This is a genomic window from Lichenihabitans sp. Uapishka_5 (assembly GCF_033947565.1).
Taxonomy (GTDB): Bacteria; Pseudomonadota; Alphaproteobacteria; order Rhizobiales; family Beijerinckiaceae; genus Lichenihabitans.
In genome coordinates this window covers 1-55,220 of record NZ_JARPVX010000020.1, presented here as the reverse complement: position 1 = coordinate 55,220, position 55,220 = coordinate 1, and the positions used below count along the sequence as shown (strand labels likewise).

Genomic DNA, 55,220 nt, shown 5'->3' with positions numbered 1-55,220 from the left:
TGCTCGCTAAGCAAAACCGGCCATAATCAACCGCGGTCCTCACCGGAGGCATACGTTGCGCTGGTCTAGGCTCATTACAGAAACGCTATTAGACTTGCTTAAGCCGATAGGGGAGGGGATCTCTCGAATCCCGATTACATCGGCTCTGACTCAGCGCCCCATTACATCAATGCCATAGCTTCGCTGAACCACCACGCAAGCTTTGGCAATATTAATGATGGGATGAGCGAAAAGTCGGTGTGACGGCAACTGACATACGTGCGCATTGAATACACAATGACGAGCCAAACACGTAGCCAGCTATGCGCCCGGGATAGCGCGCATAGTGTCGTTCGACGATTTGTCGGTGCTGCGCTTGTTTGCATTGTTGCCGACAGGATATCCTGAGCTTCCTGACAACTCACGGCACGCAAATCCTTCCGCATATCTTGTCAAGCTGGCCTGAGGGAACTCTTGCATTCGCCACCTTCTACGATCGGTGAGTCTAGTCCGATCAACGTTCAAAGGCCAGATTGCAACTGCTTCAGCTTCAGTGATTCCAACCCGACACCCAAAGAAAATCAAGCCAGTCAGGACAGTGCGTTAGATTCGAATGAGACTGCTCCGATGAGCGATGGCCGTTCTGAACAGCTTGACAATCTACCTGATTTGTAGACAATAGCCTTGTTCTTGCGAAGGGCTCCCTGATCCGTGCGTATGCCGCGACCCATGCCGTCCCGCTTTTCATGCCGCGAAGCCGCGTCATGTTGCGGCGTACCATGCGGCGCGGGCCGTTAGGGTCATCACGCGCGTTGCCGATAGGCAAGGCCGTCTCGACGTTTAGTTCGGCCGATCGCCTGTCGTGGCCGCTCCCAGCCCTTGCTGGTTGAAAGCCGACGTTCCTTCTGGCGCTGCTCTGCGGCGCTTCCTTGCTTCAAGCTTTTCGGAGTTTCCCATGCCTTCGTCCGTGCTTCGCCTTGTTCTTTTGGCCGGCGTTGTTGGCCTGCCGACCGTTGCCGTCGCGGCGCCTGCGCGCCCCGTTGTGGTGGCCTACCAGACTGGTCCCGATCCGGTTGAGGTCGCGATCGCCAACGGCGCCTTGGCCAGGGCGGTGGGCCGCCCGGTCACGTTCCGGAAGTTCAACTCGGGCGCGGATATCTTCGCCGCCATCGCGTCGGGCGACGTGCAGGTCGGCTATGTCGGCTCGAGCCCCTTCGCGGCGGCGGCCAGCCGCGGCCTCGACATCAAGGCATTCTATGTGTCGTCGATCTCCGGCACCGATGAGGCCCTGGTGGTGCGCAACGGCTCGAACATCGCTGGACCGGCCGACCTCAAGGGCAAGCGCCTGGCGGCCGCCCCGGTGTCCACCGACCATTACCAGCTCCTCGCCACCCTGAAGCAGAACAACATCGCCGAAAAGGACGCCACCGTGTTGGCCCTGGCACAGCCCGAGATCGTGGCGGCGTGGCATCGCGGCGACCTCGACGGCGCCTTCGTCTGGGATCCTGCGCTCAGGGAGCTGAAGAAGACCGGCACGGTATTGTTAACCTCGAAGCAGGTGGCGGAACGCGGCGCCCCGACCTTCAACGCCTGGGTCGCGACCGCGGCTCTCGTCAAAGAGGATCCGGCCTTTCTGACGGCCTTTGCGGGGGAGGTCGCCCGGGAGAACGCGTCCTTCCTGACCGACAAGGCGGCCTGGGATCCCCAATCCGACAACGTGAAAGCCATCGCCAAGCTGCTTGGTGGAACTCCGGAGACCCAGGCGGCCGGGCTCGCGGATCTCAACCTGTTGCCGGCCGCGGCCCAGGCCAGCGAGGCCTGGCTCGGTGGTGGCGACAAGGGCGGTGTTGCCCGCATCCTCAAGGACACGGCCGGTTTCCTGAAGGAGCAAAGAAAGATCACCGCCGTGCGGGACGACTACAACGCCTTCGTGACGGCCGCCTTCGTGGCGCCGCTGTCCAACTGAGCGCCCCGCGCGTCGATCGGACCAAACCATGCTCCAGATCCAGCAGGCGAGCGTCTTCTTCGAGGGTGGGGGCGGGCGCCTCGTCCACGCCCTCGACCGGGTGTCGGTCGACATTGCCGAGAACAGCATCGTGGTGGCGCTCGGCGCCAGCGGTTGCGGGAAGTCGACGTTGTTGAACGCCATCGCGGGCTTCATGCCGCTGAGCGAGGGCGCCATCCTGCTCGATGGCGTGCCGGTCACCCGCCCCGGGGCCGACCGCGGCGTGGTGTTCCAGAAGGATGCCTTGCTGCCCTGGCGTAATGTCGTCGACAACGTGGCGCTGGGGCTCGAGTATGCCGGCATCGGGCGGCGTGAGCGGCGCGAGCGCGCCCGAGCGATCCTGCGCCTGGTGCATCTGGCGGATTTCGCCGAGGCCGAACCGCATCAGCTGTCGGGCGGCATGCGGCAGCGCGTCGGCCTCGCTCGCGCGCTCGCCACCGACCCCAAGGTGCTGCTGATGGACGAGCCCTTCGGGGCGCTCGACAGCCTGACCCGCGAACAGATGCAGGCGCTGTTGATCGAGATCTGGGCCAAGACCGCGAAACAGATCTTCTTCATCACCCACTCGATCGAGGAAGCGATCCTGCTCGGCACCACGGTGCTGGTGATGTCGCCGCGGCCCGGCCGGGTGGTCGAGCGACGCGAGCTCGATTATGTGCGCAGACTGGCCGGCGGCGACACGGTCGACGCCATCCGGGCCGAGCCCGGCTTCGTGCGGCTGCACGAGGACCTGCGCCGCGTGCTGCATGCCGGCGATGCCGCCGGGCGGCTGCAATGAGCGTGACCGTCAGCGATGCCCGCGTGTCGGCCCCGCCCGGGCCACCCCCGAGGCTGGTGCGCCCGCGCCACCATGGTCTCGCCGGTCGCTCCACTTGGCCGATCAGCCTGCTCAGTATCGTGGTGCTGGGGGCCGCCTGGGAGCTCGTATCCCGCTACGGGCTGGTGACGCCCTTGTTCCTGCCCTCGCCAGGGGATGTGGGAACGCAGCTGATCGCGGTGGCGACCGAAGGCTACGCCAATGCCACTCTGGCCGAACATCTCGCGGCCAGCCTCGGCCGCATCGTCTCGGCCTTGCTGATCGCCGCCGCGATGGCCATTCCCCTCGGCCTCGCCATGGGGCTCAGCCGCTGGGCCAAGGGCGTCGCCGATCCGATCATCGAATTCTACTGGCCGCTGCCGCCGCTCGCCTACCTGCCGTTGATGATCATCTGGCTCGGTATCGGCGAAACCTCCAAGGTGACGCTGCTCACCCTGGCGATGTTCGCGCCCATCTGTCTTTCGGCCCAGGCCGGCGTGCGTGGCCTGTCGGCCGAACGCATCAATGCCGCTCTGACGCTCGGCGGCACGCGGTTGCAGGTGTTCCGCACCGTTGTGCTGCCGGGGGCGCTGCCGGACATCCTCACCGGCCTGCGCATCGCCATCGGGGTCGGCTGGTCGACCCTGGTGGCGGCCGAACTCATCGCCGCCACACGCGGCATCGGCTTCATGATCATGTCGGCCGCGCAGTTCCTGGCCACCGACGTGGTGTTCGTCGGTATCGGCGTCATCGCGGCTTTCGCGTTCTTGTTTTCCCTCGGCATGCGCCTGCTCGAGCGCTGGCTGGTGCCTTGGCACGGGCGCGGCTGAGCGAACCCTTGTTCCATCCTGTTTCGGAGTTCATGACCATGACCACGCTGACCCGCCGCGCCGCCCTGCTGGCCGGCCTCGCCCTGACGACGGCGCTGCCCATCGCCTCTGCCCGGGCGGCCGATACCGTTCGCGTCGGCATCATGAGCGCCGAGGACGAGGACATCTGGGCGGTGGTGAAGACCGAGGCCGCCAAGCACGGCCTCGATCTCAAGCTCGTGGTGTTCAACGATTACACCCAGCCCAACGAGGCGCTGGAGAACGGCGAGCTCGAGGCCAATGCCTTCCAGCACAAGCCCTACCTCGACAACCAGATCAAGACGCGCGGCTACCACATCGTGCCGGTGGGCTATACGGCGGTGTGGCCGATCGGGCTTTATTCCCACACGGTGAAGACCGTCGCCGATCTGCCGAAAGGCGCTGTGATCGGCATCCCGAACGATCCCAGCAACGAGGGCCGGGCGCTGCGCCTGCTGGAACGGCAGGGCCTCCTCACGCTGAAGCCCGAAGCCGGCATCCTGGCCACCACGACCGATATCGTCGACAATCCGAAGAACCTGCAGGTGAAGGAGCTCGATGCCGGCATCGTCGGCCGCTCCATCGACGATCTCGGGGCCGCCGTGGTCAACACCGATTGGGCGTTGAAGTCGAACCTCACGCCCGCCGACCGCATCGCGACCGAACCGGTGGCCGACAACCCCTACCGCAACTTCATCGCCGTCAAGGCCGGCCACGAGAATGACCCCTGGGTCAAGACCCTGGTGGCCGCCTATCAGAGCGATGCCGTGCGGGACAGCCTGAAGACGGTCTACAAGGGCTCGGCGATGGCGGCATGGTGAGGCCCTTGGCGCGGCGCTTCGGGACGCGGAGCCGCCGATGACGCTCGCGTTCAGTGATCTCGAAGACGCTACGTCAGGGCTCCTTGTGGCGGCCGCACCCGCTTGCGAAGCCGCCCCTAAGGCAGCGCCGACGCCGCTCGTGCGCCTCACCGACGTGCGCAAGCGGTTCGGCGCCCTCCAGGCGCTCGACGGCATCTCGCTCGAGGTCGCGGCGGGCGAGATCCTGGGCATCATCGGCCGCAGCGGCGCCGGCAAGTCGACGCTGATCCGATGCTTGAACGGCCTGGAGCGCCCCGACGGTGGCACCGTCGAGGTCTTGGGGCAAAACCTCGCGAACCTGCGCGAAGCCGCGCTGCGCCGCTTGCGCGGCCGGGTCGGGATGATCTTCCAGCACTTCAACCTGCTGTCGGCCAAGACGGTGGCCGGCAATGTGGCGCTGCCGCTGCGGATCGCCGGCGTCGACCAAGCGAAGCGCCGGGCCAGGGTGGCGGACCTGCTTGCCCTAGTCGGGCTCGACGGCAAGGCCGACAGCTATCCGGCGCAACTGTCGGGCGGCCAGAAGCAGCGCGTCGGCATCGCCCGCGCGCTTGCGGCCGACCCGGCGCTGCTCCTGTCCGACGAGGCCACCTCGGCACTCGACCCCGAAACCACGGCCGCGATCCTGCAGCTGTTGCGCGACATCAACCGCCAGCTCGGCCTCACCGTAGTAATGATCACCCACGAGATGAGCGTCGTTCGGGCGGTGTGCCGGCGCGTCCTGGTGCTGGAACGCGGCACCGTCATCGAGCAGGGCCGCACCGCGGAAATCTTCGCGCGGCCGCGCACCGAGCTCACCCGACGGCTGATCGCCTCCGCCCAGCATGCGCCCGAAGCGGTGCCGGCCGAGCGGCTCGAGCCGAGCTACCGCCCCGGCCTATATGCGATCCTACGGGTGGTGGCGCAGGGCACAGCCGCGACGCGACCGCTCGTCGGCGCCCTGGCGGGCCATGCGGGCGTCGAGCCGTTGGTGCTCCGCGCCGAGATCGACCGCGTCGGGACCGAGCCGGTGGCGACGCTGGTTCTGGCCGTGCCGGACGGCACCCCCGAGCGCCTCGCCGCCCTGCAGGCCGGCGCGGGCTCGCTTTTCTCCAGCCTGGAGGTGCTCGGCTATGCCGCTGATCCCGTATGACCACCTGCTCCAGGCCTTCTGGGAAACCGTGACCATGACGGCGGTGTCGGGCGCGATCTCGTTCGTGCTCGGGCTCCCGCTCGGCCTCGTGCTGCTCAACACGGCGCCGGGCGGCCTGTGGGCCCATGCCTCGCTCAACCGGGGGCTCGGCGCGATCGTCAACGCGTTCCGGTCGCTACCCTTCATCATCCTGCTGGTGGCGCTGATCCCGTTGACGCGGCTGATCGTCGGCACCTCGATCGGCACCGCGGCCGCCATCGTGCCGCTGTCGATCGCCGCGATCCCGTATTATGCCCGGGTTGCCGAAGTGTCGCTGCGCGAGGTCGACCGGGGTCTTGTCGAAGCCGTGCGGGCCATGGGCGGCAGCCAGCTCACCGTCATGCGCGAGGTGCTGATCCCCGAGGCGTTGCCGAGCCTCGTGTCCGGCTTTACGGTGACGCTGGTGCTGCTCATCGGCGCCTCCGCGATGGCGGGTGCGGTCGGGGCCGGCGGCCTTGGCGACCTCGCGATCCGCTATGGCTATCAGCGCTTCAACACCCCCGTCATGGTGGCCGTCATCGTCGTGCTGATCCTGCTGGTGGCGGCCATCCAGGCCGGCGGCGACCGACTGGCCCGCCGCGTCGACCATCGCTGAAGCCACGACGTCGTCGGACCACCCAGCCATGCAGACGCTCGGTGCGGCCCGGGAGGCTCGATCAGCCCGGTTCGCCGCTGCCCTGGCGAAGCACCTGCAGCGCCACGACCGACCCATCAAGGCCGATCAGCGCCGCGTCGATCGGCGGCACGACGCCCTCCGGGCACGCGATCGCGACCGCGAGGCGACTGCCCGCCTCGGGTTCGAACAAGGCAAAATGCCACAGGGAGGCCGCATCGCAGCCAGGGCGCAGGCCGATGCTCCCGGGGTGTCGCAGGTCGAAGGACGCGGATGCGAGGTCGATCGCGACGCCGAGGCCCTGCGCCTTCCCGTAGGCTTCCTTCAGGGTCCAGAAGTCGAGGAAGCGTGTGCCGCGGTCGCGTTCCGTCAGCCCGGACAACTGCGCCCGCTCGTCGGCGGAGCACACGGTGCCGGCCACCGCGGTGACATCGAAATCGACGCGGCCCTCTACATCGAGGCCGAGCGCCCCGCTGGGCGCGACCGCGCAGCCGACCAGCCCCTTGCCGTGGCTGAGGCTGAACACCGGGGGAGGATGCCCGTCCGACCCCGGACGGACGAAAGGCTTTCCCGCGGCCACGCGGTCGAAACGCCAGCCGTCCGGCGACACCGCCGACGCCTCAGTGCTCAACATGCGTCGTGCGAGCGCATGGGCCGCGATGAAGTCGCGCCGATCCGTCGCGAAGCGCAGGCGCGCGGCTGCATGTCGCTCGTCGTCGTCCAGCAGGGCGAGGTCCCGGTCGGTTTCGGCGGCCCCGAGCCCGGCCGTGATGCGGCAACGCAGAGCGATCGGTCGCTGCTCACCCACGGTTCATCGCTCCCGAGCTCCGACCACCATTATGATCCCGCGCGGAACACGATGGCCCACGGCGCCGAGACTGCCACGCGGGGCCACATGGTCAACAGGCACGAGCCGTGCCGCTTGCCGGTGCGCGGGTGCGCGGGTTCGCGGCATCGGCGCGCTTTCATGCCGGGGCGCGCCCCTATAGGCAGGAAGGTGGCGCCCCGGACAGACCTGCCGACGCTGCCGATCCCCGGGGCCGCACACGCCCCCAAACGCTTGAGGACCGCCATGCATCATCGGGAACGCGCCGGCGCGCTCGCCACCGTTTGGGCCCTGTGCGGGCTGGCCATGCCTGCGCTGGCGCAGGACGCCGGTCCGACCCTCGAGGCGATCGTCGCCGGGTCGCAGCGCAGCACCGCAAACCTGGCGCGTGACCGCGACCGCCACCCGCTGGCCGACCTCCGTTTCCTCGGCATCCGGCCCACCGACACGGTGGTCGAGGTCCTGCCGGGCGGCGCCGGCTACTGGACCGAGATCCTGGGCCCATACTTGCGGCCGCAGGGCCGCTATGTCGCGGCCAACCCGCCGTCGTCCGACACCTCGGCCGAGGCCGTCGGCGGCAATCAGCTGTTCGCAGCCAAGCTCGCGGCCGACCCGGCGGATTACGATCGGGTGGTCGTGGCCGCCTTCGATCCGCCGCGCGACCTCGTGGCGCCCGGCAGCGCCGATGCGGTGCTGACCTTCCGCAACGTCCATAACTGGATGGCGTCCGGCACCGCCGATGCGGTGTTCTCCAGCTTCTTCCGCGCCCTGAAGCCCGGCGGCACGCTTGGCGTCGAGGAACATCGCGGCACGGACGACCGGCCCCAGGACCCGCAGGCGAAGAGCGGCTACGTGCGGGAGGATGTCGTGATCGGTCTGGCCGAGAAAGCCGGGTTCCGGCTCGCGGCGCGCTCGGACCTCAATGCCAATCCGCGGGACACCAAGGACTACCCCGACGGCGTCTGGACCCTGCCACCGACGTATCGGCTGAAGGACCAGGACCGGGCCCGTTATGCGGCGATCGGCGAAAGCGACCGCATGTTGTTGAAATTCGTCAAGCCGCAGCCATAAGGGCTCGGGCCAGCGAAGAAAGGAACACGAACCATGTTGCCGATCGGAAGCATCGCGCCGGACTTTTCCGCCGAGACCACGCAGGGGCCCATCCGGTTCCACGACTGGCTCGGGGCGGATTGGGCCATCCTGTTCTCCCACCCGAAAACCTTTACGCCGGTCTGCACCACCGAACTCGGGGCCGTGGCCCGGCTGCTGCCGGAGTTCCAGGCCCGCCACACCAAGGTGATCGGCCTGTCGGTCGACCCGGTCGAGGCGCATGAGCGCTGGGCCGCCGATATCGCCGCCACGCAGGGCCACGCCGTCACCTATCCGCTGATCGGCGACGCGGACCTCGCCGTGTCGAAACTCTACGGCATGCTGCCGGCCGACACCCCCGGCTCGGCGGAAGGCCGCACGCCCGCCGCCAACGCCACGGTGCGGACGGTCTTCATCATCGGTCCCGACAAGGTCATCAAGCTGGCGCTCGCTTATCCGATGACCACGGGCCGCAACTTCGACGAGATCCTGCGGGCCCTCGATTCCTTGCAGCTCACCAGCGCCCACAAGGTGGCGACGCCGGCCGACTGGCGCCCTGGCGACAAGGTCATCATCGCGGGCTCGGTCAGCGACGCCCAGGCGAAGGAGCTATACCCGGCCGGCTTCGAGGCGGCCGTGCCTTACCTGCGGATCGTGCCGCAGCCGCGCTGACCCCTCGGGCGGCGGTCGCGCAAGACCGCCGTCCCCCGCACCGCGGGGTGTTGGATCAAACCGACCGCCTCCAAAACCTCACGAAATCTTGAACTGCACTAATTCTGATCTGTTACCCATCGCGTAACAGGCCGTCGCAAACGCCGCCGCGCTCCGCCCTGGCGCTTGAGTTCAACGGCCCCGATGCCCTATCGCCGCAGGATCAACTTCGATCCAAGGCGAACCATTTGATGACGAAGCCGGCATCCCCGGGCCGCGTGCGGCGTACCCATGCGCGGACGGGACAGGATCCCGCAGTCCGCAGGCACGCGGCGCTCTACCGCTGCGGCTTGATGCTGCTGCCCGCGCTTGCGGCCGCGCCTGCCTCGGCGCAAACCGCCGCCCCGGCGCAGGTGCAGCTCGACGCCATCGACGTCGAGGGCGCGGCCAAGCCGGAATCCGGCACGGGGCCGATCAACGGCTATGTGGCGTCGCAAAGCACGGCCGGCACCAAATCATCCACGCCGCTGAACCGTACGCCGCAGTCGATCTCGGTGATCGGCACGCGGCAGATCGAAGACCAGAAGCCCGATTCCATCGAGCAGGCGTTGCGCTATTCGCCGGGCGCCGTGCAGCAGTTCGGCTTCGATCCGCGGACCGACTTCATCCTGATCCGGGGCTTCTCGGCCGAGCAGATCGGCTATTACCTCGATAACCTGCAGCTCTTCTCGAACGCCTTCGCAAGCTACAAGCTCGACCCCTGGAACCTCGAGCGCATCGAGGTCGTCGAAGGCCCTTCGTCGGTGCTCTACGGCGGCGGCAGCCCGGGCGGCCTCGTCAACGCGGTCAGCAAGCTGCCGACCTTCACGACCTTCGGGGTCGTGGAAGCGGGCGTCAACAATTTCGGCAACGCTTACGGGGCGGTCGACATCGGCGGCGTGGCGGGTGACCGGAACCAGTGGGCCTATCGCTTCGTCAGCGACGGTCACATCGGCGACACCCAGGTCAAGCACACGGAGGACGACCACGCCCTGGTGGCCCCGAGCCTGACCTACCGCCCGGATGCCGCGACCGCGCTGACGCTGCTCGGGCAATACCAGCGCGACTGGACCAACAACCCCAACTTCCTGCCCTATGAGGGAACCGTGAAGGCGGCGCCTTATGGCCGCATTCCGACGAACCTGTTCACCAGCGAGCCCAGCGTCGACACGTTCGAACGCGAGCAGTCGATGGTCGGCACGCGGTTCGAGTCGGCCCTGACCCCCTTCTTCACGGTGCGGCAGAATTTTCGCTTCAGCCACCTGAACGTGCTGGAATCGTCACTCTACGGCGGGGGATACGCCAATGGGGCGGCCAGCGCGGAACTAGCCCGCTACCAGTTCCTCACCCAGCCCTATGCCAATCAGGTGTCGGTCGACAACCAGGCCGAAACGCGTTTCGCCACGGGAGCGCTGCAGCACGACCTGCTGCTCGGCCTCGACTACAAGCACTACTTCCTGCACGACGATCAGGCCTTCGCGTTCGGGTCGAACCTCAATCTGGTGAACCCGTTCTACACGCCGACGACGCTCAACACCTTCCGGTACAACGACAATAACCAAACGGTCGACCAGACCGGCCTTTATGGGCAGGACCAGATCAGCTTCGACCGGCTGACCGTGGTGGGCGCCGTGCGGGAAGACTTCGTCAGCACCGATCAGAAGAGCCGTTCGACCGGCACCGGCTTCACCAGCAACCCGGATGCCACGACCGGCAAAGTCGGCGTCATCTACAACCTCGATAACGGCATCGCGCCTTACGTCAGCTATGCCACCTCGTTCAATCCGGTGATCGGCACCAACACGGCGACAAACCTGCCGTTGGTTCCCGAAACCGGCGAGCAGGAGGAGGTCGGCGTCAAGTACCAGTCGCCGAGCCTGCCCATCACGGCCCGCATCGCGCTGTTCAACCTGACCCGCGACAACGTGTCGACCACCGATCCCCTCAACGTGCAGAACACGATCCAGACCGGCCAGGTGCGGTCACGCGGCCTCGAACTTTCGGCTCAGGCCAACCTCACGGACGGCCTCAGCCTGATCGGCGCCTACACGGCCTATGACCTCGAGGTCACCAAGGATCTCAACACCGCGATCATCGGCAATGTTCTGACCGCGACGCCGCAGCAGTTCGGCTCCTTGTGGCTCGACTACACCTTGCAGGACGGTTACCTGCGCGGCCTGGGGTTCGGGGCCGGCGTCCGCTACGTCGGCCATTCCTTCGCCGACCAGGCCAACAGCCTCGAAGTGCCGAGCTATGTGCTGGGCGACGCCGCCATCCATTACGACACCGGCCACTGGCGCGCCGCCGTCAACCTGCAGAACATCGCCGACACCACCTATGTGTCGAGCTGCAGCTCGGGTTCGGCCTGCTTCTACGGCGATCGCCGCAAGATCATCGGCACGCTGGCCTATAAATGGTGAGCCGATCCGCCTTCTGAGGGCGTCGATCATCGCGGCCGGCGTCCCTCGACGCTGGCCGATCTGTTCTTTACACATACGGGATGGAGGCAAGCACCAGCACCCCGGTCCAGGCGCAGGATCTCGACGGTCTCACCTCGCGGGAGATCGATGAGCTTCGCGATTGCGTCTTCAAGGTCGATGTCGCCGGCCGCCTCGTCTGGTGCAATGCTGCCGCGCGGCAGCTTTGTGGCCTTCCCGAGGCCGATCTCGGGGCCATCGACTTCTTCGCGCAATTGATCCCGGCGGCCCGTCAGCCGGCTTTCCTGGGGCGCTTCAGGGCAGGGCTGCGACGTGGCGTGCTCGATGCCCGCTTTCCGTTTCTTTTCGGCTTCGAGCCGCCCATCCGGGCGCAGGTCGCCTTGCTGGATTCCGCCACGCCCGGCCATTATTGGATCGTCTTCGAGGCGGTGGTGGCCCTTGCGGCCACGCGGCAGCGGCATGCCGCCCTCGCCAGCGAGGCCGCCCAGGTGACGGTGGAGCGCAGGAGCCGGGCCGAACCGATCGACGCCGGCGTTTGCGAACGCGAGCCGATCCATATCCCCGGCGCCATCCAGCCTTATGCCAACCTGCTGGTGCTCGATCCAGGCGCGCTTCGGATCACGGCCTTCAGCGACGGCTGCCTCGCTTTGTTCGGTCGCGATGGTGCCGAGTTGATCGGAGGCGCGGCCGAAGCCGTGCTTCCAATGGATCTGCTCGTGCCCCTGCGGGCGGCCCTCGCCGATGAAGCGCTGGCGACGCCGGGACGGCCTTGGCGCCGGATCGCCCGGCTCGGGGGCGACACCGAGCCGTTCCTGGTGTCCGCGCACCGGCACGACGATGCCGTGATGATCGAGTTCGAGATGGCGCCCGACCGCGCCGACGATTACGGCCCCGCGACCGCACTCGACGCCCAGGAGGCCGTGACCCGCATCCGCGCCGCTGCGGATCTGACCGAGGCCGCAACCGCCTGCGCCGACGAGGTGCGGGCCATGACGGGCTTCGAGCGCGTGCTGGTCTACCGGTTCGATGTCGACTGGAACGGCGAAGCCATTGCAGAAAGCTTGGTGGCCGACTACCCGTCGCTGCTCGGGTTGCGGTTCCCGGCTTCCGATATCCCGGCCCAGGCCCGCGCGCTCTACACCAAGGCGCCGGCCCGCTTCGTGGTGGATCGCGACGCCACGCCGGCCGCCGTGCTGGCCGCACCGGCGGCCGCCAACCAGGCCGTCGACCTCACCTTCGTGCCGTCGCGCGCCTTGTCGCCGATCCACCTCGAATATCAGCGCAACCTCGGCGTCAACGGCTCCATGTCGGTGTCGATCCTCGATGGGGGCCGGCTTTGGGGCCTGGTGATCGGCCACCATCGCCAGCCCCATTACGTGGCGCCGGAAACCCGGGCCTTTGCGGCCCTGGTGACGGACGGCTTCGCGCTGCGGCTGCACGAGCTCGAAAGCCGCAAGGCCTGGGCCGAGCAGCAGGCGGCGCTCGAGGTGCAGAACACCTTGTTGCGACGGTTGGCCGGCCATGAGGATTTCGTTGCGGCCTTGAGCGTGGCCGGCGCCGGCGCCACGCTGCGCGACCTCGTCGAGGCGACGGGCGCCGCGGTCGTCAGCGCCGACCGGGTCGCGACCGTGGGGATGGCCCCGCCGGCCGACGCCCTGCAGGCGCTCGCGGCCTGGTTGCGGCAGACCCTGCCGGAGCATCAGACCATTTTCGCGACGGCCGACCTGTCGGAACATTGGGCACCCTCGACGCCGCTGCGCGGCCAGATGTCGGGGCTGCTGGCCGTGTTCGTCGGGGCTGAGCGCCAGCACCTCCTGCTCTGGTTCCGGCCGGAGGTGACCGCCACCGTGGTCTGGGGCGGCGACCCCCGCAAGACCGTGTTGTCCGAGGTCGGCAGCAGCGTCGTGCTGCCGCGTCGCTCCTTCGAGCGCTGGGTCGAGGAACGGCGGGGACAGGCGGAGGCGTGGGCGTCCTGGCAGGTGTCGGCCGCCGAGGCGCTGGCGGTCGCCATCGAGGGCGTGGTGCTGCGACAAGGGCGCAAGATCGCCGAATTGTCGTCGAAGCAGCAGGAACTCACCTATGCGCTCGAACAGCGCGAAATCCTGGCCCGCGAGATCGACCACCGGGTGAAGAACTCGCTGCAGATCGTCGCCGGCGTCATGCTGATGCAGGCGCGGAGCATCGAGGATGTGGCCGCCAAGGCGGCGTTCCAGGACACCTACACGCGGGTGATGAGCGTGGCGCGCGTGCATGACGCCCTGCAGCACGCCCATGATGCCGAAACGGTCGACCTCGGTGAAACCCTGCGGCTGCTCTGCGGCGACATCGCGGCCAGCCTTTCGGACACGGCCGACCGCCTGAGCGTGGCGGCCGACCCGGGGGTGATGGTGCCGAGCCGCACCGCCGTGGCGTTGTCGCTGATTGCCACCGAGCTGATCACCAACGCCTTCAAATACGCCTATGCGCCCGGCGTGCCGGGACCGGTCGAGGTTCGGGTGGAGCCGCGCGGCGCAGGCGGCCTGCGCCTCAGCGTCGGGGATCGCGGACGCGGCCTGCCGGCCGATTGGGAAGCCGGCCCGCGCAAGCGCGGCGGCCTCGGGATGCGGGTCATCCGGGCCATGCTGGCCCGCATCGATGCCGAGATGAGCGTCGAAGCCGATGACGGCGCCGGAACCCGCTTCGTCATCGTGGCTTGAGGCGGACACCCATGATGACTGGACCCAGCAGCATGCCGTTCGAACCCAAGCGACTGACCGAGCTCGCCCATGGCGGCGGCTGCGGCTGCAAGCTGGCGCCGTCCGTGTTGCGGACGTTGTTGGCCGATCAACCGCTCGCGGCTGCCTTTCCGCAGTTGCTCGTCGGCACCGAAACGGCCGACGACGCCGCCGTCTGGCAGATCGACGCCGACACCTGCGTGATCGCCACCACGGACTTCTTCATGCCCATGGTGGACGACCCGCGCGACTTCGGCCGCATCGCGGCCACCAACGCGCTGTCGGACATTTATGCGATGGGTGGCAAACCCATCATGGCGCTGGCGATCCTCGGCATGCCGATCGACAAGCTGCCCCCTGAGACGATCCGCGCCATCCTGCAGGGGGGCGCCTCGATCTGCGCCGAGGCCGGCATCCCGGTGGCGGGCGGCCACTCGATCGATGCCCCGGAGCCGATCTATGGCCTCGCGGTGATCGGGATTTGCCGTCCCGACCAGGTGCGTCGCAATGCCGGCGCCCGACCGGGCGACGCACTGATCCTCACCAAAGGGCTCGGCGTCGGCATCTATTCGGCGGCCATCAAGCGCGGGGCGCTGTCGCCTGACGCCTATGCCGAGATGATCGCCTCGACGACGCTGCTGAACCGCATCGGCGCGGAACTCGCGGCCGACCCGGACGTGCATGGGCTGACGGATGTCACCGGGTTCGGCCTGCTGGGCCATGCGCTCGAGATGGCGCGTGGCGCAGCCTTGCATTTGACGATCGAGGCCGACGCGGTGCCGCTGCTGCGCGACGCGGCGGCGCTGGCGGCCGACGGCTTCGTGACCGGTGCCTCCGAGCGCAACTGGCAAAGCTACGGCGAAGCCGTAGTGCTGCCCGACGTTTGGCCTGACTGGCGCCGCAAGCTGCTCACCGATCCGCAAACCTCCGGCGGCCTGCTGGTGTCCTGCGCGCCCGAGGCTGCGGCTGCGCTGGTGGACCGCATGCGCGCCGCCGGCTATCCGATGGCTGCCCGGATCGGCACCGCCGTCGCAGGGCCGGCGCAGGTCACCGTGCTGGCCGGAACCGCGCCGCCGGACGCTCGTTGACGTCCCGAAGGACACGCCGCATGACCCGTATTTGCCCCCTCGCAGCCAGCCTCCTGCTCGGCTTCCTGTCCGGCCCCGCCCTGGCCCAGAGCCCACCCGCTTCGCCCGCCGGCAAGCCCCAAAGCGACTGCGCCAACGCGGCCGCCACCTTGACGCCCGCGACTCAGACGGCTCCAGCGGCTGCCGACGGCACCGCGCCCGGCAATGCCGGATCGACGGGATGGAGCGGCGGCACCGGTGGGTCGTATCTCGGCACCACGCCGGCCGGCGCCAGCAAGGACTCGAAAACGTGGCAGCCCGCTACGGCACGCGGGCTCGATCCGCTGGCACCCCAGGCGCCCGTGCCAAAGGCCTGCTAAGGCCGGGATCGCTTCAGAAAACCGTCAGTGGGGCTTCATGGCTTCGAGCGAAAGCCGTAAGCCGTTGTCGTTGAAGAACTCGCCTTCGCGGATGAGGAGCCGGTCCTCGTTCAGTTTGCCCACGAGCGCCGCGAGCCGGCCGCGGGCGATGGCATCCGCCACCAGCCCCTCCCGTCCGGCGCGAAACAGCGCGGCACCCGTCCACGCGACGCCGGCGCCATCGAACAGCGCCGCCATGGCGGGCCATCGTGTTTCATCGCCCATGACGTGCAGATAGGCCGAGCGCAGCAGGTCGATCCTGGTTTCGCCGATGTGGACCAGCACGAACAACAGCGTGAACGGCCCCGCCTCGGCGAAGGTCGTCACCAGCCATTCGTCGAAGTCGGTCGGCAAGGAGGCCGTCATGGCGTCTCGAAACATCGTGGCGGAAGAGAATGGGAGTCGAACCCACCCGGGACAGTCTCGCTGCCCCACCCGGATTTGAAGTCCGGACGCCCCACCGGAGACGATTCTCTTCCCTAAGGCCTGATTGCGGTCGCCGGTCCGAACAGGTCGAGCCGGTGCGGGTTGATACGGCGCAGATCACCCCGCCGCAAGGTCAGACCATGGCGGTCGAAGAAGTCGAGGATCTGGATCGCTACCTTGCGGCCGTTGTCCATGCGGTCGCGGAACTCCGCCGCCGTGAAGGTGCCGCCTGTCGCCTCTGCGGCGACGTCCCGCGCCAGCAGGGCCATCTCGGCCGTGACGCTGCGCAAAAAGAAGTGGTCATGCGCCACCTGATCGACGCGCCCGAGCCGGCCGCAGGCTTTCAGCAGACGGCGGAGGTCGGGCTCCGGTGCATCGAGCGCGCCCGCGAGGTCGCGCACCCGTGGCGGCCGGAACCGGGCCAGCCCATCGCCGGCCAGCAGCGGCGCCACGCGGTGCCACAGGGTCTCGTCGGCTTCCGACAAGCGCACCGCATGGCCGGGCAGGCGCACGAAGGCGCCTTCGAGCACGATCGCGCCGGCGTCGGCTTGCCGCTCCAGCGCCAGCCGAAAGGCCTCGGCGGGCAGGCGGGGCTCGAGTTTCAGGCGCAGGCGCTCGCGGCCCAGGCCCTGCAGATCGGCATGCTCGGCATGAAACGTCGCGAGCTCAGTGGCCAGCTGATGGGCGAAGCGCTCCCAGGCGGCGGTGCCGAGCGCCAGGCGGGTTGCGCCGGCCGGCAGCATCGTGCCGGCTCGGTCTTCGAGCGCACGCGCCTGGGCGTCACCCATCGCATGGTCGCGCCCGAAGGCTGCGGCATCGACCCAGAAGGGGTGCAGGGTCAACAAGGTCGCAAAGGCCGTCGCCGGGTCGTCGGCCCGCAAGGCGTCGAGCTGCGCCAGGCGCTCGGGGGTGCGGCGTTTGCGGGCCGGCGGCCGCAGGTCGAGCAACCGGCCGCCGCCCATCGTGCGCTGGGCCGACACGTCGCGGATAACGAAGCGGTCGCCCACCGTCGCCGCGACCGGGCGGTCGAGCACCAGTTGCACGGGTCTTTCGCGCCCGGGCGCCACCGGCCCGTCGAGCGGCACGATGCGGACGCCAACCTCTGTGCTGCCGAGGTGCAGCCGCGCCGGAAACCAGGGTCCGATCGGCTTGGTTTCGCCGGGCAGCAGCCGCAGGGTGGCATCGATGCGCTCGGTCGGGGCGTGCAGGCCGGGCGTCAACACCACGTCGCCGCGCGCGATGGCATCCTTGCCGACGGCCTCGCCGGCAAGGTTGAGGGCGCAGCGCTGCCCTGCCATGCCGCGGTCGGCTGGGCGGTTCTGGGCGTGAATCGACCGCACCCGCGCCGGCAGGCCGGATGGGCTCACCACAACGCGATCCCCGACGTTCACCGTGCCAGACAATACCGTGCCGGTCACCACCACCCCGGCGCCGGCCAGCGTGAAGCAGCGATCGACCGCGAGCCGGAAGGCGCCATCGGGAGCCGCTGCGGCGGTGTCGCGCTCGGCCTCGGCCAACCGCTGCCGCAGCGCCTCGACGCCTTCTCCGGTGATGGTCGAAACGGGCACCACCGTGGCGCCGCGCAGGCCCGTCGGGGCCAGCAGCGCCGCGATCTCGGCCTCGACGGCGGCGCGGCGCGCGGCGTCGGCGAGGTCTGCCTTGCTGAGCGCCACGACGCCGCGGCGGATGCCGAGAAGGTCGAGGATCGCCACATGCTCGCGCGTTTGCGGCATGACGCCGTCGTCGGCCGCCACCACCAGCAGCGCCAGGTCGATGCCGCTGGCACCTGCCAGCATGGTGTGGACGAAGCGCTCGTGGCCCGGCACGTCGACGAAGCCGGTGATCCGGTCATCGGCAAGCGGCTGATACGCGAAGCCAAGGTCGATCGTGATGCCGCGCGCTTTCTCTTCTTTCAGGCGGTCGGCATCGACGCCGGTCAGCGCTTTCACCAGGGCCGTCTTGCCGTGATCGATATGGCCGGCAGTCCCGACGATCATGCGGCAGGCCTCGGGGGCACGAGTGGTGACGCGGCGCGGCGTTCAGCGTCGGCGATGGCGTCTGACGTCAGAGCGCCCCGGGCCGCCGGCAGAAAGGGATGCGCCAAGGCGCTGCCGCCCGCGACGGCGCGCAGCAGCCAGGCCAGGGCGGTTGTGGCGTCCCGGCTGACGCCGTTGCCGAGCAGGTAGGCCGCGCCCAGCATGGCCTGCCCGTCGGCATCGCCCGCTTCGGCGCCGCGTCGCCACCAGGAGGCCGCCGCTGTGGCGTCCCGCGGTACCCCGATGGCGTTGTGGTGCAGCATGCCGAGCCGCGTCATGGCGGCCGCGACCCCGCCCGCGGCGGCTTTCTCGGCCCAATGGCGCGCGGCGGCGGGATCGGCCGGCATCACCTCGCCCTCGAGCAGCATCCAGCTCAGCATGTCCTGGGCCGGCGCGTCGCCTTGTTGGGCGGCTTGACGGTAGAGCTCGGCCGCGCGGGCAAAATCGGTGGCGGTGCCTTCGCCCCGGAAATGCAGGGCGGCGCAATTGCGTTGCCCGACGGGATCGCCGTTGTCGGCCGCGAGGGTCAGCCAGCGTAGCGCCAGGGCGGGATCGCGCGCCACCCCGAGCCCCTCGGCGAAACAAGCCCCGATGTTGGATTGCGCCCGCGCCACGCCGGCCCGGGCCAGCGGCTCCCAGAGTGCCAACGCGGCCGCGTGGTCGCCCGCCTCCGAGGCGGCGCGGGCGTCGGCCAGGACGGCGGCCGTGTCGGGCGCGCGACCGCGCAAGCGATCAAGCCAAGCCATGGCAGGGCTCCCGGCGTGGCGCAGAGCCGAAGGCCATCGGTCGAACGGGACCCTTGCCTGGACCGACCGAGCCGCACAGGGCACGGACGCAGGGCTCAAACGATCGAAGTTCCGCCCCGCTCATCGCGGCAACGCCCGCAGGCTGGCCAGCAACCCCGCCTCGTCCTCCAGGCAACGCAAGTCGAGCACCAGCGCGTCGTCGGCGATGTGGCCGAGGACCGGGCGGGGCAGGGCGCGGAGGTCGGCGGCCAGGCGCGCCAATGCGGTGCCGCCGCCCGCGGCGAGCCGCAGCCCGGCGCTCGGCAGCGTATCGATCGGCAGGGCGCCGGAGCCGATCTGGCTGCGGCAGGCACAAACCTCGACCGTGGCGCGGCTGCCGAGCGCTTCCGCGACCGGTGCCGCGAGCCGCTGGCTCAAGGCGAGGATCTCCGGTTGCTTGCGGGCGAGCAGCCGCAGGGTCGGCAGCCGTTCGGCCAGCCGCTCGGGGTCGCGGTAGAGTTTCAGGGTCGCGACGAGCGCGGCGATGCGGATCTTGTCGACCCGCAGGGCGCGCTTCAAAGGGTTGCGGTTGACGGCCGCGACCAGATCCTTGCGGCCGACGATGAAGCCGGCCTGCGGGCCGCCAAGCAGCTTGTCGCCCGAGAAGGTGACGAGGTCGGCGCCCTCCAGCACCGTGTCGCGCACGGTGGGCTCACGCTTGAGGCCCCAACGCGACAGATCGACGAGGGTGCCCGAGCCGAGGTCGTTCAACAACGGCACGCCGCCCTCGTGCGCCAGCGCCGCGAGGTCGCGGTTCTCCACTTCGGCGGTAAATCCCTCGATGCGATAGTTCGACGGGTGCACCTTGAGGATCAATCCGGTCTCGGGCCGCAGCGCCGCGCGGTAATCTTTCGGGTGTGTGCGATTGGTGGTGCCGACCTCGACGAGCCGCACGCCGGCGCGCTGCATGATGTCCGGCATCCGGAAGGCGCCGCCAATCTCGATCAACTCGCCGCGCGAGACGATCGCCTCGCGGCCGGCCCCGAGCGCGTTCAAGGCGATCAGCACCGCGGCCGCGTTATTGTTGACGAGCGTCGCGTCTTCGGCGCCGGTCAACTCGCACAACAGCACCCGCAGGTGATCGTCGCGTTCGCCGCGCCGGCCGGTGTCGAGGTCAAGCTCGAGTGCGGCCGCCTCGCGCATGGCCGCGGTCGCGGCCTCGATGGCGGCTTCGGCCAGGAGCGCGCGGCCGAGATTGGTGTGCAGCACCGTGCCGGTGAGGTTGAACAGCGGGCGCAGATTGGAGCGGTCGGCGGCTTCGAGGGCCAGCAGGGCCTGGGCGATGAGCCCTTCGGGCAGCGGGGCGGGCTGGCCGGCCCGGATGGCGTCCCGGGCATCGTCGAGGGTGCGGCGGACCGCCATGGCGGTCGCGGCATGGCCGAACCGCTCGCAGGCCGCCGCGAGCGCGGTTGTCCGCAGCAGTTGATCGACCGAGGGCAGGGCGCGGAGCGCGGCATGATCGGGCATCAGCCGATCCTCGCGTCCTTGTGGCGCGTGGCGCTTTGTTGAGGCGCTGCGATCACCACCTCAATATCCCAGCAGATAGGGGTTGAAGCCGGCACGGCGGTAGGCGGTGTCGTGCATCAACAGGTCGAGCCCGAGGCTGCCGATGTCGTCGGCAAGCGGCTCCAAGGTCGGATTGCGGTTCTGGTACAGGATCTTCAGCCAGCTATGGCAGATGTCGCAGACCTCCGCCTTGATTGTCGCATCCTCGTCTGCATCCCCGGCTTCCCGGTAGCCGATCCCCTGGGTGGAGCCGCAGGCGAGGCATTTCACCCGCACTTCGTTCCATTGCATGGCGCAGCAGGCGCAAACGGCATAGCGCGCCCCATCGGCGCCCATGAACCCCACCACCACGGAAGCGAGCGGCGGGCCGCCGCAGGCCGGGCACACCCCGGTCGCCACCGGGCTGAGGGCCTTGGGGTCGAGCGTCGCGGCGACGCTCGCGGCCAGCACCTGTGTGCCGGCGGCAATGAAAAGGTGCGCCGCGAGGCTGTCGAACGGGATCGCATCGGCCAGGACGTTGCGGGCCATGCCGGCCAGGGTCGCGGCATCGGCATTTTTCGCGGCCAGCAAGGCCGCCTGGGCCGGGGCCGGCATGTCGAGCGTGCTGGCGGCGTCGAACAAAGCATCGAGCACGAGCGACAGGTCGGGGTCGTCGGCAAGTGTGCGGCGATCGATCGGCGGCATGGCGGCCGCGCGAGCGCGCTCGATCTGCGCGGACGCGACCGGCGTCACCTCGAGCCGGTCCGCGATGTTGGCCTGGATGCCGGCGACGGCGCCGAGGAAGTCGAGGTAAGGCGCCAGCGCGTGCCCGGGCGCCAAGGCCCCGAAGCGGTCGGCCCGCCGCGCGAACAGGCGACGTGGGTCGGGCGCCTGGACGTAGGGTGGTTTGGCGATGCCACCGATGGCGGTAGGGTCGGCCTGAAAGGGGTTTGGATCAGCCATGTCGCCTCGCGGGCCGCACGGGCCACGGATGGTAATGGGCGCCCGCCTCGCGGGTGCGAGGGAGGCGCCGCTATTCCGCCGGATCGATGCGACGCGCGCCGACCATCTGCTTCAGCCATTTGCGGTGATGCCGGTAAGCCCAGCCGCCCGTCACCGAGCCGCGCGTCATGGCCCGCAGCGTGCCGCGCGTCCAGATGCCGGCATAAAGATGCAGGATGAAGACGCAGATGATCAGCACGGCGAAGATCGCATGCACCAGGATAGCGACCCGCTTGACCGGGATCGCGGTGGCATCGGCGAAATACTGGTCCCAGATGATGACACCCGAAACGATCAGCGCGAGGATCAAGCCCGACATCGCCCAGAAGATGAACTTCTGCCCGGCATTATACTTGCCGAGTTCCGGCAGCTTGTCCTCGTTCTGGGCCACCACGTCCTTCAGATGCGAAACCCAGACCACGTCGGTGCGGGTCGGCAGATTGGCACGCCACAGCTGGAAGAAGAACACGAAGAACGAGAAGAACAACACCACTCCGATCCAGGGGTGGATGAAGCGCGTCCATTGCCCGCCGCCGAACAAAGCGGTGAGCGGGAAGAACACGGGGTAGAACAGCGCGAGGCCCGAGATCGACAGCAGGATCAGGCTGGCCGCGATGATCCAATGGTTGGCGCGGGCGGCCGGGCCGTAGCGGTTCACCCTGATCGGGTCGCCGCGATGGATACGGTCGCCGGGTTGCAGGCGTTCGGCCTCCATCAGGGGTGGTGCTCCTCAGCGGCTGGCTTGCCGTCGACGATGCGCTCGGCGTTCTCTTCGTCGGCGCGTGTCACGCGGTTGGCGCGACCCAGGATGCCGTGCAGGAAGCTGCCGGCAGCCGCGAGCCCCATGACCGCAAGACCCGCATATTTGGTCATGCCCTTCCAGGTCTCGACGACGGCCGAGATGTGCGGGTCGTCCGGCAGGTCGGCGTAGATCCCCGGTTTGTCGTTATGGTGCAGCACGTACATCACGTGGGTGCCGCCGACGCCCGGCGGATCGTAGAGACCCGCATTGCTGTAGCCGCGCGACTTCAGGTCCTTGATGCGCTCTTCGGCATGGATCTTCATGTCGGCCTTGGTGCCGAAGGTGATCGCCTTGGTGGGGCAGGCCTTGGCGCAGGCCGGGCCCTGGCCGACCGCGACACGGTCCGAGCAGAGGGTGCACTTGTAGGCCTTGTGATCGGTCTTCGACAGGCGCGGGATGTTGAAGGGGCAGCCCTTCACGCAATACCCGCAGCCGATGCAGTTCTCGTGGACGAAATCCACGATGCCGTTGGTATATTGCACGATGGCGCCGGGCGACGGGCAGGCCTTCAGGCAGCCCGGGTCGGAGCAATGCATGCAGCCGTCCTTGCGGATCAGCCATTCGAGGTTGTCGGTCTCGGGGTTCACCCATTCGGTGAACCGCATCAGCGTGTACATCTCGGACGTGAGGTCGTGCGGGTTCGTGTAGACGCCGACGTTCTCGCCTACGCCTGGGCTCGTGTCGTTCCACTCGATGCAGGCCGACTGGCAGGCCTTGCAGCCGATGCACTTCGACACGTCGATGAGCTTGGCGACCTCCGTCAGCTGACGCTCGGGCGGCGGCAGCGACGAGGTGGCCGAGCGGCGCACCATGTCGCGCTCGGTCAGGTTGGTTTCCATCGCCTGCACAGGCGGGTTGGCGGCCGCCGTGCGGGGGCTGTCGGGGCGCATCATCGAAGAACTCCCTCGATGCTTATTCCGGGGCGGCGAAGCCGAACCTGGAACCGGTGTGCAGCATTCGATCGTCGCCGAAGCTCCCCGGTTCCGGATCTCCGCTTCGCTGCGTCTGGAATGAAGGCATGGTTCAACCGGGCCACCCTCATGCCACGGCCTCGTTGGGTGGCGTGGTGGGTTCGATGTTCACCAGGAAGGCTTTCGACTCGGGCGTCTCGATATTGGCGTCGCCCACGAAGGGCACCAGGGAGTTCGGTCCCCAGCCCTTCTTGGCGGCGCCGACGAAGCCCCAATGCAACGGGATGCCGACCACATGGACGGCCTTGCCGTCGCACATGAGCGGGCGGATGCGCTTGGTCACCACGGCCTTCGCTTTGATGGAACCGCGCTTCGACCACACCCGCACCCAGCCGCCGAGGGTGATGTTGCGCAACGCCGCGAGCTCTTCCGAGATCTCGACGAAGAACTCGGGCTGCAAGGCCGCATTCACCCGGTTGTGCTTGGTCCAGTAGTGGAAATGCTCGGTCAACCGGTAGGAGGTCGCCGCAAAGGGGAACTCCGCCGAGGTGCCGAATTGCGCCACGTCGTTCTGGAACACGCGCGACACCGGGTTGCCGCGGATCTTCGGGTTGATCGGGTTGTCGATCGGCGACTCGAAAGGCTCGTAATGGGCCGGGAAGGGCCCATCGCGCATCAAACCGCGCACGAAGAGGCGCGACACCCCTTCCTGGTTCATGATGAAGGGACCGACGTCCTGCGGCTTCGCGGTCGGAGCGATGTCGGGCACATCGTATCCCGACCATTTCGACCCGTCCCACTCGATGATCTTGCGGCTCGGATCCCAGGGCTTGCCGTTGATGTCGCAGGAGGCGCGGTTGTAGAGCGTCCTGCGGTTCAGCGGCCAGGCGAAGGTCCAGCCCAGATAGGCGCCGGTGTCGCCGGGATCGTGGTTGTCGCGCCGGGCCATGTTGTTGCCCTGCTCGTTGAAGTTGCCGGAATAGATCCAGCAGCCCGACAGGGTGGTGCCGTCGTCGCGCAACTGCGAGAAGTTCAGCACCTGCTTGCCGGCCGCCAGCACCAGCTTGGTCGGGTCGGCCGCATCATGCAGGTCCGCCAGCGCGCGGCCGTTGATTTCGCGCGCCAGTTCTTCCGGCGTCGGCTCCGTCGGGTCCTTGTAGTCCCAGGCGAGGTTGAGGATCGGGTCCGGGAAGGCGCCGCCCTCCTTGCGGTACAGCTCGCGCAGGCGAACGAAGATCTGCCCCATGATCCAGGTGTCGTGCTGCGCCTCGCCGGGCGGCGTGCCGCCGGCCCAGTGCCATTGCAGCCAACGGCCCGAATTGGCGAGCGACCCTTCCTCCTCGGCGAAGCAGGTGGTCGGCAGCTGGATCACCTCGGTCTGGATCGCCGCCGTGTCGACGTCGTTATATTCGCCGTGGTTCTCCCAGAAGCGTGCCGTTTCGGTCTGCAGCGGGTCCATGGTGGCGAGCCACTTCAGCTTCGACAGCGCCGAGGTGATCTTGCCCCGGTTCGGGAAGGCCAGCAGCGGATTGAAGCCCTGGCAGAAGTAGCCGTTGACCTTGCCGTCGTTCATCATCTCGAAGATGCGCAACACGTCGTAGGACGGCACGTCGAGCTTCGGCAGGTAGTTGTAGGCCCAATCGTTGTCGGCCCGCGCCGCATCGCCCCACATGGCTTTCTGGAAGCTGACGAAGAACTTCTTGTAGTTCTGCCAATAGCTCGTCTGGCCGGGCCGCAGCGGCTTGAACTGCCGCGTCGACATGTAGGTGCCGAAGTCGGGCTCGATCTCGGTCGGGATATTGAGGTAGCCCGGGATCAGGTTCGACATCAGCCCGAGGTCGGTCAGGCCCTGGATGTTGGAATGTCCGCGCAGCGCGTTCATGCCGCCACCCTGCACGCCGATGTTGCCGAGCAGCAGCTGCAGCATCGCCATGCCGCGGATGTTCTGGGCCCCATGCGAATGCTGGGTCCAGCCGAGCGCGTAAAGCGACGTCATCGTCTTGGTCGGGGACGAGCACTCGCCGATCATCTGGCAGATGGTCAGGAACTTGTCCTTCGGCGTGCCGCAAACCCGCTCGACGAACTCGGGCGTGTAGCGGTCGACGTGCTCTTTCAGCAGGTTCCAGACGCAGCGCGGATGCTGGAGCGTCGGGTCCACCACGGCGAAGCCGTCGGGGCCGATCTCGTAGTCCCAGGTGGTGCGGTCGTAGTCGCGCTTTTCCGCGTCATAGCCCGTGAAGAGGCCGTCCTGATAACCGAACCCCTCCTTCACCAGATACGACATGTTGGTGTAGTTCTTGGCGTATTCCCACTGGATCTTGCCATTTTCCATGCAGTAGCGGATCACGCCGTTGAGGAACGTGATGTCCGAGCCCTGCCGGATGGGCGCGTAAAGGTCTGCCACCGAAGCCGTGCGCGTGTAGCGCGGATCGACGACGATCAGCTTGGCGCCCCGGTTGGCCTTCGCCTCCGTGACCCATTTGAAACCACACGGGTGTGCTTCCGCCGCATTGCCGCCCATCACGATCACGAGATCCGTGTTCTTGATGTCGGTCCATGCGTTGGTCATCGCACCACGGCCGAAAGTCGGGCCCAAACTGGACACCGTAGGGCCGTGTCAGACGCGCGCTTGGTTATCGAACGCGACGATCCCGGTCGACCGCACGACCTTGTAGGTCGCATAGGCCGTCTCGTTGGTGGTGGCGGAGGCCGCCAGGAAGCCGACGCTGGTCCAACGGTTGACCGGCGTGCCCTTGGCGTTCTGCGCAATGAAATTCGCGTCGCGATCGTCCTTCATGTGGCGGGCGATCTTGTCGAGCGCCACATCCCAGGACACGCGTTCGAAGCTGCCCTGGCCCGGCTTGCGGATCATCGGATGCGTCAACCGCGTCGGCGCGTGGATGAAGTCCTTCAGCGCCGCGCCCTTGGGGCACAGCGTGCCCCGGTTGGTCGGGTGGTCGACGTCGCCCTCGATATGGACGATTTCGGCCTGCTCACCCTTCCGAAGGTCGCCCTTCGAATACATGATGATGCCGCAGGCGACCGAGCAGTAGGGGCAGGTGTTGCGGGTTTCCACCGTGGTGGTCAGCTTGAACGGCCGTACATGGGCCATCACCGCCGCTTCCGCCGCGCCGAAGCCCATGGCCCCGAGCGTCGTCCCTGCCGCACCCACGCCCGCAGCCTTCAAGAAGCTGCGCCGCGAGAGCTCCATATTCATGGCAACCCTCCTGCACGCGACCCGGATCACATATCCGTGCTGGCCGCCGTGTCATCTATCTCAGTTTCGAATAATGATAAGTTTCGCGCCGCACGGCGTCAAACGGATCGCGTGGGCGTGGTGTCGCGTGTGGTCGCCTAGATGGCGAGTTCTTCGGCGCCGATCGTGTAGCGCGCTTGCTGCGGCTGGGTGCAGTCGAGACGATCGGCTGCCCGCTCGACCTGCGGGTACATCAAAAAGGCGTCGGTCGCCCTGGCGGACCCCGGCAGCGTCACGTCATTGCCGGCGTTGAAGGGGATCCAATTGCCTTCCCAGGCGCCGAACAACCGCGCCCGGGCCGCCTCCACCTTGGGGGCGTCGGCCCCGAGCCCGCCCGGCACCTCTTCGAGCATCACCTTGCGGACGTCCGCCGGGTCCATCGCGGTCCAGCCCAGGCCGTCGAGGAACACCTCGGCGCGGCAATGCTGCGCCTTGGTCACGTCGGCCGTCTTCGGGCCGAGGCTGGCATAGCCGAGCCGGGAGGGTGCCACCCGGATGCCGTAAAGGTCGCGCGCCGGCAGGCCGGCGGCGCGACACAAGGCCACGAACAGCGGATTGATGTCGGCGCATTTGCCGCCGAGGTGGCCGGTCTCCAGCATGCGCAGCACGTTGCCGTCGCCGCAGCCCTGCACGGAAGCCTCGCGGAAGGTGTTGCTCACCACCCAGGCGTAGAGCGCGCGCGCCTTGCCGAGATCGTCGGCGGCGCCGGCCGTGATGGCCAGCGCGGTCTGCCGCACGATCCCGTCGACGGGCGCGAGCGCGGTGCCGCGCAGGTATTGGCTTCGCGCGGCCTCCGGCAGCACGATCGCGTCGCCGGTTGTCGTCATCGGCAGGGCGCGGTCGCGCGTTTCCACGGTGCTGACCACGGTCAGCCGGCGCGGGCCATCGCCCCAGCGCACATGCAGGAGGTCGGCACCCGTGGTCTGATGCCGCTCGACCGTGGCCCCCGGGGCGGCGCTCCATTGATTGTCGACGACACGGACCCAGTCGGCGTCCGACACGCCGGCCAGCGGCATCCAGGCCTGCGCCGCTGCGCCGTCGGCCGCTACGTCGAGACGTGTCGTGACACGGAACCGGCGCCAGGTCGGCGTTTCCGCAAAGGCGGCGAGGAGCGAGCCCGGCAAGGCCGCGAGAGCCAGGCCGGCGCCTGCCGTGGCCAGAAGGTGACGTCGGGAAATCATCGGATGCCTTTCACGAAGGACGGGTCGGGGCGGTGTGTAGCAGGTCCGGGAAAGCGTCGCATCCCGGTTCGGCGCCATCTTTGCCGCAGGAGGCGGTCCGCGGTTCACACCAGCGGAACTTCCCGGCACTGTGCCGGTCCTTGGAGCGAGCGAGGACACCCATGGGCTTGTTGATCGACGGCGAATGGCGCGACCAGTGGTACGACAACGGCGATAGCGGTCGCTTCGAGCGCAAGGCCTCGTCGTTCCGCCACTGGGTCACGGCCGATGGTGCGCCCGGGCCATCGGGGCAGGGCGGCTTCGCGGCGGCTTCGGGCCGCTACCACCTGTATGTTTCGCTCGCCTGCCCCTGGGCGCACCGCACGCTCATCATGCGGGCCCGCAAGGGTCTCGAAGCCGCCATCCCGGTGTCGGTGGTGCATTGGCACATGGCCGAACAGGGCTGGACCTTTGCGCCGGGGCCGGGCGTCGTGCCCGATCCGATCCATGGCGCCACTGTCTTGTATCAGGTCTATCAGGCCGCCGACCCGGCCTATACGGGCCGCGTCACGGTGCCGGTGTTGTGGGACACCGGGCGCAACACGATCGTCAGCAACGAATCGTCCGAGATCCTCCGCATGCTGGACGCGGCCTTTGCGGACGTCGGCGCCACACCGGGCACGTATTATCCTGCCGCGCTGCGGGCCGAGATCGATGCCGTCGAGGCCCGCATCTATGACGGCCTCAACAACGGGGTCTATCGGGCCGGCTTCGCCACCACGCAGGCGGCCTACGAGGAAGCCTTCACGACCGTCTTCGCCACGCTCGACTGGCTGGAAGATCGGCTGTCCACGCGGCGCTACCTGATGGGCGCGGCGCTGACCGAGGCCGACATCCGGCTCTTCACCACGCTGGTGCGCTTCGACGCCGTCTACCATGGTCACTTCAAGTGCAACCTGCGCCGGATCGTCGATTATCCCGTGGTGTCGGCCTATCTGCGCGACCTTTACCAGACGCCCGGCTTCGGCGACACGACCGACCTTCAGCACATCAAGCGGCATTATTACGAAAGCCACCCGACCATCAATCCGACCGGCGTCGTGCCGCTCGGGCCGGCGCTCGACTTCTCGGTGCCGCATGGGCGGGAGGCCCTCGGCCAAGAAGCCAGGGTGCCCTAACGGGCTGTCGGCACGGCCCGTGCCTTGCGCCGCCCGTCGGGCGCCAGGCGCAGCAGCAAGGCGCCCAGAAGGGCCGACACGAGCGAGCCGGCCAGCACGCCGAGCTTGGTGTCGGCCTGCAGGTCCGGCCGGCCCGCATAGGCCAGGAGGCCGATGAACAGGCTCATCGTAAAGCCGATGCCGCACAACAGGCTGACGCCATACACCTGCGGCCAACTGGCGCCCGCCGGCCGACGGGCGAGACCGAGCTTCACCGCGGCCACGAGGCTCGCCATGACGCCGAGCTGTTTGCCGAGCGCAAGCCCGAGCGCGACGCCGAGCGTCACCGGTTGCAGGGCGCCACCGGCACCGCCGATCTCCACCCCGGCATTGACCAGCGCGAAGAGCGGCAGGATCGCGAAGGCCACGACGGGCGAGAGTGCGGTCTCCAGCCGGTGCAGCGGCGTGTGCCGGTCACCCTTGCCGGCGCCCTTGTCCGGAATTGTAAAGGCCAGCAGCACGCCGGCAATCGTCGGGTGGATGCCGGACCCCCAGGTACAGGCCCAAAGCACCAGGCCGAGCCCGAGATAGGGCCACAAGCGCCGGATGCCGCAGCGGTTCAACACCACCAGAAGTGCCAGCGCGACGGCCGCCGCCCCGAGCATCGGCAACGACACACCATCGGCGTAGAACAGCGCGATGATCAGCACCGCCCCGAGGTCGTCCAGCACCGCGAGGGCGGTGAGGAACACTTTGAGCGAGGCCGGCACCCGGTCGCCGAGCAGCGCCAGCACCCCGAGCGCGAAGGCGATGTCGGTGGCGGACGGGATGGCCCAGCCCCGGAGCGCACCTGGATGGTGCCAGGTGACGGCCGCGAAGATGGCGGCCGGGGCCGCCATGCCGCCGAGCGCGCCGAAGCCGGGCAGGATGCGGGCCGGCCACGTCCGCAACTGCCCGTGCAGCGTTTCGCGCTTGATCTCGAGGCCCACCAACAAGAAGAACACCGCCATCAGGGCGTCGTTGACCCAGGTCTCGACCGTGTGGCCCGCGACCGTGGCATGGACGGCTGCCCGGTAGGTGTTCCCCAAGGGCGAGTTGGCCAGGATGAGCGCCAGCGCCGCGGCCCCCATCAACACGAGGCCGCCGCCCGCCTCGCTGTCGATGAAGCGCCGCAGCGCAGACGGGAGGTGGCGGAGGGGGCGAGGCGTCATGCCCGAACCTGTGCCAGGACTTCCGAGCGGGTTCAAATCGGACCGGCTCGCGCCGTCACGCGTCCGTCGGTTTGGCACGCCCGGCCAGGAAGGCTGCGTGTTCGGCCACGAGCTCGCCCGCCAGAGCCTTGCTGATCAGCGCCTGCGTTTCGGGCAAACCGTACAGCACCGCGAAGGAGCCGAAGCGCGGCCCGCGCGCTTCGCCGAGCAGCACCTGATACAGCATGTTGAACCAATCGTTCGACACGCCGGGGCGCTCCGGCGTGGCGGTCTTGGCCTTGAAGTCCTGGTAGCGCGGGATGATGCGGGCGATGTCGTAGAGCGCCGCCTGCACATCCTCGGCCGAAGCCTCGGGCGGCATCGCGCCGAGGGTGCGGGACAAGGTCTCGAGCGCCGCCCGTTCGTCGGGGTCGGGCGCCCGGTAGGTCTTGGCCGGTCGCACGAAGTCGCGGAAATACCGCACCGCATAGCCCACCAGGGCGTCGAGCTGGGGATGGGTGGCGGGGCTGGCGCCGGGCGCATAGCGTTGCAGGAACCCCCACAGCACGGCCGGGTTCTCGCTGTTGGCGACGGCGGCGAGGTTCAGCAGCATCGCGAACGACACCGTGGTGCCGCCGTTCGACCCGGCGAGGCCCAGCCGTTCCGGCTCGGGCGGCTGGCCGCCATGCAGGTGCCACACAGGATTGCCGAGCCGTTCCTTCCAGCCCTGGCGCCCATAAGCGTCGAGGAAGCCGAGGTAATCGTCGACCGCACGCGGGATGACGTCGAAATGGAGCTTCTTGGCCGCCGTCGGCTTGCCGAACATGAAGACGCCAAGGCTGTCGGGCGAGCCGTAGTTCAGCCATTCGTCGATGGTCAGCCCGTTGCCCTTCGACTTCGAGATCTTCTGGCCTTGTTCGTCGAGAAACAACTCGTAGTTGAAACCCTCCGGCGCCGCGCCGCCGAGCGCCCGGACGATCTGGCCCGACAGCTTGACGGAATCGATCAGGTCCTTGCCGGCCATCTCGTAATCGACCCCGAGGGCCAGCCAGCGCATCGCCCAGTCGGGCTTCCATTGCAGCTTGCAATGGCCGCCCGTCACCGGGGTCTCGAACACGCGCCCATCGGCCGGGTCGCGCCAAACGATCGTGCCCTTGGCGGCGTCGTGCCCTTCGAGCGGCACCTGCATCACATGGCCCGTTTCGGGGTGGATCGGCAGGAACGGCGAATAGGTCGCGGCCCGCTCGGCCCTGAGGCTCGGCAGCATGATGGCCATCACGGCGTCGAGCCGCTCGAGCATCAGCCGCAGCGTGGCGTCGAAACGTCCGGCCTGGTATTCGACGGTCGCCGACATGAAGTTGTAGTCGAAGCCGAAGCGGTCCAGGAAGGCGCGCAACCGGGCGTTGTTGCCTTCGCCGAAGCTCGGATAGTCGCCGTAAGGGTCCGGCACCTTGGTCAACGGCAGGCCGAGCGCCGCCGCGAGGGTGTCGCGGTTGGGCACGTTGTCGGGCACCTTGCGCAGCCCGTCCATGTCGTCCGAGAAGGCGATCAGCCGCGTCGGAATGCTGTCCTCGGTCAGCAGCCGAAACGCCTGCCGCACCATGGTGGTGCGCATCACCTCGCCGAAGGTGCCGATATGGGGCAGTCCCGAAGGGCCATAGCCGGTCGAAAACAGCACGCTCGACTGCCCGGTGCGCCCGACGCGGGCAACGAGTTTGCGAGCTTCCTCGAAGGGCCAGGCGTTGGCGGCTTGCGCGATGTCGAGGGGAATGTCGGACCAGGAGGGCATGGGTTCGGACGGTAAGACCTGATGAAGAGCGCCCTCCGCGTCTCACGACCGCCCAGGGCCGTCAAGAACGGCACCGGGGCTGCCCGTGGTATCGAGAAGCGCGAGGCCGCCGCAGTCGGTCGGGAAACGCGGTAACGCGTCGTCGTCAGGCGTCCGCCACGCAGCGGCTCATCGGGATCGCATAGATGCGGTCCCGCCCGAGCGCATGGGCCAGGCGCGGCCGCGCGCCGAACAACGGCGTGAACGCGGCGTGGTGGATGTTCAGCCCCCCCGCATAGGCCCCGAAGGCCGGCATCACGCAACGCTTCGCATCGGCCAGGAAGCAGCGCCGCCGGGCCACGCCGCCCGTGCCCAGCACCTTGGCGACCGGATGCAGGTGGCCGGCGATCTCGCCGGTGCCGCAGTCCGGCTGCGGCTCGTGGCGCAGCGTCAGCAGGCCTATGGCGGCCTCCGCCGCCACGTCGCCGTCGAGCCCGCCATGCGGCAGCGGGTCGTGATTGCCGGTCAGCCAGAGCCAGGCGCGCCCGCGCTGCAGGTCGGCGATCCGGCCCCGGTCGGCGTCCGACAGCCGGGCCGCGGCATGCGGGTCATGGAAGCTGTCGCCGAGCGCGATCACCAGCCGCGGCGCGTAGCGGGCCACGACCGTCGCCAGGGCCAGCAGCGTTTCGCCCGTGTCGTAGGGCGGCAGCAGCATGCCGCGCCGGGCGAAGCTCGACCCCTTCTCGAGGTGCAGGTCGGCCACCAGCAGGGCGCCTTCGCCTTCGTGGAACAAGGCGCCGCTCGGGTCGGCCAGAAACGGCACGCCCGCCAGCGTCAGGCCGGCCGGCACCATCTCAACCGCGCGTTCTTGCCGGATTGCCCTCAGGCCCACAGGCTTCCTCCACCAGCAACTCGGCCGCCTCGGCCAGGATCTCGTCTTGCGCTTCGCCATAAACCGGTTCCCGCCCGATCTCGAGCATGATGGGCACCGACAAGGGTGAGACGCGGTCGAGAGCCTTATGGACGATTCGGCCCTTGATGCGACCTAGTAGATCGCCGAGGCGCTTCAGATCGAGGAGTCCGGTTGCCGCATCCTCGCGTGCGGCCTGCAGCAGGATGTGGTCGGGCTCGTGCCGGCGCAGCACGTCGTAAACGAGGTCGGTCGACACCGTCATCTGCCGGCCGGTCTTTTCGCGTCCCGGGTGCCGCTTTTCGATCAGACCGGCGATGATGGCGCAGGACCGGAAGGTGCGCTTCATCAGCGACGATTCGTCGAGCCACGCCTCGAGGTCGTCGCCCAGCATGTCCTCGCCAAACAAGGCATCGAGGTCGACAAGCCCGTTCCGCGACCGTGCCCCGATATCGGCCCGCATCCAAACCGCCAGCGCGTAATCGTTGCCGACGAACCCCAGCGGCTTCATGCCGGCGCGCTCGAGCCGCCGTGTCAGCAGCATGCCGAGCGTTTGGTGCGCCAGCCGGCCCTCGAACGGATAGGCCACGAGGTAATGGCGGCCGGCGCGCGGATAGGTTTCGACCAGCATGGTGTCGGCCGCGGGCAGCAGCGACCGTGCGGCTTGGATGTCGAGCCAGTCCTGCACTTGGTCGGGAAGTTCCGGCCAGGCGTGCGGCTCCGACAACATCGAGCGCACCCGGCTGGCCAGATAGGTCGAGAGCGGGAATTTCGAGCCGCCCCAGGCGGGGATCTTCGGCGTGTCGCTGCGGGCCCGCTGCACGATCGCCTCGTCCTCGACGATGGCCTGCAGGGCCAGCACCTCGCCGCCGAAGATGAAGGTGTCGCCCGGCACCAGCGATTCGAGGAAACCGTCCTCGATCTCGCCCAGCACCCGGCCGCCGCGACCCATCACGGGCTTGCCCGAGGCGCCCGTGCGGGAGCGCGCGAGCCGCACCTTCAGCATGGTGGCGGCCACGATGGTGCCGACGTTCATTCGGTATTGTTGCGCCACCCGGCCGTTCGACACGCGCCAACGCCCGTCCGCATCCTGCCGGATCTTGGCGAAGCGGTCATAGGCCCGGAGCGCGTAGCCGCCGTGGGCCACGAAGTCGATCACCCGGTCGAAGTTGTCGCGGTCGATGTGGGCATAGGGCGCGGCGTCGGTGATTTCGCTGAACAACGCATCGGCCTCGAAGGGCGCCGCGCAGGCCATGCCGAGCACGTGCTGGGCCAGCACGTCGAGCGCGCCCGTGCGCGGCACCGGCGTGTCCTGCACCCCGTGGGCGGCGGCATCGATGGCGGCCCGGCACTCGATCACCTCGAAGCGGTTCGACGGCACCAGCAAGGCGCGCGAAGGCTCGTCGAGTCTGTGGTTGGCGCGGCCGATGCGCTGGATGATGCGGCTCGCACCCTTCGGCGCCCCGACGTTGATGACGAGGTCGACGTCGCCCCAATCGATGCCGAGGTCGAGCGTCGCGGTGCAGACCACGGCCTTCAGGGTGCCGGCCGCCATGGCGGCTTCGACGCGGCGGCGTTGGCTCGCGTCGAGCGAGCCGTGGTGGAGCGCGATCGGCAGGTTGTCGGCATTGTGCTTCCACAGGTCCCAGAACAATTGTTCGGCCTGGAAGCGGGTGTTGGTGAAGATCAGCGCCAGCTTGCAGCGGCGCAGCGCCTCGTAGATTTCGCCGAGCGCATGGCGGGCGCTGTGGCCGGCCCAGGGCAGCCGCTCGCGCGTGTCCAGCATGGTGATCTCGGCCTTGGCGCCTTCGGGCGCCGTCACCATCACGGGGGCCGGGTCGTCGCGGCCGCCCAGATAGGCGCAAAGCTCGACCGGGTCGCGCACGGTCGCCGACAGGCCGACGGTCTGTACGCCGGGCGCGAGCCGGCGCAGCCGGGCGAGGTCGAGCGCCAGCAGGTCGCCGCGCTTGTTGGTGACGAGCGCGTGCAATTCGTCGAGCACGATGCGGCGCAGGTCCTTGAAGAAGGCGAGGCTGTCGGGCGTCGCCAGCAGCAGGGCGAGCTGCTCGGGGGTGGTCAGCAGGATGTCGGGCGGGTCGCGCCGCTGCCGCTGCCGCTTGGCGGCCGGCGTGTCGCCCGTGCGGGTCTCGACCCGGATCGGCAGGCCCATCTCGGTCACCGGCCCCTCGACGTTGCGGGCGACGTCGACCGACAAGGCTTTCAGGGGCGAGATGTAGAGCGTGTGCAGCGCCGCCTTGCCGCGCGGCCGGCGTTGCAGATCGACGAGCGATGGCAGAAAGCCCGCCAGCGTCTTGCCGGCGCCGGTGGGCGCCACGAGAAGCGTGCTGCGCCCGGCCTCAGCCTGTTCCAGCAGGGCCATCTGATGGGCCCGCGGCGCCCAGCCGCGTGTCGCGAACCAGGCGGTGATCGGGGCCGGGAGCGCCGGGGGGCTTGCGATGTCGAGCACCCGTGTAGAGTTAGGCCCTCCGGGCCACGAAGACGAGCCCCGGCACGTCGATGCAGTTTTCCTGGCGGGTCACGCAGGCCTCCAGGCTGAGCAGGCCGAAGCCCGTCGCGTCGAGGCTGCCGCGCAGGTAGCCGGCCTCGTGACGGAACCGTAGGTCGGTGCCGAGGCTGTAAGCCTTTCCGGTGTCGGCCTGCACGGTTGCGGCCAGCAGCCCTCCCGGCTGCAGCACGCGCGCCACGCCGGTGAACAAGGGCAGAAGATCGCCGATGTAGACCAGAACGTCGGCCGCGATGGCGAGCCGGTAGGCGCCCGCGTCCAGCGTCGCCGCTATCGCGGTGCAATCACCCTGCCAAAGGTTGCGGTAGAGGCCCGTGGTGGCGGCCTGGGCCAGCATGGCGGCCGACAGGTCGATGCCGTCGATCTCCAAGCCCCGCACCCCCAGGGCGCGGGCCATCAGCCCGGTGCCGCAGCCGAGGTCCAGGGCCGCGGTGCACCCATCGTCCGGGAGCCGCCCGGCCAGCGCTTCGGCGATGACGGCGGGGCCACGATAGCCGAGCCCCCCCACCAGATGGGCGTCGAAGCGGGGCGCGTATTGGTCGAACAGGGTTTCCACATAGGCGGCCGGCATGCCGGGGGGCGCGGCCCCCTGCAGTCGGGCGAGGTGCAGCGCCGCACCCAGCAGGCCGGCGGGGTCGTGGGTCACGGCAGCCTCGAACGCGGCCGCGGCGCCCGCGCGATCGCCGCACCGCTCCAGCGCCAAGCCCTGGGCCAGATGAGCGGCCGCCCAGGTCGGCGCCTGCTCGACGGCCTGGGCGAACAGGTCGGCTGCCGCGGCATGGTCGCCTTCGGTCGCAAGAGCGACCGCATAGGCATAGCGTTTGTCGGCGAGCAGGTTTCCCGACACGACGGGAGCGTGCCCATGCGGAAGGCCGCTCATCCGGTTTGTCGTGCCAAATCGGCGTGCCGACTGAGGCCGTCCGGGACAGGATCGATTAACATTGAACTCAATTGCCCATCATCGCGGGAAGCGTCCTGCGCTATGCTGATCGCCCAGGCGCAGCCCGCCGTCCAGCCAAGATCGAGGCTGCTGGCGGTACCTGCGCCACCCCGCGGCTCATGCAACCAAATCGCAACGGCGCCGTTTTACAGCCAAGTTACAGCAAGGAGTTGGAGTGATGAAGATTTCGACATTGCGTGGCGCTGGTTTGGCGGTTGTGGCTCTCGGCGCCGCTTCGCTGAGCACCGTTGAGCCCGCAGCCGCCCGCAATGGCGGTGCCGTGGCGGCCGGTGTCATCGGCGGCCTGGCGGTCGGCGGCCTCGTGGGTTCGGCCCTGGCCAACCAGAACGCGGGTTACGGTGGTGGCGGCTACGGCTACGCCGCCCCGGTTTATGGTGCTCCGCCGCCGCCCGCTTACGACGGCTGCTACCTGACCCGCCAGGCGACATACGATCCCTATGGCAACTTCGCGGGCTATCGCCGCGTTCGTGTCTGCGAGTGAACTGAGCGTCCCTAGGCTACCGCTGGAGTGAAGGCGATGAAGACGGCCACTACGAAGACGTCCATGCGTCGATTGGGTTTGGTTATGGCCGTCTGCTTTGTCGGCGCTCCGCTGGCGGCGGCGCCTTTGGCCAGCAGCGGGCTTTCCTTTCGCCCTTTGACGATCGGCCACAAGGCATTGCAGGTGTCGAAGGCCTACGGGGCCGATGACGAGGATTGCATCTTCGTCACGCGTCATGTGCCAAGGCCCGACGGCAACCTGCATCCCATCAAGAAATTGATGTGCCGCGACGACGCCTGAGCCTTCAGGGTCTCGGCGCGTGAGTGCGCAGGATATCTTATCATTGACGCCGGCCGGGCTTTATTGTGCGGCCGGCGATTTTCATATTGATGCCATGCGTCCCGTCGATCGGGCCCTTGTGACCCATGGTCATAGCGATCATGCCCGCGCCGGGCATCGGTCCGTTCTGGCGACGGCGCAGACGCTCGACATCATGGACACCCGCTATGGGGCGGATTTCTGTCACGAGCGTCAGGTAGCGATCCTCGGCAAGCCGATCCGTATCGGTGGCGTGACCGTGACGTTTCATCCGGCCGGCCATGTCCTCGGGTCGGCGCAGATCACGGTCGAGAAGAACGGCTTCACCGTCACAGTGTCGGGCGACTACAAGCGCGCCCACGATCCGACCTGCCTGCCGTTCGAGCCGGTTCGCAGCGACGCCTTCGTGACCGAGGCCACCTTCGGTTTGCCGGTGTTTCACTTCCCCGAAGCACGGGTCGAGGCCCAGAAGCTGCTCGCCTCCCAGGCGCTCTTTCCAGACCGGACGCATCTGGTCGGCGCTTATGCACTTGGTAAGGCGCAACGCGTGATCCGCACCCTGCGGGACCTCGGCTACGAGCGGCCGATCTACCTGCACGGGGCCATGGTGCGGCTGTGTGAGCTTTATGCCCGGTTGGGCGTCGACCTCGGTCCCCTGGTGCGCGTCGATCCCAAGGAACGGGGTCGGCTGGGCGGTGAGATCGTGCTGTCTCCGCCGGGCGCGTTGCGGGACACCTGGGCCCGCAAGTTTCCCGATCCGCTGACGGTGGCGGCCTCGGGTTGGATGCGGGTGCGGGCGCGGGCGCGCCTGAAAGGCGTCGAACTGCCGTTGATCGTGTCCGACCATTCCGATTGGGCGCAACTCTGTGCCACCGTCAAGGACGTCGGCTGCTCCGAGCTCTGGGTCACGCATGGCGAGGCCGATGCCCTGGTGCATTGGGCCGAGCAGCAGGGGATCGCGGCGCGGCCGCTGCACATGATCGGCTATGGCGAGGAGGAGACCGAAGAGGCTCTGGACGAAGCCGCATGAAGGCTTTCGCGGCGTTGTTCGACCGGTTGTCCTTCGAGCCGTCCCGCAACGGCAAGCTGCGGCTGATGACGGCCTTTTTCCGCGACACGCCGGATCCCGAACGCGGCTATGCGCTCGCGGCCCTCACCGACAGCCTGAAATTCCAGCACGCCAAGCCGGCGCTGGTGCGTGCGCTGCTTGAGGAGCGGGTCGATCCCGTTCTGTTCAATCTCAGCTATCACTTTGTCGGCGACCTGTCCGAAACGGTGGCCCTGCTTTGGCCGAAGCCCGACAATCCGGGTGAGCCGCCGCTGCTGTCCACGGTGGTGCAGACGCTCGCCACCACCAGTCGGGCTGCCTTTCCACGGCAACTCGCCTTGTGGCTCGACGCGCTCGACGAGATCGGGCGATGGGCGTTGTTGAAGCTCATCACCGGATCGCTGCGCATCGGCGTGTCGGCCCGCTTGGCCAAGACCGCTGCGGCCGCGATGGGCGGCCGGGAAGCGAACGAGGTCGAGGAGGTTTGGCATGGTTTGCCGATCCCCTACGGCCCCCTGTTCGCCTGGCTCGAGAATACGGGGCCGCGCCCCGACACGATCGATCCGGCGCCGTTTCGCCCCGCAATGCTGGCCCATCCGCTCGAGGAGCGCGACGCAGCCTCACTCGATCCGGCCGATTTCATCGGCGAATGGAAGTGGGACGGCATCCGGGTGCAGGCCATTGCGGGGGTGGACCCGGACGGTCACCGCGTGGTGAAACTGTATTCGCGGGCTGGAGAAGACGTCTCCGCGTCCTTTCCGGATCTGCTTGATTCACTTCTGCTGCCCCGCTTCGGCACGACGGCTGTCGATGGCGAGCTTCTGGTGATGCGCGACGGCCTCGTGCAACCCTTCGGGGCGTTGCAGCAGCGCCTCAACCGCAAAAGCGTGTCGGTCAAGGCGATGGCCGAGTTCCCGGTTCATCTCAGGGCCTATGATCTGCTGGCCCAGGATGGCGAGGATCTGCGGACGCTGCCGTTCACCGAGCGGCGGGCGCGGCTGGAGCGCTTCGTGATGGGGCTCGACGACCCGAAAGTGGATCTGTCGCCGACCGTTCCCTTCGCCAGTTGGGACGATCTCGCGGCCTCGCGGGCCGATCCGGCCGGCGCCGGTGCCGGGGCGGATGCCGAAGCCATCGAAGGCCTGATGCTGAAGCGGCGGGACAGCCCTTATGTGCCGGGCCGCCCGAAGGGGCTGTGGTTCAAGTGGAAGCGCAACCCGTTCAACGTCGATGCCGTGCTGATGTATGCGCAGCGCGGTCACGGCAAGCGGGCCTCCTTCTACTCGGATTACACCTTTGGGGTTTGGCGCGGCGAGCCGGGAGAAGGGCAACTCGTGCCGGTCGGCAAGGCCTATTCGGGCTTCACCGACCAGGAACTCGCGAAGCTCGATCGTTATGTGCGCACCAACACGATCTCACGCTTCGGTCCGGTCAGGGAGGTGGAGCACACGGCCGAGAAGGGCTTGGTGCTGGAGATCCTGTTCGAAGGCTTGAACCGGTCGAGCCGGCACAAGTCGGGCGTCGCGATGCGGTTTCCCCGGGTGGCACGCATCCGCTGGGAGAAGCCAACCCGCGAGGCCGACCGCATCGAGACCCTCGAGGCGATGCTGGAACCCAAATAGCCGCGGCGCTCTTCACCCGCGGCCGACACAAAAAACCCTCCGGTGTCGCGCGACACCGGAGGGTTTTCGTTGGATCACCGAAGCCGCAGCCTTCAGTAGGCGTCGTGCTTCATCACCGTGAAGAAGGTCCGCACCAGAATGCGGATATCGGTGAGCAACGACCAATTGTTGATGTACCAGACATCGAGGTCGATGCGTCGGCGCATCTGATCCGTGTGGGCGGTCTCGCCCCGAAAACCGTGCACCTGAGCCCAGCCCGTGATGCCGGGCTTGACGTGGTGCCGACGGTAATAGTCGCCGATCAGCACACCATATTCCCGATCATGCGCCAGAGCATGGGGGCGAGGGCCGACCATCGACATGTCGCCCTTCAACACGTTGAACAGCTGCGGCAGCTCGTCGACGCTGCTGCGGCGCAGGAACGACCCGACTCGCGTCACGCGCTTGTCGCCACGGCGCGCCTGCACGACCTTCTCGTCGTCTTCCATCACCGTCATGGTGCGGAATTTATAGATGACGAACTGGTCCTGGTTGAAGCCGTTGCGGCGCTGACGGAAGATGATCGGCCCGACGCTGTCGAACTTGATAGCCGCCGCCGTGATGAGGAACACCGGCAACAGCAGCATGATGGCGAAGCCCGCGCCGAGCACGTCGAGCGCCCGCTTGGCCACCAGCTCGCCGAGGCTCATGGGCGAGCGCTGCAGGTCGATCAGGTGAACGGCGCAGCTTTCATGCGGGCCATGACGATGCACCACCGACCGGAACACATGGTTCGGCAGCAAGCGAACCGGCAGCGGCGACACGCGGAAGCATTCCTCGATCGCGTTCAGACGCTCGTTCGAGTCCCATTTGGCGACGACGATGAATTCCTTTGCCTTTGAGGCCCGGGCCTGTTCCAGAGCATCGGCCATGCGGGCATCGTCGAGGCCCACCGTGCCGGGATTGCCCTTGTCGAGCGAAGCGCGCCCCACTTCGCGCAGACCGAACTGCTGCAGCAGATAGTTCGGGGTGACGCGCGCCAGTTCCTCGGTTTCGCCCAGCAGAAAGGCGCGGCGTCCGATCACGGCATCGCGCCGCAACAAGCTCGTCACGATGTTGCCGGCGCCAAGACGGATGCCGTAGCAGGACGCAACCATCAGGGGTCCGAAGCACAACCACGTGCCCCTGGACATATCCTGGCCGGCCTTGAGCAGGAACAACGCCCCGGTCACGCCCAAAACCACGACGCCACAGGTGGTGAACACCTGGTTGAAGTACCGGCTTGGCTTGTAGAGCGCCTGAAAACGGTAAAGGCCGCGTGCCTTGCCGAGCGCCACATAGATCAAGCTCGCCACGGTGCCGATGCCCATGGTGACATCCATGGTCATCGCCGGACGACCCGACATGCCGTCGAAGATCGCCTCACCGCCGATGCTGCAGAGGATGATGCCGATCATCTCGGTCAAGCTCACCAGCACGCCCAGCGAGCGATACGAGAGCTGCAGCCCCGTGGGCCAGTCGGACACCTCCGACTTGTCATTGGCCCCGAGGGCAATCGATCGTTGGCTCATCAGGCAGGACGCTCCATCACTCGAATGGCCCAAGAAAACTTATGCAATTTTTAACGCTGCGACGCGGCAAAAACAACCGCATCGGCGCAACTTGCTTAATCCTGGTCAGCGGGGCAGCCATGCTGGATAAGATTAACCAAACATTCGGCATTGAATTGATTGCTGCAATGCAGGCAAAGCGACGTCGCAATGCGAAATCGGGCAAGGATCACAACGTCGTGAGACAAGCGTCCGAATTGCGGAAGCAGGCGGGTTTCCCAGCACAATCGCTCCGGTTGCTTCACATTTGAGCCTTCTCCGGAACAGGCGCTTAGGCCGCCACGCGTAAAACCGATCGCGGAGGAGCTTTCCATGGCGCTGTTCGGTGTGTTGGCTTTTGTGCTCGGTTACCTTGCAGGGCTTCGGTTTCGCGTGGCCGTCGTGGTGCCGTTGGAGGCTGCGGCCCTGGCCGGCGCTGTTGTGTTTGCGTTGACGGGCCATTGTGGCGTCGGAACGGCCTGTTGGGGCTTCCTCCTGTTCAGCGTCGTGCTGCAGGTCGGTTATGCCTTGGCGGTTGTTTGTCCGTTGCCGGTCCGCCGCCTGCCGGGCCGCCATACTCTGCAAGCTTGATGGCCGCAGGCTCAGGCACCGGCACCGGCCAGTTCCAGCCACGCGGCTTCGTCGATCACCATCAGGCCGAGTTCGCGGGCCTTGGTTTCCTTCGAGCCTGACCCGGGGCCCGCCACCACGATATCGGTCTTGCGTGAGACCGTGCCGGCCACCTTGGCGCCCAGGCTCTCGGCCCTGGCCTTTGCTTCGTCGCGCGTCATGCGCTCGAGCCCCCCCGTGAAGACGATCACCTTGCCGGCCACCGGGCTCGACGAGGCTATGGCTTCCATGGGCTCGACCGTGATCTCCGTTAGCAGGGCCTCCACGGCAGCGCGATTGTGGGCTTCCCCGAAAAAGTCCGCCAGGGCCTCGGCCACCACATCGCCCAGGCCCTCGATGGCTTGCAACTCGGCCCGCGCCTCGGACGCCGGCTCGCCGGCCGCTTCCGCGATCTGGCGGAGCGCCTCCATGCTGGGGAAATGCCGCGCCAGGCGTCGGGCGTTGGTTTCCCCGACATGGCGGATGCCGAGGCCGAACAGCACGCGGTTCATCGGCACGCTTCGACGGGCCTCGATGGCCGCGAAGAGATTACGCACCGAGGTGGCGCCGTAGCCTTCCCGATCGGCGATCTTCTTCAAGCTGCGCTTGTCGCGCGCCGCGAGCGTAAAGATGTCGGCCGGCGCGTGGATCAGGCCGTCGCCATAGAAGCTCTCGATCTGCTTGTCGCCGAGCCCCTCGATGTCGAAAGCAAGTCGCGAACAGAAATGTTTCAGGCGCTCGACCGCCTGGGCCGGGCAGACGAGGCCCCCGGTGCAGCGCCGCACCACGTCGACCTCGCCCTTGGCGTCGACCTCGCGGATCGCGGCCGAACCGCAGGCCGGACAATGGTCGGGAAACACGTAAGGCTCGCCTCGCGGCGCGACGGGGTCCAGCACGGGGCCGAGGATCTGGGGGATGACGTCGCCGGCGCGCTGCACCGCCACGCGGTCGCCCACCCGCACGTCTTTGCGGGCAATCTCGTCCTCATTGTGCAGCGTCGCGTTGGTCACCACGACGCCGCCGACCGTCACGGGTTCGAGCCGCGCCACGGGCGTCAGCGAACCCGTGCGGCCGACCTGGACGTCGATCGCCAGCAGGCGCGTGGTGGCACGTTCGGCCGGAAATTTGTGGGCCACGGCCCAGCGCGGCGCTCGTGACACGAAGCCGAGGCGGGCCTGATAGGCGAGGTCGTCCACCTTGTAGACGACGCCGTCGATGTCATAGGGCAGGGCGGCCCGGCCGGCCTCGACGGATCGATAATGAGCGATGAGGTCATCCGCGTCGGCGCAAAGCTTCGCCAGTGGATTGGTGGGCAGGCCCCAGCGGGCAAAGGTGGCGATCATGCCGCTGTGGGTCGCGGCCGGCAGGGCCGACAGCTCTCCCCAGGCATAGGCGAAGAAGCTCAAGGAACGGCCGGCCGTGACCTGGGGATCGAGCTGGCGCAACGAACCCGCGGCCGCGTTGCGCGGGTTGGCGAAAACGGGTTTGCCGGCCTCGGCCTGGCGGCGGTTGAGGGCCGCGAAATCGGGCTTCGTCATATAGACCTCGCCCCGCACCTCGCAGACGGCCGGCACGTCGTCACCGCTGAGATGCTTAGGCACCGCGTCGAGGGTGCGGATGTTGGCCGTCACGTCCTCGCCCTCGTGGCCGTCGCCGCGCGTCAGAGCCAGCACCAGCCGCCCCGCCTCGTAGCGCAGCGCGCAGGACAGGCCGTCGATCTTCGGTTCCGCCATCACGGGCAACGGCGCTTCGGTCGGCAGGCCGAGGAAGCGGCGCACCCGGGCCGCGAACTCGCCCACCTCCGCTTCGGCGAAGACGTTGCCTAGCGACAACATCGGCACCTTGTGCCGCACGTGCCGGAACTTTTCCGACGGCGCCGCCCCCACGCTGTCGCTCGGACCCGCGGGCGCGGCGAGGGCCGGAAAGGCTGCCTCGAGCTCACCCAGGCGCCGGCGCAGCCCATCATACTCGGCGTCCGAGACCGTCGGGGCGTCATGGCCGTGATAGGCGATGTCATGCGCCTTGATGGAGGCCGCGAGCCGCGCGTGTTCGGTGCGGGCGCGACGCTCGGTCAGGGGTTTCGCGGTGGTCGGCATGTCGGGCCCATGCGGTTCGTGGCCGAGCCTGATGGGCTCGGGATCGATCCGCAGGGTGCCTGCATGGTCGATAGGGTTGCGTTAACGCTGCCTCATTCGGCCGGCGCTGCGGCACCCTGGCCCCAGGCGGCCTGGATGTCTTCGAGGCTGCGGCCCTTGGTCTCGGGCACCAGGCGCCAGGTGAACGCGAAGGCGCCGATGGTCAGCACGCCATAGATCAGAAAGGCTGCCGATTGCCCGAGCGCGCTGACGATGCTGAGGAAGGTGAGGGCGACCAGCAGGTTGAAGGCCCAATTGGCCACCGTGGCCATGCTCATGCCGCGGCCGCGCACCGCCATCGGGAAGATTTCGGAGATCAGCAGCCAGAACACCGGCCCGAGCCCGATCGCGAAGAACGCCACATAGGCCGTAAGGCTCGCGGCCGTCAGCCAGCCGACGAGGCCTGACCCCGAGGCGATCATGAAGGCGCCCGCCAGCGCAAACAAGCTCGCCGCCATGCCGGCCATCCCGACCAGCAGCAGCACCCGGCGGCCGACCACGTCAATCAACCGGATCGCCACCAGCGTCATCAGCACGTTGACCGCCCCGACCCCGGCCGTCGCCAGGATGGAGGCCGAGGCCGAAGACAATCCGGCGGCCTGGAAGATGGTGGGCGCAAAATAGATGACCGTATTGATCCCGGTCACCTGCTGGAAGGCCGCGAGGCCGACGCCGACGATCAGCGGCATGCGTACGGACGGGCTGAACACCGAGACCTGCGCGCCCTTGCGCTCGACCCGGCCCTCGCGGGCGAGGTCGGTCTGCATCTGGGCCAGCTCGGCATCGATCTCGTCGGCCCGCTCGTAGGAGCCGCGCAGGGCCTTCAAGGCCACTCGGGCGTCGGCGATGTGGCCATGGCCGGCGAGCCAGCGCGGCGATTCCGGCAGGGCCAGCATGCCGCCCGCCAGCACGAAGCCCGGCAGGGCGCCGAGCCCCAGCATCCAGCGCCAGCCGCCGCTCGAGGCAAAGGCGTAGCCCACGAGATACGACACCACGATGCCGACCGTGATCATCAGCTGGTTGAGCGACACCATGGCGCCGCGCGTTTCAGCCGGTGCGGTTTCCGCGAGGTAGAGCGGCGACAGCATGGACGACACGCCGATGCCGAAACCGACCAGCAAACGGCCGATAAGCAACACCGTCAGGCTGGGTGCCAGGGCCGAAACGATCGAGCCGAGAACGAAGATCAGCGCCGTCGCCAGGATGACGGGGCGACGGCCGAAACGGTCGGCGAGGTCGCCCGCGAAGGCGGCCCCGAAGGCCGCGCCCGCGAGCGCGATGCTGGTCACCACGCCCTGCATGAAGGGCGACAGCTGGAACGCCTCACGCAGGAACAGCAGCGCCCCCGAGATGACGCCGGTGTCATAGCCGAACAAGAGGCCGCCGAGCGCGGCCGTGGCGGCGATGAGGCTGGCATGCATGGGCGATGGCTCCCTGTTGGGCGGTGACGAGAGGCGAAGCCGTGTCGAGACGAATGGAGCCGGCGCAGCGATTGTTCCGATGCGCCGCCCTTGAGGTGGATCGCGACCGCACATCGGGCTAAACCGGCCAGCGCGGCGCGGGGACGCACGGCGCAAAGGCGCGCGACACGGGGTTCACGATGGAACAACACACGGGCATGCGGGTCGAAAAGGATTCGCTCGGCGAGATCCAGGTGCCGGCCGACCACCTGTGGGGCGCGCAAACGCAGCGCTCCATCGAATGCTTCCCGATCGGCACCGAAACCTTCGTGTGGCGGCGTCCGGTGATCCGCGCCTTCGGCATCCTGAAGAAGAGCGCGGCCCTGGCCAATGGCGAACTCGGGCAGTTGCCGGCCGACATCGTGGCGATGATCGTGGCCGCCGCCGAAAGCGTCATCGACGGCGACGTCGATGCCGAGTTCCCGTTGGTGGTGTTCCAGACGGGTTCCGGCACGCAAAGCAACATGAATTCCAACGAGGTGATCGCCAATCTCGCGATCCGCAACGCAGGCGGGGTGCTGGGCTCGAAGACGCCGGTCAACCCGAACGACCACGTCAACCGCGGCCAGTCCTCGAACGACACCTTCCCGACCGCGATGCACATTGCCATCGTGGAAGAGATCGACCGGGACCTGTTCCCGGCCGTGACGCAGCTGCGCGACACGCTCGACCGTAAGGCGCGCGACTTCACCGATGTCGTCATGGTGGGCCGCACCCACCTGCAGGACGCGACGCCGGTAACGCTCGGCCAGGTGTTCTCAGGCTGGGTGGCGCAGCTCGACGAGGCGCTCGCGGCCATTCGGCTGACGCTGCCGGGGCTTTATTCGCTGGCCATCGGTGGTACGGCTGTCGGCACCGGCATCAACGCCCATCCGAAGTTCGGTGATGCGACGGCCGCCCGTATCGCGGCCGAAACCGGCCACGCCTTCATCTCCGCGCCCAACAAATTCGCGGCCCTGTCGGCCCATGACGCGGTGGCGACCACCAGCGGCACCATCCGGACGCTGGCCGGCGCCCTGATGAAGATCGCCAACGACATTCGCTGGTATGCCTGCGGGCCGCGGGCGGGCTTTGGGGAAATCTCCATCCCGGAGAACGAGCCCGGCTCCTCCATCATGCCGGGCAAGATCAATCCGACGCAATGCGAGGCCATGACCATGGTGGCGGTGCAGGTCTACGGCAACGACGCCGCCGTGGCGTTCGGCGCCAGCCAAGGCAATTTCCAGCTCAACGTGTTCAAGCCCGTGATGCTGCATAACGTGCTCGAATCCACCATGCTGATCTCGGATGCCTGCCGCGCCTTCGACCGGTTCTGCGCCACGGGCATCGAGCCGAACCGCGCCAGGATCGCCGACAATCTCGCTGGCTCGCTGATGGTCGTGACGGCGCTGAACCCACATATCGGCTATGAAAAGTCGGCCAAGATCGCCCTCAAGGCCCACCGCGAAGGCACTAGCCTCAAGGCTGCGGCGCTGGCGCTCGGTCACGTCACCGAGGAAGAGTTCGACCGCTGGGTAGTGCCGGCCGACATGACACATCCGCTGGCGGTGTGACGCTCAGGCCCGGCGCTTCCCTGCCGGGCAAGGTCGGGCGTTCGTCGCCGAAGCTGGTTTGAGCCTGGAAGGGAGCGCCGCGATGCCTGTCTACCGACTGGGGACCACCGAACCCGAACTGCCGGCGACCGGCAGCTTCTGGATCGCGCCCGATGCCCATGTGATCGGCGCCGTCAGTCTGGCGCCGGGCGTCGGGGTGTGGTTCGGCGCCGTGCTGCGGGGTGACAACGAAGCCATCGCGATCGGCCCCGACACCAACCTGCAGGAACACGTGCTGTGCCACACCGATCTGGGCTTCCCGCTCACGGTCGGGCGGGGCTGCACGGTCGGCCACCGCGCCATCCTGCACGGCTGCACGATCGGCGACGACGTGCTGATCGGCATGGGCGCGACGGTAATGAACGGCGCCCGCATCGGCGCCGGATCGATCGTCGGGGCCGGGGCCCTGTTGACCGAGGCCAAGAGCTTTCCGGATCACTCGCTCATCGTCGGCGCACCAGCCAAGCTGGTTCGGCGGCTCGACGACGCAGCGATCGAAGGTCTGCGGCGGTCTGCCGCGCATTATGTCGCGGCTTGGCGTCGCTTCGCCGACGACTTGCGCCGGCTCGACTGATCAGCGCGGGGCGCGCTTGGCCAGGATGCGCTGCAACGTCCGCCGGTGCATGTTGAGCCGCCGCGCCGTTTCCGAAACGTTGCGGCCGCAAAGCTCATAGATGCGCTGGATGTGTTCCCACCGCACGCGGTCGGCCGACATCGGATTCTCGGGCAGTTCGGCCTTGTCGTGACGGGTCGCCATCAGGGCCGAGAAGATCTCGTCGGCGTCGGCAGGCTTGGCCAGATAATCGAAGGCGCCGAGCTTCACCGCCGTGACGGCCGTGACGATGTTGCCGTAACCCGTGAGGATGATGCCCCGGGCATCGGGGCGCTTGGCCTTCAGTTCCGAGATGACGTCGAGCCCGTTGCCGTCGCCGAGCCGCATGTCGATTACCGCATAGGCGGGCGCCTTGGTGGCGATGTGCTCGAGGCCTTCGGCGACCGACTCGGCGGTCTCCACCTTGAAGCCGCGCTGGTCCATGGCGCGGGCCAGCCGCGACAAGAAGGGCTTGTCGTCATCGACGATCAGCAGGCTCGGATCGGCCCCGATGGCGGGTGCCGGGGACGGGGGTGGGGTTTCTTGAACCAGACTCATGATGGAACTCCGCTGTTGCATCCTCAAGTGGGGCTCGGACGTGGGAAATCAAAGCCCCTGAAGGGCTTGAAGCGCCACATACCGGCCGGTCGGCGTCGGCAGGGCGCCGTCCCGCTCGAACGCTTCGCGCGGCCAGTCGATCGCCACGATGGCGCCGGTGGCGGGTGCCGACGCGTTTCGGATATCGAGGCTGGCGCCCGAGCGTTCCAACAACGTCTTGGCGATGAACAACCCGAGCCCGAGGCCTGAGCCGTCTTCCGTCTTGGCGCGCCGGTCCTGGCCCTTCGAGCTGAGATAAGGTTCGCCGAGGCGGGCCAGAACATCGGGTGAGAAGCCGGGACCGTCGTCCGTGATGGTGACGCCGACGTTCGACGCATCCCACCGGCTCTCGATCACCACGCCGGCCCGGGCATAATCGATGGCGTTCTCGACGAGGTTGCCGAGGCCATACAGGAGGCCGGGGTTGCGGGCGCAGACCGGTTCGCCGCCCTGGCCCTCCCGCACCACCGACAGCGCGACGCCGAAGTGACGATGCGGGCTGATCACCTCCTCGATCAGGTGCGACAAGGCCATGCGTTCCAACGGGCCGTCCTTTTCGTCGTTGAGCGAGGTGAGCTTGCCCAGGATCACCCGGCAACGGCTGCTTTCCTGGTCGAGCAGCGCCAGATCGTCGCGCAGCACCTGCGGCTCGAGGCCGCCCGGCTGCGCTGCGCCGCGCATCAACTCCTTGATCACCAGCGTGATGGTGGCCAGCGGGGTTCCGAGCTCGTGCGCGGCCGCGGCCGCGAGGCCGTCCAACTGCGTCAGATGTTGCTCGCGGGCCAGCACCAGCTCGGTCGCGGCCAGCGCGTCGGCGAGCTGGCGGGCTTCCTCGGCCACCCGCGAGGCGTAAAGGCCCACGAAGCCGGCGCCGATCACCACCGCCATCCAGGTACCGAGGCTGAACACCGGCGGCATGTCGAGGTGCTGGCCCGGCATCCAGGGCAGCGGCTGGTGAACCCGCACCAGCAGGGTCGCGGCGGCGCCGGTCAACAGCCCCAGCAACAGGGTGCGCGACGGCGACAGCGACACGGCCGAAATCATCAGCGGCCCGAGGAACAACATGGAAAACGGATTGCCGAGGCCGCCCGTCAGGTAGAGGAGTAGGGTCAGCTGCACGATGTCGTAGGCGAGCAGCAGCGTGGCGTCCTGGTCCTCGAATCGATGGGTGAGCGGCACCTTCAGGCGGAGCACGATGTTGAGCGCGACCGAGGCGGCGATCACCAGCAGGCAGAGCACCAGCGGCAGCGTGAAGCGGAGGCCGAAGGCCGTCACCAGTACGGCCAGCAGCTGACCGCCGATGGCCAGCCAGCGCAGCCCCATCATGGTGGCGGCCCGGACATGGCGCGGCGGCTTGCCGAGGGCGGTGGTGAGATGCGAGGCCACGCGTTGATCCTTGGCTCCCGGAGCGGGGCGGTAGGGAAGTGGAATAATGCAGCCGGATGATTTGCAAAGCGTGACGGGTCGTCCCGTGCCGGCCATCGCGCTGACGGGTGTCAGCAAGCTGTTCGCCGGCAAGGCGGCCGTGTCGGACCTGTCGCTGACCATCCCGCAAGGTTCCGTCACCGGGCTGCTGGGCGGCAACGGCGCCGGCAAGACCACCACAATCGGCATGATCATGGGCCTGGTGCTGCCGAGCTCCGGCAGCGTGCGGGTGCTCGGCGCCGACATGGCGCGCGACCGGCACAAGGTGTTGGGCCGCATCAATTTCGAGAGCCCCTATGTCGACCTGCCACATCGCCTGACGGTGCGGCAGAACCTGACGGTCTTCGCCAAGCTCTACGGCGTTCCGCAAGCTCGGGACCGCATCGCGGCGCTGGTCGAGGATCTGGCGCTCGGGGCCTTCGTGGATCGCGCGTCCGGCCAGTTGTCGGCTGGCCAGAAGACCCGGGTGGCGCTCGCCAAGGCGCTGATCAACGAGCCCGAACTGTTGTTGCTCGACGAGCCGACCGCCTCGCTCGATCCCGACACGGCCGACTGGATCCGCGCCCATATCGAAGCCTACCGGCAGCGGCGCGGCGCCACCATTCTGCTGGCGTCCCACAACATGAACGAGGTGGAACGGTTGTGCGACCGCATCGTCTTCCTGCAGGCGGGACGCATCGTCGCCGATGGCACCCCTGAGGCGCTGTTGCGCCGTTTCGGTCGAAACGACCTCGAGGCCGTGTTCCTCGACGTGGTGCGGGGTGGGGCGCCACAGCGGGATGCCGCCCAATGAGCATGTTCGACGAAGTGCGCGGCGGCTTCTCGGCCGCCCGGGTCGGAGCCATGGTGCTGCGCTACACCTACCTGCTGCGCTCGTCCTGGCCGCGGGTACTCGACCTCATCTATTGGCCGACCGTGCAGATGGTCACCTGGGGGTTTCTGCAGACCTATGTGTCGAAAGCCGGGGCCGGCGGACCGGTGGCGGTCGGGGCCGGCGCCCTGATCGGCGCCGTGATGTTGTGGGACATCCTGTTCCGCGGCCAGCTCGGCTTCTCGATGTCGTTTCTCGAAGAACTCTATTCGCGCAACGTCGGCAACCTGATGATGAGCCCGCTGCGTCCGCTCGAGCTCGTGGCCGCCTTGATCGTGATGAGCACGCTGCGGCTCGCCATCGCGATCGTGCCCGTCACCGCCATGGCGGTGTGGTTCTTCGGCTTCAACCTGTGGGGGCTCGGCTTCGCGGTGGGGGTCTTCTTCGCCAACCTGCTGCTCACGGGCTGGGCCGTGGGGCTGCTGGTGGCCGGGCTGCTGCTGCGCAACGGGCTCGGTGCCGAGGCGCTCGCCTGGAGCCTGATGTTCCTGCTGCTGCCGCTCACCTGCGTCTATTACCCGGTGTCGGTGCTGCCCGGCTGGCTGCAGCCGGTCGCACTGGCCTTGCCGCCCACCTATGTGTTCGAGGGATTGCGGATGCTGGTCAGCCAGCACCATGTGTCGGTCTCCGACATGGCCATGGCATTCGGCATCAACGCGGTTCTGTTCCTTGGTGGCCTCATGGCGTTTCTGGCGCTGCTCGACAGCGCCAAGCGGCGCGGCACCCTGCTGCAGTCGGGGGAATGAGGCGAGCGCGGCTAGCCGGCCTCGCCCTCCGTCATTGGGAGCGAAGCGAAGCAAACCAGAACCCGGCGCTGCCTGGATTGCCGCGGCGACTGCGTCGCCTCGCAACGACGGAAGAGGGTGGCTGGGTCTTGATCCGGCCGAACGCGATGAACCCTAAGCAGGCCGCCAGGCCGCGCGATTGTGCGACGCGGCGCTCGGTCCTATATTGTGCTGTGCAGCATGGCACGGATGCGCGCAGCCGTGCGGCCGTCCTCAACGGCGTCCGATGCGGCATTTCTGCACGGGGAAGCCGGGTTCGATGCAAATGTCTTATCAGATGTACGAGATGGCCCATCTGGCGCTGATGCCGGCGCGGCTCGTTTCGGACGCCACATGCGCGTGGTTCAAGAACCCCCTGAACCCGGCCTCCTATACCCCCTTCGGCCGCAACCTCGCGGCCTCGGCCGAGCTGTTCGAGCGCATGACGCGCCGCTATGGCAAGCCGGTGTTCGGCTTCACCCAGACGACGGTGGAAGGCCGCGAAGTCGCGGTGCAGGAAGAAACCGTGTGGCAGCGGCCGTTCTGCCGCCTGGTGCGGTTCCGCCGCGACGGGCTCGAAGGTCGCCTTCCGCAGGCGAAGCTGCTCATCGTGGCCCCCATGTCGGGCCATTACGCGACGCTGCTGCGCGGCACCGCCGAAGCCTTCCTGCCGTTCTACGACGTCTACATCACCGATTGGTCCGACGCCCGCATGGTGCCGCAGGCGGCGGGCCGCTTCGACCTCGACGATTACATCGACGACCTGATGGCGATGTGCCGTGCGCTCGGTGAGCGGTCGCCCGCGACCCCCGTCCACACCCTCGGGGTCTGCCAGCCCGCCGTGCCACTGCTGGCCGCCGTGGCCCGCATGGAAGCCGAGCGCGATCCGCTGGCCCCCGCCTCGATGACCCTGATGGGCGGCCCCATCGACACGCGTCGCGCCCCGACGGCCGTCAACAAGCTCGCCCAGGAGCGGGGCACCGAGTGGTTCCGCGAGAACTGCCTGCGCACGGTGCCGCTGCCCTATCCGGGGGCCGGGCGCTCGGTCTACCCCGGGTTCCTGCAGCTGTCGGGCTTCATGGCCATGAACATGGACCGCCACGTCACGGCCCATACCGACATGTTCAACTACCTGGTACAGGGCGACGGCGACTCGGCCGAGAAGCACCGCGAGTTCTATGACGAATACCTCGCCGTGATGGATCTGACGGCGGAATTCTACATGCAGACCATCGAAACCGTCTTCGTGCGGCAATCGCTGGCCAAGGGCGAGATGACCCACCGCGGCGCGCCGGTCGACCCCGGCGCCATCCGAAACGTTGGGCTGCTGACCATCGAGGGTGAGCGCGACGACATTTCGGGGCTGGGCCAGACCGAGGCCGCGCAGGACCTTTGCGCCAACATCCCGGCCGCGATGAAGCGCCATCACGTGCAGATGGGCGTCGGCCATTACGGCGTCTTCAACGGCTCGCGTTTCCGTGCCGGCGTGGTGCCGCTCATCGTCGATTTCACCCGCGGCATCGACGCACGCCGCGCGCCCGACCGCTTGGCCGGCTGAAGGAGAACCCCATGGAGATCAGGCGCAGCGGCGCGCAGCCGTCGGGGCGAGGCCCGGCCGAATGGTTCACCGGCACGGTGCGGATCGACCCGCTGTTCGCGCCGCCCGAGCCCGCCCGCGTGGCAGGTGCCTTGGTGACCTTCGAGCCCGGAGCCCGCACGGCCTGGCACACCCATCCGCTCGGCCAGACCCTGATGGTCACGGCCGGCCTCGGGCTCGTGCAGCGTGACGGCGGCCCCATCGAGGAAATCCGCCCCGGCGACGTGGTCTGGTTCCCCCCGGGCGAAAAGCATTGGCACGGGGCCGGCCCGACCACCGCCATGAGCCACATCGCCATTCAGGAAAAGCTGAACGGCTCGCCGGTGGATTGGCTGGAGCACGTCACCGATGCTCAGTATGGCTCTCGCTAGGGCCAGCCGGGCATGTTTCCCGGTGTGACGGTCGACTTCGACGTTCAGCGCTTTGCGGACTTTCAGAACGTCTGCTTCTGGCAAGTTGAAGCTGCCCGCGGCATGAGCCACGGGCGCTCTGGTCGACCTGTTAGAGTGGATCAGGCCGTAGCGGCAGCCTTCTTGCGCTTCGCTCCGTAGCCAATCCCACCGAGCGCCAGAAGAGCAGCCCCAAACAATGGAAGGGATGAGGGGAGCGGGACTGCCGAAAGGGTGCCACTACCCGAGAGCTTGTCGACCCTGAAGCGAATATTGAAGCCGCCAGGAGGATCCAAGCCTGCATCTTGCGACTCGAAGAGCCCGCCGCCAGAAACACTGATCGGACCAAAGCTTTCTTCAGGGTTCAGAGGAATATTGGACAGCGATGACGCAACATCAATGGTCAGATTGGTGTCGAGGCCCTGCAAAGAGCCAAACACGACGCTACTGTCACCAACGAAGAAGCTTAGCGAGGATATCGAGCCATTGTTCGTGATGGAAGATAGTCCGAGAAACACATTGTAGATATAACACGACGTCGCGCCGATGGAGATTTTTGCGTCACTCGTTTCAATAACCGTCTGCGAAGAGCCAGATGAGGCGAGTGCGCTACCATCGACGATAATGCTGATCGCCTGGTTCTCGAAAGAAGGGACGTTGTTGCCGCTGCCGTCAAGGGCAGAAGTGACAGTTCCAAAGAAATTAAATTGAAACGCCGATGCGCGGCTTGCGCCCGCACAGATCATGATTAGTGCCGCCAAGACGGTCGAAAACTGCTTCCTCATATTCACGACTCCCTGGCAGCAAAAATCCGCCAGATCTATCCTGCGTTGCCAGCTAGAAAGCTGCAATTCGATTCGAATGTACACTGAACAGGATGATGGAGCGATCTGTCCACCTACCCTTTGGTCTGTGGACAGCGCCGCAATATTCCGAGTGTGGCTGAACGGGGCGGCTCAAGGCAGGATTTGTTAGGTATGTTTGCTACCAAATACCGAACTTGCCTGTGCGGTTAGGCTACCGCAGCAGATTTCCCACGGCAGAAGACGCTGTACCCTGCGCTGAGACACCTTCAGCGCCCGTCTACGTCAGCAATGCAACCGAGATGCCACCGGTCGCCCGAGGGCTTTGCCCGGCCGGTCGCCGCGGCTTAGGATCGAGCCCAATCCTTGGGGGAGGGCCGATGCCCGAACATGGTTCGCTCGGCGCTTATCTCCGGAACCGCCGTACGAAGCTCGATCCCGTCGGCTTCGGGTTTTCGGGGCGGCGTCGTACGGCCGGGCTGCGCCGCGAAGAGGTGGCGCAGCGGGCCAACATCAGCGCCACCTGGTACACTTGGTTGGAACAAGGCCGCGGCGGTCCTCCGTCGGCCGAGGTGCTCGACCGCATCGCGCGGGCTCTGACCCTCAGCGACCTGGAGCGCGAGCACCTATTCCTGCTCGGCCTCGGGCACCCGCCCGAGGTGCGCTACCAGGGCCCCGACCCGATCACGCCGCGCCTGCAACGGGTGCTCGACGCGCTGACCTACAGCCCGGCCATCGTGCGCAACGCCACCTGGGACGTGGTGGCCTGGAACCGCGCCGCAGCAGTCGTGCTGACCGACTATGCCCGCCTGCCGCCGGACGGGCGCAACATCCTGCGGATGATCTTCTGCGACGCCCGGGTGCGGGCCGCCCAGGCGGATTGGGAGGCGGTGGCGCGCTTCGTGGTCGGCACCTTCCGGATCGATGCGGCGCGTGCCGGGGCCGATGCCGCGATCGCCCCCCTGGTCGACGAGCTTTGCCAGCGCAGCCCGGAGTTCCGAGCCCTATGGCAGGACAATGAGGTCGGCCGCCATGGCGAAGGGGTGAAGCGGCTGCGCCACCCGGTCGGGGGCGAGCTCGCGCTCGAATATTCCGCGTTCCTGGTCGACGGGCGGCCGGATCTCGGCATGCTGGTGTACCAACCGGCCACCGAGGCCGATCGGGCGGTGATCGAACGGCTGGTCGACGGCACGATCGCGCTGGCGGCCGAGTGAAGCTGCCTGGCCCCGCGGCGCGAAGCCTTCTCGGACGCGTCTTTGGACGCAAGCCGGCCGAGGCCGCCGAATCGAGCTTCGAGATCGAGCACGACGGGGTGGTGCACCGCATCCGCCTGCGCCGCGTCGCCTCGGCCCGGCGCTACACGCTGCGGGTCCGCATGGCGCGCGGCGACGTGGTGCTGACCATGCCGCTGCGCGGCTCTGCCGAGGCCGCGCGGGACTTCGCGCGCCGCCATGCCCCATGGGT

General features: G+C 67.9%; 47 protein-coding genes, 1 tRNA gene and 1 pseudogene. 27 read left to right on the top strand and 22 right to left on the bottom strand.

What is annotated here, in order from left to right:
- Positions 1-934: 934 nt before the first annotated feature.
- From tauA to P7D22_RS10175, 6 genes are read left to right on the top strand one after another with little or no spacing between them, the layout of a single operon-like run.
- The gene (gene tauA / locus P7D22_RS10200; RefSeq protein ID WP_319934119.1) at positions 935-1,945 is read left to right on the top strand and encodes a taurine ABC transporter substrate-binding protein; all 1,011 of its coding nucleotides are present in this window, start codon (positions 935-937) and stop codon (positions 1,943-1,945) included.
- Between the two features lie 28 nt (positions 1,946-1,973).
- Entirely contained in the window at positions 1,974-2,762 is a 789-nt protein-coding gene (locus P7D22_RS10195) for a taurine ABC transporter ATP-binding protein (protein WP_319934118.1), read from the top strand.
- Positions 2,759-3,610 (top strand): ABC transporter permease subunit, encoded by an 852-nt coding sequence (locus P7D22_RS10190; protein WP_319934117.1) that lies wholly within the window; start codon positions 2,759-2,761, stop codon positions 3,608-3,610. Before P7D22_RS10195 ends, P7D22_RS10190 begins: the two co-directional genes overlap by 4 nt.
- A 38-nt stretch (positions 3,611-3,648) precedes the next feature.
- Positions 3,649-4,449 carry a MetQ/NlpA family ABC transporter substrate-binding protein gene (locus tag P7D22_RS10185; protein ID WP_319934116.1) on the top strand — a complete coding sequence of 267 codons (801 nt, stop codon included), beginning with the start codon at positions 3,649-3,651 and terminating at the stop codon, positions 4,447-4,449.
- 37 nt (positions 4,450-4,486) lie between these two features.
- The gene (locus P7D22_RS10180) at positions 4,487-5,617 is read left to right on the top strand and encodes a methionine ABC transporter ATP-binding protein (protein WP_319934115.1); all 1,131 of its coding nucleotides are present in this window, start codon (positions 4,487-4,489) and stop codon (positions 5,615-5,617) included.
- On the top strand, positions 5,598-6,251 hold the full coding sequence (locus tag P7D22_RS10175; RefSeq protein ID WP_319934114.1) for a methionine ABC transporter permease: 654 nt from the start codon (positions 5,598-5,600) through the stop codon (positions 6,249-6,251). The genes P7D22_RS10180 and P7D22_RS10175 overlap by 20 nt, the downstream gene beginning before the upstream one ends.
- 61 nt (positions 6,252-6,312) lie before the next feature.
- Here P7D22_RS10175 and P7D22_RS10170 read toward each other — a convergent pair whose 3' ends face one another.
- Positions 6,313-7,077, bottom strand: a complete 765-nt coding sequence (locus P7D22_RS10170) for a 4'-phosphopantetheinyl transferase family protein (protein WP_319934113.1) — start codon at positions 7,075-7,077, stop codon at positions 6,313-6,315.
- A 264-nt stretch (positions 7,078-7,341) separates the two neighbouring features.
- On the opposite strand from P7D22_RS10170, the gene P7D22_RS10165 reads away from it, so the two are divergent.
- The 6 genes from P7D22_RS10165 to P7D22_RS10140 all read left to right on the top strand — a co-directional run bounded on the left by P7D22_RS10165 (position 7,342) and on the right by P7D22_RS10140 (position 15,473).
- Entirely contained in the window at positions 7,342-8,166 is an 825-nt protein-coding gene (locus P7D22_RS10165; protein WP_319934112.1) for a class I SAM-dependent methyltransferase, read from the top strand.
- Positions 8,167-8,199: 33 nt separating this feature from the next.
- The gene (locus tag P7D22_RS10160; protein ID WP_319934111.1) at positions 8,200-8,856 is read left to right on the top strand and encodes a peroxiredoxin; all 657 of its coding nucleotides are present in this window, start codon (positions 8,200-8,202) and stop codon (positions 8,854-8,856) included.
- A gap of 230 nt (positions 8,857-9,086) precedes the next feature.
- Complete coding sequence (locus P7D22_RS10155; protein WP_319934110.1) at positions 9,087-11,294, top strand: TonB-dependent siderophore receptor; 2,208 nt, start codon at positions 9,087-9,089, stop codon at positions 11,292-11,294.
- An 80-nt stretch (positions 11,295-11,374) separates the two neighbouring features.
- Entirely contained in the window at positions 11,375-14,008 is a 2,634-nt protein-coding gene (locus tag P7D22_RS10150; protein WP_319934109.1) for a histidine kinase dimerization/phosphoacceptor domain -containing protein, read from the top strand.
- A gap of 32 nt (positions 14,009-14,040) precedes the next feature.
- Entirely contained in the window at positions 14,041-15,114 is a 1,074-nt protein-coding gene (gene selD / locus P7D22_RS10145; protein WP_319934108.1) for a selenide, water dikinase SelD, read from the top strand.
- Positions 15,115-15,134: 20 nt separating this feature from the next.
- Entirely contained in the window at positions 15,135-15,473 is a 339-nt protein-coding gene (locus tag P7D22_RS10140; protein WP_319934107.1) for a hypothetical protein, read from the top strand.
- 24 nt (positions 15,474-15,497) lie between these two features.
- Here P7D22_RS10140 and P7D22_RS10135 read toward each other — a convergent pair whose 3' ends face one another.
- From P7D22_RS10135 to P7D22_RS10090, 10 genes are all read right to left on the bottom strand, one after another.
- A complete protein-coding gene (locus P7D22_RS10135) occupies positions 15,498-15,878 on the bottom strand; it encodes a hypothetical protein (protein WP_319934106.1) in 381 nt (126 codons plus the stop codon).
- A 17-nt stretch (positions 15,879-15,895) separates the two neighbouring features.
- Positions 15,896-15,991 (bottom strand) — tRNA-Sec (locus tag P7D22_RS10130).
- Entirely contained in the window at positions 15,992-17,935 is a 1,944-nt protein-coding gene (selB, locus tag P7D22_RS10125) for a selenocysteine-specific translation elongation factor (RefSeq protein WP_319934105.1), read from the bottom strand.
- The gene (locus tag P7D22_RS10120) at positions 17,932-18,720 is read right to left on the bottom strand and encodes a tetratricopeptide repeat protein (RefSeq protein ID WP_319934104.1); all 789 of its coding nucleotides are present in this window, start codon (positions 18,718-18,720) and stop codon (positions 17,932-17,934) included. Before P7D22_RS10120 ends, selB begins: the two co-directional genes overlap by 4 nt.
- Positions 18,721-18,840: 120 nt before the next feature.
- Positions 18,841-20,226: an L-seryl-tRNA(Sec) selenium transferase gene (gene selA / locus P7D22_RS10115; RefSeq protein WP_319934103.1), complete on the bottom strand. Its 1,386-nt coding sequence runs from the start codon at positions 20,224-20,226 to the stop codon at positions 18,841-18,843.
- Positions 20,227-20,286: 60 nt separating this feature from the next.
- Positions 20,287-21,207 (bottom strand): formate dehydrogenase accessory protein FdhE, encoded by a 921-nt coding sequence (gene fdhE, locus P7D22_RS10110; protein WP_319934102.1) that lies wholly within the window; start codon positions 21,205-21,207, stop codon positions 20,287-20,289.
- Positions 21,208-21,277: 70 nt separating this feature from the next.
- A complete protein-coding gene (locus tag P7D22_RS10105; RefSeq protein WP_442916071.1) occupies positions 21,278-21,961 on the bottom strand; it encodes a formate dehydrogenase subunit gamma in 684 nt (227 codons plus the stop codon).
- Positions 21,961-22,941, bottom strand: coding sequence for a formate dehydrogenase subunit beta (gene fdxH, locus P7D22_RS10100; protein ID WP_319934101.1), 981 nt, complete (start codon positions 22,939-22,941; stop codon positions 21,961-21,963). Before fdxH ends, P7D22_RS10105 begins: the two co-directional genes overlap by 1 nt.
- Before the next feature lie 145 nt (positions 22,942-23,086).
- Positions 23,087-26,176, bottom strand: a complete 3,090-nt coding sequence (gene fdnG, locus P7D22_RS10095) for a formate dehydrogenase-N subunit alpha (RefSeq protein ID WP_319934100.1) — start codon at positions 26,174-26,176, stop codon at positions 23,087-23,089.
- A gap of 137 nt (positions 26,177-26,313) precedes the next feature.
- Positions 26,314-27,396 carry a transglutaminase-like domain-containing protein gene (locus tag P7D22_RS10090; RefSeq protein WP_319934099.1) on the bottom strand — a complete coding sequence of 361 codons (1,083 nt, stop codon included), beginning with the start codon at positions 27,394-27,396 and terminating at the stop codon, positions 26,314-26,316.
- A 161-nt stretch (positions 27,397-27,557) separates the two neighbouring features.
- On the opposite strand from P7D22_RS10090, the gene P7D22_RS10085 reads away from it, so the two are divergent.
- A complete protein-coding gene (locus P7D22_RS10085; RefSeq protein WP_319934098.1) occupies positions 27,558-28,553 on the top strand; it encodes a glutathione S-transferase family protein in 996 nt (331 codons plus the stop codon).
- Here the strand turns inward: P7D22_RS10085 and nhaA are convergent.
- From nhaA to P7D22_RS10060, 5 genes are all read right to left on the bottom strand, one after another.
- A complete protein-coding gene (gene nhaA, locus P7D22_RS10080) occupies positions 28,550-29,743 on the bottom strand; it encodes a Na+/H+ antiporter NhaA (protein WP_319934097.1) in 1,194 nt (397 codons plus the stop codon). The genes P7D22_RS10085 and nhaA overlap by 4 nt on opposite strands.
- Positions 29,744-29,798: 55 nt before the next feature.
- The gene (locus tag P7D22_RS10075) at positions 29,799-31,511 is read right to left on the bottom strand and encodes a lysine--tRNA ligase (protein WP_319934096.1); all 1,713 of its coding nucleotides are present in this window, start codon (positions 31,509-31,511) and stop codon (positions 29,799-29,801) included.
- Positions 31,512-31,656: 145 nt separating this feature from the next.
- A complete protein-coding gene (pdeM, locus tag P7D22_RS10070; protein WP_319934095.1) occupies positions 31,657-32,343 on the bottom strand; it encodes a ligase-associated DNA damage response endonuclease PdeM in 687 nt (228 codons plus the stop codon).
- A 1-nt stretch (position 32,344) separates the two neighbouring features.
- Positions 32,345-34,867 (bottom strand): ligase-associated DNA damage response DEXH box helicase, encoded by a 2,523-nt coding sequence (locus P7D22_RS10065; protein ID WP_319934094.1) that lies wholly within the window; start codon positions 34,865-34,867, stop codon positions 32,345-32,347.
- A gap of 10 nt (positions 34,868-34,877) precedes the next feature.
- Positions 34,878-35,804, bottom strand: coding sequence for a class I SAM-dependent DNA methyltransferase (locus P7D22_RS10060; protein ID WP_319934093.1), 927 nt, complete (start codon positions 35,802-35,804; stop codon positions 34,878-34,880).
- A gap of 238 nt (positions 35,805-36,042) precedes the next feature.
- Between P7D22_RS10060 and P7D22_RS10055 the strand changes: the two genes are divergently transcribed.
- The 4 genes from P7D22_RS10055 to P7D22_RS10040 are packed head-to-tail and all read left to right on the top strand — an operon-like array spanning position 36,043 to position 39,354.
- Positions 36,043-36,366, top strand: coding sequence for a hypothetical protein (locus tag P7D22_RS10055; protein WP_319934092.1), 324 nt, complete (start codon positions 36,043-36,045; stop codon positions 36,364-36,366).
- 27 nt (positions 36,367-36,393) lie between these two features.
- Complete coding sequence (locus P7D22_RS10050; protein ID WP_319934091.1) at positions 36,394-36,666, top strand: hypothetical protein; 273 nt, start codon at positions 36,394-36,396, stop codon at positions 36,664-36,666.
- 19 nt (positions 36,667-36,685) lie between these two features.
- Positions 36,686-37,714: a ligase-associated DNA damage response exonuclease gene (locus P7D22_RS10045; RefSeq protein WP_319934090.1), complete on the top strand. Its 1,029-nt coding sequence runs from the start codon at positions 36,686-36,688 to the stop codon at positions 37,712-37,714.
- Positions 37,711-39,354 (top strand): cisplatin damage response ATP-dependent DNA ligase, encoded by a 1,644-nt coding sequence (locus tag P7D22_RS10040; RefSeq protein WP_319934089.1) that lies wholly within the window; start codon positions 37,711-37,713, stop codon positions 39,352-39,354. Before P7D22_RS10045 ends, P7D22_RS10040 begins: the two co-directional genes overlap by 4 nt.
- 92 nt (positions 39,355-39,446) lie before the next feature.
- Here P7D22_RS10040 and P7D22_RS10035 read toward each other — a convergent pair whose 3' ends face one another.
- A complete protein-coding gene (locus P7D22_RS10035) occupies positions 39,447-40,904 on the bottom strand; it encodes an exopolysaccharide biosynthesis polyprenyl glycosylphosphotransferase (RefSeq protein ID WP_319934088.1) in 1,458 nt (485 codons plus the stop codon).
- Positions 40,905-40,945: 41 nt separating this feature from the next.
- Between P7D22_RS10035 and P7D22_RS10030 the strand changes: the two genes are divergently transcribed.
- Both P7D22_RS10030 and P7D22_RS10025 read left to right on the top strand, forming a co-directional pair.
- A complete protein-coding gene (locus P7D22_RS10030) occupies positions 40,946-41,194 on the top strand; it encodes a hypothetical protein (RefSeq protein ID WP_319934087.1) in 249 nt (82 codons plus the stop codon).
- 61 nt (positions 41,195-41,255) lie between these two features.
- A complete protein-coding gene (locus tag P7D22_RS10025) occupies positions 41,256-41,513 on the top strand; it encodes a hypothetical protein (protein WP_319934086.1) in 258 nt (85 codons plus the stop codon).
- An 11-nt stretch (positions 41,514-41,524) separates the two neighbouring features.
- On the opposite strand, the gene ligA is transcribed toward P7D22_RS10025, so the two are convergent.
- Both ligA and P7D22_RS10015 read right to left on the bottom strand, forming a co-directional pair.
- The gene (gene ligA, locus P7D22_RS10020) at positions 41,525-43,627 is read right to left on the bottom strand and encodes an NAD-dependent DNA ligase LigA (RefSeq protein ID WP_319934085.1); all 2,103 of its coding nucleotides are present in this window, start codon (positions 43,625-43,627) and stop codon (positions 41,525-41,527) included.
- A 92-nt stretch (positions 43,628-43,719) separates the two neighbouring features.
- Positions 43,720-45,087: a sugar porter family MFS transporter gene (locus tag P7D22_RS10015; protein ID WP_319934084.1), complete on the bottom strand. Its 1,368-nt coding sequence runs from the start codon at positions 45,085-45,087 to the stop codon at positions 43,720-43,722.
- A gap of 179 nt (positions 45,088-45,266) precedes the next feature.
- Between P7D22_RS10015 and fumC the strand changes: the two genes are divergently transcribed.
- On the top strand, positions 45,267-46,679 hold the full coding sequence (fumC, locus tag P7D22_RS10010) for a class II fumarate hydratase (RefSeq protein WP_319934083.1): 1,413 nt from the start codon (positions 45,267-45,269) through the stop codon (positions 46,677-46,679).
- 82 nt (positions 46,680-46,761) lie between these two features.
- Positions 46,762-47,292, top strand: a complete 531-nt coding sequence (locus P7D22_RS10005) for a gamma carbonic anhydrase family protein (protein ID WP_319934082.1) — start codon at positions 46,762-46,764, stop codon at positions 47,290-47,292.
- On the opposite strand, the gene P7D22_RS10000 is transcribed toward P7D22_RS10005, so the two are convergent.
- Both P7D22_RS10000 and P7D22_RS09995 read right to left on the bottom strand, forming a co-directional pair.
- The gene (locus P7D22_RS10000; protein WP_319934081.1) at positions 47,293-47,868 is read right to left on the bottom strand and encodes an ActR/PrrA/RegA family redox response regulator transcription factor; all 576 of its coding nucleotides are present in this window, start codon (positions 47,866-47,868) and stop codon (positions 47,293-47,295) included.
- A 48-nt stretch (positions 47,869-47,916) separates the two neighbouring features.
- Positions 47,917-49,293, bottom strand: a complete 1,377-nt coding sequence (locus tag P7D22_RS09995; protein ID WP_319934080.1) for an ActS/PrrB/RegB family redox-sensitive histidine kinase — start codon at positions 49,291-49,293, stop codon at positions 47,917-47,919.
- 46 nt (positions 49,294-49,339) lie between these two features.
- Between P7D22_RS09995 and P7D22_RS09990 the strand changes: the two genes are divergently transcribed.
- From P7D22_RS09990 to P7D22_RS09975, 4 genes are all read left to right on the top strand, one after another.
- A complete protein-coding gene (locus tag P7D22_RS09990; RefSeq protein WP_319934079.1) occupies positions 49,340-50,125 on the top strand; it encodes an ABC transporter ATP-binding protein in 786 nt (261 codons plus the stop codon).
- Entirely contained in the window at positions 50,122-50,949 is an 828-nt protein-coding gene (locus P7D22_RS09985) for an ABC transporter permease (protein ID WP_319934078.1), read from the top strand. The genes P7D22_RS09990 and P7D22_RS09985 overlap by 4 nt, the downstream gene beginning before the upstream one ends.
- Positions 50,950-51,253: 304 nt before the next feature.
- Positions 51,254-52,525, top strand: coding sequence for a polyhydroxyalkanoate depolymerase (locus tag P7D22_RS09980; protein ID WP_319934077.1), 1,272 nt, complete (start codon positions 51,254-51,256; stop codon positions 52,523-52,525).
- 11 nt (positions 52,526-52,536) lie between these two features.
- On the top strand, positions 52,537-52,935 hold the full coding sequence (locus tag P7D22_RS09975; protein WP_319934076.1) for a (R)-mandelonitrile lyase: 399 nt from the start codon (positions 52,537-52,539) through the stop codon (positions 52,933-52,935).
- Positions 52,936-53,075: 140 nt separating this feature from the next.
- Here the strand turns inward: P7D22_RS09975 and P7D22_RS09970 are convergent, their stop codons facing one another.
- Positions 53,076-53,738 carry a hypothetical protein gene (locus P7D22_RS09970; RefSeq protein ID WP_319934075.1) on the bottom strand — a complete coding sequence of 221 codons (663 nt, stop codon included), beginning with the start codon at positions 53,736-53,738 and terminating at the stop codon, positions 53,076-53,078.
- Between the two features lie 398 nt (positions 53,739-54,136).
- Between P7D22_RS09970 and P7D22_RS09965 the strand changes: the two genes are divergently transcribed.
- Positions 54,137-54,970, top strand: coding sequence for a helix-turn-helix transcriptional regulator (locus P7D22_RS09965; protein ID WP_319934074.1), 834 nt, complete (start codon positions 54,137-54,139; stop codon positions 54,968-54,970).
- Positions 54,967-55,220: pseudogene (locus P7D22_RS09960) on the top strand (hypothetical protein); the annotation flags it as partial. The gene P7D22_RS09965 and the pseudogene P7D22_RS09960, both read left to right, overlap by 4 nt.

What these genes read in the sequence shown, in the direction of transcription:
- P7D22_RS10035 (WP_319934088.1), bottom strand. Translation starts at nt 40,904, where the DNA reads ATGAGCCAACGATCGATTGCCCTCGGGGCCAATGACAAGTCGGAGGTG.
- P7D22_RS09970 (WP_319934075.1), bottom strand. Translation starts at nt 53,738, where the DNA reads ATGAGGAAGCAGTTTTCGACCGTCTTGGCGGCACTAATCATGATCTGT.
- tauA (WP_319934119.1), top strand. Translation starts at nt 935, where the DNA reads ATGCCTTCGTCCGTGCTTCGCCTTGTTCTTTTGGCCGGCGTTGTTGGC.
- P7D22_RS09975 (WP_319934076.1), top strand. Translation starts at nt 52,537, where the DNA reads ATGGAGATCAGGCGCAGCGGCGCGCAGCCGTCGGGGCGAGGCCCGGCC.
- P7D22_RS09980 (WP_319934077.1), top strand. Translation starts at nt 51,254, where the DNA reads ATGTCTTATCAGATGTACGAGATGGCCCATCTGGCGCTGATGCCGGCG.
- P7D22_RS10075 (WP_319934096.1), bottom strand. Translation starts at nt 31,511, where the DNA reads ATGCCCTCCTGGTCCGACATTCCCCTCGACATCGCGCAAGCCGCCAAC.
- selB (WP_319934105.1), bottom strand. Translation starts at nt 17,935, where the DNA reads ATGATCGTCGGGACTGCCGGCCATATCGATCACGGCAAGACGGCCCTG.
- P7D22_RS09985 (WP_319934078.1), top strand. Translation starts at nt 50,122, where the DNA reads ATGAGCATGTTCGACGAAGTGCGCGGCGGCTTCTCGGCCGCCCGGGTC.
- P7D22_RS10160 (WP_319934111.1), top strand. Translation starts at nt 8,200, where the DNA reads ATGTTGCCGATCGGAAGCATCGCGCCGGACTTTTCCGCCGAGACCACG.
- P7D22_RS10135 (WP_319934106.1), bottom strand. Translation starts at nt 15,878, where the DNA reads ATGACGGCCTCCTTGCCGACCGACTTCGACGAATGGCTGGTGACGACC.
- selD (WP_319934108.1), top strand. Translation starts at nt 14,041, where the DNA reads ATGCCGTTCGAACCCAAGCGACTGACCGAGCTCGCCCATGGCGGCGGC.
- P7D22_RS09965 (WP_319934074.1), top strand. Translation starts at nt 54,137, where the DNA reads ATGCCCGAACATGGTTCGCTCGGCGCTTATCTCCGGAACCGCCGTACG.
- fumC (WP_319934083.1), top strand. Translation starts at nt 45,267, where the DNA reads ATGGAACAACACACGGGCATGCGGGTCGAAAAGGATTCGCTCGGCGAG.
- P7D22_RS10085 (WP_319934098.1), top strand. Translation starts at nt 27,558, where the DNA reads ATGGGCTTGTTGATCGACGGCGAATGGCGCGACCAGTGGTACGACAAC.
- fdxH (WP_319934101.1), bottom strand. Translation starts at nt 22,941, where the DNA reads ATGATGCGCCCCGACAGCCCCCGCACGGCGGCCGCCAACCCGCCTGTG.
- fdhE (WP_319934102.1), bottom strand. Translation starts at nt 21,207, where the DNA reads ATGGCTGATCCAAACCCCTTTCAGGCCGACCCTACCGCCATCGGTGGC.
- P7D22_RS10105 (WP_442916071.1), bottom strand. Translation starts at nt 21,961, where the DNA reads ATGGAGGCCGAACGCCTGCAACCCGGCGACCGTATCCATCGCGGCGAC.
- P7D22_RS10190 (WP_319934117.1), top strand. Translation starts at nt 2,759, where the DNA reads ATGAGCGTGACCGTCAGCGATGCCCGCGTGTCGGCCCCGCCCGGGCCA.
- P7D22_RS10165 (WP_319934112.1), top strand. Translation starts at nt 7,342, where the DNA reads ATGCATCATCGGGAACGCGCCGGCGCGCTCGCCACCGTTTGGGCCCTG.
- P7D22_RS10140 (WP_319934107.1), top strand. Translation starts at nt 15,135, where the DNA reads ATGACCCGTATTTGCCCCCTCGCAGCCAGCCTCCTGCTCGGCTTCCTG.
- P7D22_RS10015 (WP_319934084.1), bottom strand. Translation starts at nt 45,087, where the DNA reads ATGCATGCCAGCCTCATCGCCGCCACGGCCGCGCTCGGCGGCCTCTTG.
- P7D22_RS10090 (WP_319934099.1), bottom strand. Translation starts at nt 27,396, where the DNA reads ATGATTTCCCGACGTCACCTTCTGGCCACGGCAGGCGCCGGCCTGGCT.
- ligA (WP_319934085.1), bottom strand. Translation starts at nt 43,627, where the DNA reads ATGCCGACCACCGCGAAACCCCTGACCGAGCGTCGCGCCCGCACCGAA.
- P7D22_RS10055 (WP_319934092.1), top strand. Translation starts at nt 36,043, where the DNA reads ATGAAGATTTCGACATTGCGTGGCGCTGGTTTGGCGGTTGTGGCTCTC.
- P7D22_RS10060 (WP_319934093.1), bottom strand. Translation starts at nt 35,804, where the DNA reads ATGAGCGGCCTTCCGCATGGGCACGCTCCCGTCGTGTCGGGAAACCTG.
- P7D22_RS10030 (WP_319934087.1), top strand. Translation starts at nt 40,946, where the DNA reads ATGCAATTTTTAACGCTGCGACGCGGCAAAAACAACCGCATCGGCGCA.
- P7D22_RS10175 (WP_319934114.1), top strand. Translation starts at nt 5,598, where the DNA reads ATGCCGCTGATCCCGTATGACCACCTGCTCCAGGCCTTCTGGGAAACC.
- P7D22_RS10150 (WP_319934109.1), top strand. Translation starts at nt 11,375, where the DNA reads ATGGAGGCAAGCACCAGCACCCCGGTCCAGGCGCAGGATCTCGACGGT.
- P7D22_RS10180 (WP_319934115.1), top strand. Translation starts at nt 4,487, where the DNA reads ATGACGCTCGCGTTCAGTGATCTCGAAGACGCTACGTCAGGGCTCCTT.
- P7D22_RS10185 (WP_319934116.1), top strand. Translation starts at nt 3,649, where the DNA reads ATGACCACGCTGACCCGCCGCGCCGCCCTGCTGGCCGGCCTCGCCCTG.
- pdeM (WP_319934095.1), bottom strand. Translation starts at nt 32,343, where the DNA reads ATGGTGCCGGCCGGCCTGACGCTGGCGGGCGTGCCGTTTCTGGCCGAC.
- nhaA (WP_319934097.1), bottom strand. Translation starts at nt 29,743, where the DNA reads ATGACGCCTCGCCCCCTCCGCCACCTCCCGTCTGCGCTGCGGCGCTTC.
- P7D22_RS09990 (WP_319934079.1), top strand. Translation starts at nt 49,340, where the DNA reads ATGCAGCCGGATGATTTGCAAAGCGTGACGGGTCGTCCCGTGCCGGCC.
- P7D22_RS10025 (WP_319934086.1), top strand. Translation starts at nt 41,256, where the DNA reads ATGGCGCTGTTCGGTGTGTTGGCTTTTGTGCTCGGTTACCTTGCAGGG.
- P7D22_RS10155 (WP_319934110.1), top strand. Translation starts at nt 9,087, where the DNA reads ATGACGAAGCCGGCATCCCCGGGCCGCGTGCGGCGTACCCATGCGCGG.
- P7D22_RS10195 (WP_319934118.1), top strand. Translation starts at nt 1,974, where the DNA reads ATGCTCCAGATCCAGCAGGCGAGCGTCTTCTTCGAGGGTGGGGGCGGG.
- P7D22_RS10120 (WP_319934104.1), bottom strand. Translation starts at nt 18,720, where the DNA reads ATGGCTTGGCTTGATCGCTTGCGCGGTCGCGCGCCCGACACGGCCGCC.
- P7D22_RS10005 (WP_319934082.1), top strand. Translation starts at nt 46,762, where the DNA reads ATGCCTGTCTACCGACTGGGGACCACCGAACCCGAACTGCCGGCGACC.
- selA (WP_319934103.1), bottom strand. Translation starts at nt 20,226, where the DNA reads ATGCCCGATCATGCCGCGCTCCGCGCCCTGCCCTCGGTCGATCAACTG.
- P7D22_RS10040 (WP_319934089.1), top strand. Translation starts at nt 37,711, where the DNA reads ATGAAGGCTTTCGCGGCGTTGTTCGACCGGTTGTCCTTCGAGCCGTCC.
- P7D22_RS10000 (WP_319934081.1), bottom strand. Translation starts at nt 47,868, where the DNA reads ATGAGTCTGGTTCAAGAAACCCCACCCCCGTCCCCGGCACCCGCCATC.